Source organism: Alicyclobacillus mali NBRC 102425 (assembly GCF_001570745.1).
Taxonomy (GTDB): Bacteria; Bacillota; Bacilli; order Alicyclobacillales; family Alicyclobacillaceae; genus Alicyclobacillus; species Alicyclobacillus mali.
On sequence record NZ_BCSG01000018.1, the window covers coordinates 56,814 to 103,675 of the forward strand.

At 63.0% G+C, this 46,862-nt stretch carries 51 protein-coding genes (1 of these 51 only partly in view); 8 read left to right on the forward strand and 43 right to left on the reverse strand.

What is annotated here, in order from left to right; translation table 11 throughout:
• On the forward strand, nt 1-744 hold the 3' portion of the coding sequence (locus tag AMA01_RS07300) for a Na/Pi cotransporter family protein (protein ID WP_067849514.1). It extends 192 nt beyond the left edge of the window; the window shows 744 of its 936 coding nt (coding positions 193-936); its start codon lies off the left edge, out of view; the stop codon is at nt 742-744.
• A gap of 5 nt (nt 745-749) precedes the next feature.
• Here the strand turns inward: AMA01_RS07300 and deoC are convergent, their stop codons facing one another.
• From deoC to AMA01_RS07360, 12 genes are all read right to left on the reverse strand, one after another.
• The gene (gene deoC / locus AMA01_RS07305) at nt 750-2,048 is read right to left on the reverse strand and encodes a deoxyribose-phosphate aldolase (RefSeq protein WP_067849516.1); all 1,299 of its coding nucleotides are present in this window, start codon (nt 2,046-2,048) and stop codon (nt 750-752) included.
• Nucleotides 2,027-3,460, reverse strand: coding sequence for a tRNA (N(6)-L-threonylcarbamoyladenosine(37)-C(2))-methylthiotransferase MtaB (mtaB, locus tag AMA01_RS07310; RefSeq protein ID WP_067849518.1), 1,434 nt, complete (start codon nt 3,458-3,460; stop codon nt 2,027-2,029). The genes deoC and mtaB overlap by 22 nt, the downstream gene beginning before the upstream one ends.
• A 4-nt stretch (nt 3,461-3,464) precedes the next feature.
• On the reverse strand, nt 3,465-4,214 hold the full coding sequence (locus AMA01_RS07315; protein ID WP_067849520.1) for an RsmE family RNA methyltransferase: 750 nt from the start codon (nt 4,212-4,214) through the stop codon (nt 3,465-3,467).
• On the reverse strand, nt 4,214-5,164 hold the full coding sequence (prmA, locus tag AMA01_RS07320) for a 50S ribosomal protein L11 methyltransferase (protein WP_067849522.1): 951 nt from the start codon (nt 5,162-5,164) through the stop codon (nt 4,214-4,216). Before prmA ends, AMA01_RS07315 begins: the two co-directional genes overlap by 1 nt.
• Nucleotides 5,165-5,206: 42 nt before the next feature.
• Nucleotides 5,207-6,346: a molecular chaperone DnaJ gene (gene dnaJ, locus AMA01_RS07325; RefSeq protein WP_067849524.1), complete on the reverse strand. Its 1,140-nt coding sequence runs from the start codon at nt 6,344-6,346 to the stop codon at nt 5,207-5,209.
• A gap of 114 nt (nt 6,347-6,460) precedes the next feature.
• Nucleotides 6,461-8,314, reverse strand: a complete 1,854-nt coding sequence (gene dnaK, locus AMA01_RS07330; protein WP_067849526.1) for a molecular chaperone DnaK — start codon at nt 8,312-8,314, stop codon at nt 6,461-6,463.
• A 72-nt stretch (nt 8,315-8,386) separates the two neighbouring features.
• A complete protein-coding gene (gene grpE, locus AMA01_RS07335) occupies nt 8,387-9,007 on the reverse strand; it encodes a nucleotide exchange factor GrpE (protein ID WP_067849528.1) in 621 nt (206 codons plus the stop codon).
• Nucleotides 9,008-9,022: 15 nt separating this feature from the next.
• Entirely contained in the window at nt 9,023-10,057 is a 1,035-nt protein-coding gene (hrcA, locus tag AMA01_RS07340; protein WP_067849530.1) for a heat-inducible transcriptional repressor HrcA, read from the reverse strand.
• A gap of 80 nt (nt 10,058-10,137) precedes the next feature.
• Nucleotides 10,138-11,310: a radical SAM family heme chaperone HemW gene (gene hemW, locus AMA01_RS07345; protein WP_230088124.1), complete on the reverse strand. Its 1,173-nt coding sequence runs from the start codon at nt 11,308-11,310 to the stop codon at nt 10,138-10,140.
• Nucleotides 11,310-13,124: a translation elongation factor 4 gene (gene lepA, locus AMA01_RS07350; RefSeq protein WP_067849532.1), complete on the reverse strand. Its 1,815-nt coding sequence runs from the start codon at nt 13,122-13,124 to the stop codon at nt 11,310-11,312. The genes hemW and lepA overlap by 1 nt, the downstream gene beginning before the upstream one ends.
• A 146-nt stretch (nt 13,125-13,270) precedes the next feature.
• On the reverse strand, nt 13,271-13,918 hold the full coding sequence (locus AMA01_RS07355; RefSeq protein WP_067849534.1) for a cation transporter: 648 nt from the start codon (nt 13,916-13,918) through the stop codon (nt 13,271-13,273).
• Nucleotides 13,919-13,930: 12 nt separating this feature from the next.
• Nucleotides 13,931-14,383, reverse strand: a complete 453-nt coding sequence (locus AMA01_RS07360; RefSeq protein WP_067849536.1) for a hypothetical protein — start codon at nt 14,381-14,383, stop codon at nt 13,931-13,933.
• A gap of 171 nt (nt 14,384-14,554) precedes the next feature.
• On the opposite strand from AMA01_RS07360, the gene AMA01_RS07365 reads away from it, so the two are divergent.
• Nucleotides 14,555-15,208 (forward strand): lytic transglycosylase domain-containing protein, encoded by a 654-nt coding sequence (locus tag AMA01_RS07365; protein ID WP_067849538.1) that lies wholly within the window; start codon nt 14,555-14,557, stop codon nt 15,206-15,208.
• Nucleotides 15,209-15,210: 2 nt separating this feature from the next.
• On the opposite strand, the gene gpr is transcribed toward AMA01_RS07365, so the two are convergent.
• On the reverse strand, nt 15,211-16,242 hold the full coding sequence (gene gpr, locus AMA01_RS07370) for a GPR endopeptidase (RefSeq protein ID WP_067849540.1): 1,032 nt from the start codon (nt 16,240-16,242) through the stop codon (nt 15,211-15,213).
• Between the two features lie 127 nt (nt 16,243-16,369).
• Between gpr and rpsT the strand changes: the two genes are divergently transcribed.
• The gene (gene rpsT / locus AMA01_RS07375; protein ID WP_067849542.1) at nt 16,370-16,657 is read left to right on the forward strand and encodes a 30S ribosomal protein S20; all 288 of its coding nucleotides are present in this window, start codon (nt 16,370-16,372) and stop codon (nt 16,655-16,657) included.
• A gap of 15 nt (nt 16,658-16,672) precedes the next feature.
• On the opposite strand, the gene AMA01_RS07380 is transcribed toward rpsT, so the two are convergent.
• From AMA01_RS07380 to AMA01_RS07400, 5 genes are all read right to left on the reverse strand, one after another.
• Entirely contained in the window at nt 16,673-16,975 is a 303-nt protein-coding gene (locus AMA01_RS07380; RefSeq protein WP_082744057.1) for a small, acid-soluble spore protein, alpha/beta type, read from the reverse strand.
• A 36-nt stretch (nt 16,976-17,011) separates the two neighbouring features.
• Nucleotides 17,012-18,025: a DNA polymerase III subunit delta gene (gene holA / locus AMA01_RS07385; protein ID WP_067849546.1), complete on the reverse strand. Its 1,014-nt coding sequence runs from the start codon at nt 18,023-18,025 to the stop codon at nt 17,012-17,014.
• 62 nt (nt 18,026-18,087) lie between these two features.
• Nucleotides 18,088-19,269 carry an NAD(P)/FAD-dependent oxidoreductase gene (locus AMA01_RS07390; RefSeq protein ID WP_230088123.1) on the reverse strand — a complete coding sequence of 394 codons (1,182 nt, stop codon included), beginning with the start codon at nt 19,267-19,269 and terminating at the stop codon, nt 18,088-18,090.
• Between the two features lie 114 nt (nt 19,270-19,383).
• On the reverse strand, nt 19,384-20,907 hold the full coding sequence (locus tag AMA01_RS07395) for a ComEC/Rec2 family competence protein (RefSeq protein ID WP_067849550.1): 1,524 nt from the start codon (nt 20,905-20,907) through the stop codon (nt 19,384-19,386).
• Nucleotides 20,904-21,854, reverse strand: coding sequence for a ComEA family DNA-binding protein (locus AMA01_RS07400; RefSeq protein ID WP_231862865.1), 951 nt, complete (start codon nt 21,852-21,854; stop codon nt 20,904-20,906). The genes AMA01_RS07395 and AMA01_RS07400 overlap by 4 nt, the downstream gene beginning before the upstream one ends.
• A gap of 222 nt (nt 21,855-22,076) precedes the next feature.
• Between AMA01_RS07400 and mntR the strand changes: the two genes are divergently transcribed.
• Nucleotides 22,077-22,493, forward strand: a complete 417-nt coding sequence (mntR, locus tag AMA01_RS07405) for a transcriptional regulator MntR (protein ID WP_067849618.1) — start codon at nt 22,077-22,079, stop codon at nt 22,491-22,493.
• 21 nt (nt 22,494-22,514) lie between these two features.
• Here the strand turns inward: mntR and AMA01_RS07410 are convergent, their stop codons facing one another.
• From AMA01_RS07410 to AMA01_RS07440, 7 genes are read right to left on the reverse strand one after another with little or no spacing between them, the layout of a single operon-like run.
• Nucleotides 22,515-23,264, reverse strand: coding sequence for a class I SAM-dependent DNA methyltransferase (locus tag AMA01_RS07410; RefSeq protein ID WP_231862866.1), 750 nt, complete (start codon nt 23,262-23,264; stop codon nt 22,515-22,517).
• On the reverse strand, nt 23,240-23,593 hold the full coding sequence (rsfS, locus tag AMA01_RS07415) for a ribosome silencing factor (RefSeq protein ID WP_067849556.1): 354 nt from the start codon (nt 23,591-23,593) through the stop codon (nt 23,240-23,242). Before rsfS ends, AMA01_RS07410 begins: the two co-directional genes overlap by 25 nt.
• A 16-nt stretch (nt 23,594-23,609) precedes the next feature.
• Nucleotides 23,610-24,209 carry a bis(5'-nucleosyl)-tetraphosphatase (symmetrical) YqeK gene (gene yqeK, locus AMA01_RS07420; RefSeq protein ID WP_067849559.1) on the reverse strand — a complete coding sequence of 200 codons (600 nt, stop codon included), beginning with the start codon at nt 24,207-24,209 and terminating at the stop codon, nt 23,610-23,612.
• The gene (gene nadD / locus AMA01_RS07425) at nt 24,155-24,874 is read right to left on the reverse strand and encodes a nicotinate (nicotinamide) nucleotide adenylyltransferase (RefSeq protein ID WP_067849561.1); all 720 of its coding nucleotides are present in this window, start codon (nt 24,872-24,874) and stop codon (nt 24,155-24,157) included. The genes yqeK and nadD overlap by 55 nt, the downstream gene beginning before the upstream one ends.
• Nucleotides 24,867-25,718, reverse strand: coding sequence for a shikimate dehydrogenase (gene aroE / locus AMA01_RS07430; protein WP_067849562.1), 852 nt, complete (start codon nt 25,716-25,718; stop codon nt 24,867-24,869). Before aroE ends, nadD begins: the two co-directional genes overlap by 8 nt.
• Nucleotides 25,715-26,905: a ribosome biogenesis GTPase YqeH gene (yqeH, locus tag AMA01_RS07435; protein ID WP_067849564.1), complete on the reverse strand. Its 1,191-nt coding sequence runs from the start codon at nt 26,903-26,905 to the stop codon at nt 25,715-25,717. The genes aroE and yqeH overlap by 4 nt, the downstream gene beginning before the upstream one ends.
• Nucleotides 26,898-27,455 (reverse strand): YqeG family HAD IIIA-type phosphatase, encoded by a 558-nt coding sequence (locus AMA01_RS07440; RefSeq protein ID WP_082744059.1) that lies wholly within the window; start codon nt 27,453-27,455, stop codon nt 26,898-26,900. Before AMA01_RS07440 ends, yqeH begins: the two co-directional genes overlap by 8 nt.
• A 147-nt stretch (nt 27,456-27,602) precedes the next feature.
• Between AMA01_RS07440 and AMA01_RS07445 the strand changes: the two genes are divergently transcribed.
• Entirely contained in the window at nt 27,603-28,097 is a 495-nt protein-coding gene (locus AMA01_RS07445; RefSeq protein WP_067849567.1) for a hypothetical protein, read from the forward strand.
• Between the two features lie 27 nt (nt 28,098-28,124).
• On the opposite strand, the gene sigK is transcribed toward AMA01_RS07445, so the two are convergent.
• A complete protein-coding gene (gene sigK / locus AMA01_RS07450) occupies nt 28,125-28,844 on the reverse strand; it encodes an RNA polymerase sporulation sigma factor SigK (protein WP_012811304.1) in 720 nt (239 codons plus the stop codon).
• Nucleotides 28,845-29,084: 240 nt separating this feature from the next.
• On the opposite strand from sigK, the gene AMA01_RS07455 reads away from it, so the two are divergent.
• Together AMA01_RS07455 and AMA01_RS07460 are read left to right on the forward strand one after the other, a co-directional pair.
• On the forward strand, nt 29,085-29,849 hold the full coding sequence (locus tag AMA01_RS07455) for a hypothetical protein (protein WP_067849569.1): 765 nt from the start codon (nt 29,085-29,087) through the stop codon (nt 29,847-29,849).
• A gap of 36 nt (nt 29,850-29,885) precedes the next feature.
• Complete coding sequence (locus AMA01_RS07460; protein ID WP_067849571.1) at nt 29,886-30,608, forward strand: ATP-binding cassette domain-containing protein; 723 nt, start codon at nt 29,886-29,888, stop codon at nt 30,606-30,608.
• A gap of 3 nt (nt 30,609-30,611) precedes the next feature.
• Here AMA01_RS07460 and AMA01_RS07465 read toward each other — a convergent pair whose 3' ends face one another.
• From AMA01_RS07465 to AMA01_RS07520, 12 genes are all read right to left on the reverse strand, one after another.
• A complete protein-coding gene (locus AMA01_RS07465; RefSeq protein WP_067849573.1) occupies nt 30,612-31,448 on the reverse strand; it encodes a class I SAM-dependent methyltransferase in 837 nt (278 codons plus the stop codon).
• Nucleotides 31,449-31,472: 24 nt separating this feature from the next.
• On the reverse strand, nt 31,473-32,453 hold the full coding sequence (locus AMA01_RS07470) for a hypothetical protein (protein ID WP_231862867.1): 981 nt from the start codon (nt 32,451-32,453) through the stop codon (nt 31,473-31,475).
• 86 nt (nt 32,454-32,539) lie between these two features.
• Nucleotides 32,540-33,634, reverse strand: coding sequence for an endolytic transglycosylase MltG (mltG, locus tag AMA01_RS07475; RefSeq protein ID WP_067849577.1), 1,095 nt, complete (start codon nt 33,632-33,634; stop codon nt 32,540-32,542).
• 18 nt (nt 33,635-33,652) lie between these two features.
• Nucleotides 33,653-34,087, reverse strand: coding sequence for a Holliday junction resolvase RuvX (gene ruvX / locus AMA01_RS07480; RefSeq protein ID WP_067849579.1), 435 nt, complete (start codon nt 34,085-34,087; stop codon nt 33,653-33,655).
• The gene (locus tag AMA01_RS07485; protein WP_012811309.1) at nt 34,077-34,352 is read right to left on the reverse strand and encodes an IreB family regulatory phosphoprotein; all 276 of its coding nucleotides are present in this window, start codon (nt 34,350-34,352) and stop codon (nt 34,077-34,079) included. Before AMA01_RS07485 ends, ruvX begins: the two co-directional genes overlap by 11 nt.
• A 62-nt stretch (nt 34,353-34,414) precedes the next feature.
• Entirely contained in the window at nt 34,415-37,054 is a 2,640-nt protein-coding gene (gene alaS, locus AMA01_RS07490; protein WP_067849581.1) for an alanine--tRNA ligase, read from the reverse strand.
• 323 nt (nt 37,055-37,377) lie between these two features.
• Entirely contained in the window at nt 37,378-38,436 is a 1,059-nt protein-coding gene (locus AMA01_RS07495; RefSeq protein ID WP_231862869.1) for an AI-2E family transporter, read from the reverse strand.
• 215 nt (nt 38,437-38,651) lie between these two features.
• Nucleotides 38,652-38,843 carry a hypothetical protein gene (locus AMA01_RS07500; protein WP_067849585.1) on the reverse strand — a complete coding sequence of 64 codons (192 nt, stop codon included), beginning with the start codon at nt 38,841-38,843 and terminating at the stop codon, nt 38,652-38,654.
• Nucleotides 38,844-39,071: 228 nt separating this feature from the next.
• Nucleotides 39,072-40,217 carry a cysteine desulfurase family protein gene (locus tag AMA01_RS07505; protein ID WP_067849587.1) on the reverse strand — a complete coding sequence of 382 codons (1,146 nt, stop codon included), beginning with the start codon at nt 40,215-40,217 and terminating at the stop codon, nt 39,072-39,074.
• Nucleotides 40,218-40,234: 17 nt separating this feature from the next.
• Complete coding sequence (cymR, locus tag AMA01_RS07510) at nt 40,235-40,645, reverse strand: cysteine metabolism transcriptional regulator CymR (RefSeq protein ID WP_067849588.1); 411 nt, start codon at nt 40,643-40,645, stop codon at nt 40,235-40,237.
• Nucleotides 40,578-41,921 carry a replication-associated recombination protein A gene (locus AMA01_RS07515; RefSeq protein ID WP_067849590.1) on the reverse strand — a complete coding sequence of 448 codons (1,344 nt, stop codon included), beginning with the start codon at nt 41,919-41,921 and terminating at the stop codon, nt 40,578-40,580. The genes cymR and AMA01_RS07515 overlap by 68 nt, the downstream gene beginning before the upstream one ends.
• 143 nt (nt 41,922-42,064) lie before the next feature.
• A complete protein-coding gene (locus AMA01_RS07520) occupies nt 42,065-42,346 on the reverse strand; it encodes a hypothetical protein (protein WP_067849592.1) in 282 nt (93 codons plus the stop codon).
• Between the two features lie 88 nt (nt 42,347-42,434).
• Here AMA01_RS07520 and AMA01_RS07525 point away from each other — a divergent pair, with 88 nt between their 5' ends.
• Nucleotides 42,435-43,367, forward strand: coding sequence for a hypothetical protein (locus tag AMA01_RS07525; RefSeq protein WP_067849594.1), 933 nt, complete (start codon nt 42,435-42,437; stop codon nt 43,365-43,367).
• Between the two features lie 149 nt (nt 43,368-43,516).
• Here AMA01_RS07525 and arsC read toward each other — a convergent pair whose 3' ends face one another.
• The 5 genes from arsC to AMA01_RS07545 form a co-directional block, all read right to left on the reverse strand.
• On the reverse strand, nt 43,517-43,939 hold the full coding sequence (arsC, locus tag AMA01_RS07530; RefSeq protein WP_067849596.1) for an arsenate reductase (thioredoxin): 423 nt from the start codon (nt 43,937-43,939) through the stop codon (nt 43,517-43,519).
• A 39-nt stretch (nt 43,940-43,978) separates the two neighbouring features.
• The gene (locus tag AMA01_RS07535; protein WP_067849598.1) at nt 43,979-45,271 is read right to left on the reverse strand and encodes an arsenic transporter; all 1,293 of its coding nucleotides are present in this window, start codon (nt 45,269-45,271) and stop codon (nt 43,979-43,981) included.
• Nucleotides 45,272-45,328: 57 nt separating this feature from the next.
• Nucleotides 45,329-45,793 (reverse strand): ArsI/CadI family heavy metal resistance metalloenzyme, encoded by a 465-nt coding sequence (locus AMA01_RS07540; RefSeq protein ID WP_067849600.1) that lies wholly within the window; start codon nt 45,791-45,793, stop codon nt 45,329-45,331.
• The gene (locus AMA01_RS14270) at nt 45,736-46,158 is read right to left on the reverse strand and encodes an ArsR/SmtB family transcription factor (RefSeq protein WP_082744065.1); all 423 of its coding nucleotides are present in this window, start codon (nt 46,156-46,158) and stop codon (nt 45,736-45,738) included. Before AMA01_RS14270 ends, AMA01_RS07540 begins: the two co-directional genes overlap by 58 nt.
• Nucleotides 46,159-46,535: 377 nt before the next feature.
• Nucleotides 46,536-46,862: AMP-binding enzyme (locus AMA01_RS07545; protein ID WP_446698016.1), on the reverse strand; the 327-nt coding region annotated here is incomplete at its 5' end.

Here is a 46,862-nt window from a genome sequence, read left to right on the forward strand (position 1 = left end):
GTGACCGCCATCACGGTCGGACTCGTCGCCGCCGGAAGCCTGGATTTCGCGAGCGGCCTAGGACTGGTCCTCGGTGCCAACGTGGGCACGACCATCACACCCCAACTCCTGAACCTGAATCTCTGGGGCATCGTGCTCCCAGCCCTCGCGGCAGGCCTCGCGCTCTCTCTGCACCCTCGTCTCAAACATCGACCGCTGGGCGAAGGACTTGTTGGATTTTCCTGCATCTTCATCGCGCTTCAGGCGCTTACCAGCGCGCTGCGCCCCCTCGCGATGGCCCCCTTCTTCCACCAGGCGCTCGCCGGCGCTGGGCGCAACATCCTGCTCGCGTCACTCGCCGGCTGTGCTCTGAGCGCGCTCGTCCAGTCCTCAACCGCCACAACGGTCATCGCCATGGCGCTCGTCGGCGGGCACATGATCCCCCTGGAAGGCGGGATCGCCATCTCACTTGGCGCCAACATCGGCACCTGTCTCACGTCGGTCATCGCGGCCATCGGCACGCCGCGCCCCGCGCAGCGCATCGCACTCGCCCACGTGCTCCTGAACACCATGGGCGTCGCGGCGTTTCTTCCTATCCTGCATCCCTTCGCGAGCGCGGTGTCCCTCGCGTCGGCTTCACCCGCTCAGGCGGTGGCCAACGCCAATACCGCGTTCAACGCCATCTGCACGCTCGCGGCTTGGCCGTTCGTGCGCCAGTTCGCTCGTCTCCTCACGTGGATGCTGCCGGATCCGCGCACGGCCTGATAGCATCAGGCCTCGTCCAGCAACTTGAGCGCGGACGACGTGCCGAGCCGGTCCGCGCCAAACCGGAGCAGGTTGCGCGCCGCCGCCCTCGTGCGAATGCCGCCGCTCGCCTTCACACCCGCGCTGCCGGCGACCGCGATGGCCATAAGCGCGACGTCCGCTGGGCGCGCGCCCGCCCGGTGATACCCGGTCGACGTTTTGACAAAGTCGGCGCCCACCGCCGCCGACACCAAGGCGCCCTTGACCACGGCGTCCGGCCCGAGCGCGCTCGTCTCCAGAATCACCTTGACCCAAACGGCGGGAGACCTGAGCCGCGCGGCCTCGACCACCGCCCGCACCGCCTGCGCATACGTCCACACGCCCCCTTCGGCCAGCGCGCCGATGGGCCCTACCATGTCGATCTCGTCCGCCCCCGCGGCGACGGCCTCGAGCGCCTCCTGCCGCATGGCGTTCGCGCTCTGTGTCCCGTGCGGAAAGCCAATGACCGTGCACACCCGGACGCCGCTTGCCGCCATCGCCCGCTTCGCCAGAGGCACGTGGCGCGGAGAGATGCACACCATCGGAAGGTTGTGTTGGATGGCCTCCAGGCACAGGTTTTGCACGTCGATCTCGCTCGCCTCGGGTTTCAGCAGCGTCGACTCGATGGCCGCCCTCACGGCAGCTTGCGTCACCTCGCGAGGCAGCTGAAGGCTCTGTGGTTTCGGCAGAGGCAACTCTGGGAAGGTCACGGCCAACTCCTCGCGGCACGCCTCCACCAGTTTCCGAGTCGCAGGCTCTGCCTCGCGCCACGCCGCGACCAGATCATCCCAAGGCTCGTCCGGCCCGAGCGCCCGCCACGCCTCCTCGAGCCGCCCATCTCGCCACGCGAGAAGCGCCTCCGCCTTCTGAAACACAAACCGCCAGTTCGCGTAGCCGCGCTCGTCGTGGCGCCGCCTCGCCTCGTCCCACGGCAAAAAGTACGCCCCGTTCACTTCCTCGGCCTGGTGCACCGGCTCGGAGCCGTCTTCGGCCACCATGAGAAAGAGCCGCACCTGCTTGCGCACCGGCTCGCCACCGCGCTCGATGAGGTACTCCACGCGCCCGATGTCGCCCGCGATGCGCCCGATGACCCCCGTCTCCTCCTGGACCTCGCGCAGCGCCGCCTGCTCCCACGATTCGCCGGGCTCGAGGTGTCCCTTGGGAAAGGACACCTTGCCGTACTGATCGTCAATGAGGAGCACCTCGCGCGCCCCGTTTCGCTCGCGCACCACGACGCCCCCAGCTGCCCGCTCCACGCGCATCGTCACGATGTCATCCGCCCCCATTCCATCGCCTGCTCTTCGCCAGGCGCCTGCTCTTCGTCGGGGAACGTCACCTGCTCGAGAAAAACGGCCCGGTGCACGCCCGGCCCGACGCCTGTCATCCGGACGCGGATGACCTCGCCGACCATCGACTCCAGCGGCACGCCCGAGGGCGCCTCGAACGCCACGCGAAGGTAGTGGCCGTCGTAGCCCACGAGCATGCGGGACGCCTCCGGCAGGTGGCTGTACGCGCGGCGCGCCTCGTCGTCCGCCGAGGCGAGCGGCGACTCCGCGATGACCTCGAGATCCCGCCCCACGAACGATGCGGCGTACGCCTGGCGGAGATCGTCTCCGAGCGCGATCATCCGCGCGACGCGCTCGCGCTTGACGTCCTCCGGCACCTGATCCTTGAACTTGTACGCCGCAGTGCCCCGCCGCGGGGAGTACGGAAACACGTGCAGCTGCGCGTACCCCTGCGCGCGCACAAACGCGTACGTCTCCTCGAACTGCTCGTCCGTCTCGCCCGGAAAGCCGACGATCACGTCCGTCGTCACGGCGAGATCGGGCAGACGGCGGCGAAGCTCCCGGAGCGTGTCGGCGTACTCGGCGGTCGTGTAATGCCGGTGCATCCGCCGAAGCACCGGATCGGAGCCCGCCTGAAGCGGGATATGCAAGTGCGGCACGACCTTATTCGACGCCGCGAGCACGTCCATCAGGCGATGGTCGATTTCGCTCGCCTCAATCGAGCTAATCCGGATGCGAAACGGCAGGTCGATGCGCTCGAGCTCGACCAGCAGATCCGCCAGGCGATAATGCTCAAAGTCCTCGCCATAGCCACCCGTGTGGATGCCCGTCAGCACGATCTCGCGATAGCCGGCACGCGCCAGCTTCGTGGCCTGCTGCACGACGTTCTCCGGCTTGCGGCTGCGGATGAGCCCTCGCGCGCGCGGAATGATGCAAAACGTGCAGAAGTTGTTGCAGCCGTCCTGGATCTTGAGGTTGGCCCGAGACCGCTCCTCGAAGTACGGCACGTCGAGTTCGTCGAACTCGTTCGCCTTCATGATGTTGCCGACCGCCAGATACGGCTTCCGCTCCGCGAGGACGGCCTCGACGTGATCGACAATTTTCGACTTCTGATCGTTGCCCACAACCAGGTCCACGCCCTGAATGCGCGCGATCTCGTCAGGCGCAATCTGCGCATAGCAGCCCGTGACCACCACGACCGCGTCCGAATTCGTGCGGACGGCGCGCCGGATCATCTGCCGACTCTTGCGATCGCCCGTGTGCGTGACGGTGCACGTGTTGACCACGTACACGTCCGCCACGCTGTCAAACGGCACCTGCGTGTAGCCGCGCCGCTTGAACGTCTGCCATATCCCCTCGGTGTCATAGAAGTTCACCTTGCAGCCCAAGGTGTGAAATGCCACCGTAGGCACATTCTCAACCTCCCATGTCGCCGGATTCGGCAAGCGCAATCGCGAGCGCCACCGCGCCCGCGGTCTCCGTGCGCAGGATGCGCGGACCGAGCGTGACCGTCTGGCAGCGCGCGTCCTGCTTCGCAAGCCGCCTCTCGCCGCTGGCAAGTCCGCCCTCCGGCCCGACCACCACAGCCGTTCGATTTCCAGCCCCGTGGGCCCGCATGGCCGAGCGGATGCCGCGTTCCCGTTCCTCCTCGTCGAGCACCAGGACGCGATGGACCTCGTGTTCCGCGATCACGGCGAGCGATGTGGAGAAGTTCGGCGCAAAGACCACAAACGGCACCACGTCGCGCTGCGCCTGCATCGCCGCCTCGCGCACGACCTTGCGCCAGCGCGCGAGCTTCTGATCCACCTTGGGGCCCGAGAGCTTAACCACCGAACGCTCGGCCTCAAACACGACAAATCCCCAGGCGCCGATTTCCGTACACTTCTGCAGGATGACATCCATCTTCTCGCCTTTGGCCAGCCCCTGCACCAGGACAAACCGCTGCCGGGGTTCATTCGAAGGCGCGCGCTCGCGCAAGTGCACGCAGACCTCGCCGGATCGCACCTCTGCGATCTCGGCCCAAAACGGCCCGTTGGCAGCACACACGACGAGGTCCTCGCCGGGCCTGGCGCGCAGGACGCGCGAGAAGTGATGCCCGTCTTCCCCGCTCACCCACATGCGAGACCCTTCATCCACCTGGGCGTCCAAAAAAAGGCGCGGCAACATCAGCGCTTCACCGCCAAGACGCTCACCCAGTCGTCCTGATGCGCCCTGCGCACCACCGAAAACCCGTGATCCGCGAGCGCCTGCTCCACCTGCTCGCGCTGCGATTCGATGTAGCCCGACGTCAACAGGAATCCGCCCGAAACGAGGCGCGGGCGGACCTGCGGAACGAGCGCGATCACGACGTCGCGCAGAATGTTGGCCACGGCGAGATCAAACGTCTCTTCCGGACGGAGCGCGGCCAAAAGGTCTCCTTCGCGCACATCGACGCGATCCCCGAGCCCGTTCTTGCGCGCGTTGTCTCTTGCGGCCGATACAGCGACGGGATCGAGGTCGATGGCCACCACACGCTCGGCGCCGACGAGCGCCGCAGCGATGGCGAGCACGCCGGTGCCCGTCCCGACATCCACCACGCGCATCCCAGGGCGGACCACCTCGGCCAAGATCTCGGCGCACATCTGCGTCGTCTGGTGATGCCCCGTGCCAAACGCCATCCCTGGCTCGATGGCGATGACGCGCCGATGGCGGTACGGCTCGAGATCGGCCGGCTCGGCCCAGACTGGGGCGATGACCAGCGAATTCCCAACGGGAATGGGGTGATACTGTTCCCGCCATGCGTCCTTCCAGGCGGATTCATCCACCAATTCCACCTGAACGTCCGAGGCCTGCGGCCCGGGATTTAGCCCCGCCTCTCGGACGCGCTGCACCGCATCTCGCACCCGGCTCTCGATCTCGCCTCGGTCATGCGCCTCTGGAATATACACCGAGATCTCCACGTCCTGCGTGGGCGTCAACTGCTCGTCAAACCACTCACCGAACCGCGGCGGCCTCACCTCCGCCGGCGAAATGCCCTCCATCTGCACGCCCTGCACGTCCGGATAGCTCTCCAGCACAGCGGCCAGCGCATCCGCCGCTTCGTGCGTCACGCGCACGCGCACGTGCCACCAACGCAATGCGACGCCTCCTCACGACATATGTGATAAGTCTTCATGGCATCAGCCGAGAAACGCGTCCTTCACGCGCTCCATGAAAGTCCGCTGCTGCTCGTGCGTCTGCTCGCCGAGCTCCTTCGCGAGCTGGCGGAACAGTTCCTTTTGCCGCTCCGTCAGATTCGTCGGCGTGACCACGTGGACCCGAATGTGCTCGTCTCCGCGCACCAGGGGGGACCCAAGCTTCGGAATCCCCTTGCCGCGCAGGCGGAACGTCGTGCCCGTCTGCGTTCCCTCCGGAATCCGGAGCTTCACCTTGCCCTCCAGGGTCGGCACCTCAATTTCGTCGCCCAGCGCCGCCTGCACAAACGAAATTGGCACGTCGACGTAGATGTTCGTGCCTTCTCGCTCAAACACCTCGTGCGGTTGGACGTGAATCACGACAAACAAATCCCCTGGCGGCCCCCCGTTCGGGCTCGGCTCGCCGTAGCCCGCCATGCGCAGACGCGTCCCGGTGTCGACACCCGGAGGGACTTTGACGTCGACGCTCCGCCGCACCCGCCGCCTGCCCTGACCGCGACAATCCGGACAAGGTTGATCGATGATCTGGCCGCGCCCGTGACACACCGGACAAGGACGCCGGTTGATCATGCGGCCGAACGGCGTGTTCGTGACCGTCTGCTGTTCACCCGTGCCGTTACACGCCTGACAGACGCGCGGCTTGCTGCCAGGCCTTGCGCCGGATCCTCCGCACGTCGAGCACGTCTCAGTCCGAGGCACCTGGATCTCGCGATTCGCCCCGAAGGCCGCCTCCTCAAACGTGATCTCCATCTCGTACTCGAGGTCGTGCCCCCGCACGGGCCCCCTCCGCGTGCCTCCGCCAAAAAACATATCGAAGATGTCGCCAAAACCGCCCAGGTCGAAATCGCCAAACCCAGCCCCAGGACCCCCGGCCTGACCCTGAAACCCGCCGAAGCCTTGCGCGGGATCTTCATGGCCAAACTGGTCATAGCGCGCTCGCTTATCCGGATCCGAAAGCACACCGTACGCCTCTGCGATCTCGGCGAACTTCTGCTGCGCATTCGGGTCGTCCTTGTTGACATCGGGGTGATACTGGCGCGCGAGCTTCCGATACGCTTTCTTGATCTCTTCCTGCGTGGCGGACCGGCTGACACCGAGAACCTCGTAGTAATCTCGCTTGCTCACCGGTATCCCTCCAAACGACCACCGTCACTCCACACCATCTTACAACGAGGGCAGGGCGACGTCACGCGCATCACCCTGCCTGATCCACCATTCATCCCATTCTATGCGCTTCGATCACTTCTTGTCCGGGTCCACTTCCCGGAAGTCCGCGTCCACCACCGTGTCAGACGCCTGACCCGTGGTTCCAGTGGCAGCATCGGCAGCCCCGGCTTGTTGCCCCGCGCTCGCCGCCTGCGCGGCTTGCTCGTACAGCTTCGTCGACAGCTTGTGCAACGTCTCCTGCAGCGCTTCAGACTTCGCCTTGATGGCCTCGGCGTCCGATCCGGCCATCGCGTCGCGCAGTTCCTTCTGCTTCGATTCAGCCTCGCTCTTGAGGGACGCGTCCACTTTGTCGCCGAGATCGCGCAGCAGTTTGTCAGTCTGATAGAGGAGTTGATCCGCTTGGTTGCGTAACTCCACCTGTTCGCGGCGCTTCTTGTCCTCTTCGGCGTACATCTGCGCTTCCTGCATCATCCGCTCGACCTCGTCCTTGGACAGGCCGCTCGAAGCTGTGATGGTGATGCGCTGCGACTTGCCAGTCGCGAGATCCTTCGCCGACACATGTACGATGCCGTTTGCGTCGATGTCGAAGGTGACCTCGATCTGCGGCACGCCGCGCGGAGCGGGCGGGATATCGTTCAACGTGAAGCGGCCAAGCGTCTTGTTGCCCGCTGCCATCTCGCGCTCGCCCTGCAACACGTGAATCTCGACAGACGTCTGGTTGTCAGCCGCCGTTGTGAAAACCTGGCTTTTGGACGTCGGAATGGTCGTGTTTCGCGGGATGATCCGCGTGAACACGCCGCCCATCGTCTCGATGCCAAGCGACAGCGGCGTCACATCGAGCAGCACAATGTCCTTGACTTCTCCCGTCAACACGCCAGCCTGGATGGCGGCGCCGATGGCGACAACCTCGTCCGGGTTGACGCCCTTCGACGGCTCCTTGCCAATAAGGCGCTTGACCGCCTCCTGAACGGCTGGAATGCGCGTCGAGCCGCCGACCAGAATGACCTTGTCAATGTCAGCCGGCGTGAGTCCCGCGTCCTGAAGCGCCTGGCGGGTCGGCCCCATGGTCGCCTCGACGAGATCGGCCGTCAACTCCTCGAACTTCGCCCGCGTGAGATTGACTTCGAGGTGCTTCGGTCCGGTCGCGTCCGCTGAGATGAATGGAAGCGAGATGGTGGTCGTCAAGGTCGACGACAGTTCCTTCTTCGCCTTTTCCGCCGCATCCTTCAGGCGCTGCATGGCCATCCGGTCGTTGGACAGATCGATGCCCGTGTCCTTCTTGAAGAGGTCGATCAGGTGCTGAATGATGCGGTTGTCGAAGTCGTCGCCGCCGAGGTGGTTATTGCCGCTCGTAGCCTTCACTTCGAACACGCCATCGCCGAGTTCCAGGATGGACACGTCGAACGTGCCGCCACCGAGGTCGAACACGAGAATGGTCTGGTCTTCTCCCTTGTCCAACCCGTACGCGAGCGCGGCCGCCGTCGGCTCGTTGATGATGCGGAGCACCTCAAGCCCTGCGATCCGGCCTGCGTCACGCGTCGCCTGGCGCTGGCTGTCGCTAAAATAGGCCGGCACCGTGATGACCGCCTGCGTGACCGGCTCGCCAAGAAAAGCCTCCGCGTCCGCCTTCAACTTCTGCAAAATCATCGCGGAGATCTCGGGCGGCGTGTACGACTTGCCGTCGATGGCCACCTTGTGGTCCGTGCCCATGTGGCGCTTGATGGAGATGATGGTCCTGTCCGGATTCGTAATGGCCTGGCGCTTCGCGACGTCGCCGACGAGGCGCTCTCCATCCTTCGTGAACGCCACGACGGATGGCGTGGTGCGGTTGCCTTCAGCGTTCGGAATGACGACGGGTTCGCCGCCTTCCAACACCGCGACACAAGAGTTGGTGGTACCGAGGTCAATGCCGATGACTTTCCCCACTTCGCGTCCCTCCCCAGATGATGGACGGTTTTGGCCGTATTTCGTTTGTGTTCATACGCCGTTTTGCGCAGCTCAGACGCTGACCTTCACCATGGCCGGGCGCAGCACCTTGCCGTGCAAGAGATATCCCTTTTGCAGCACCTCGATCACGCGTCCCGGCTCCTGGCCTTCGACCTGTTCTTGCATGACCGCCTCGTGCTGCGACGGATCGAACGGCGCGCCAGCCGCCTCCATCTCGGTCACACCGTACTGATGCATGACTTGGGTCAGCTGGCGATGGACCATCTCGATCCCCTGCTTCATCTGCGGCTCATCCACGCCCTCAAGCGCCTGAAGCGCGCGATCAAAGTTGTCGAGGACGGGCAGCAAGTCGGCGAGAAGCTTCTTGGTCGCAAACTGGACCAGTTCCTCGCGCTCCTGGCGCGTGCGCCGACGAAAATTGTCGAAATCCGCTCGCGTGCGCAGAAGCTGCTGCGTCAACTCCTCAATCTGCGTGTCGCGGGGATCGGGGCCCGAAGCGGATGGACCTTCGTCGCCGGATGATTTACCAGCCTCGTACGACAGATCCTCCTCCGCCATCTCGGCCGGATCGACCTCCGAGGAGCGAGCCTCGTCTTCGGCGTTCTCCGCCGACTTCGCCTCTGCCTCTTCCTCGTTTGGATCCTTTACCACATCTTCCGCCACGGACAACATCCTTTCTCCACTTCATCACCCACTCGACGCGAACCGAGTCAAAAATTCCGTGAGCGCCTGCGAGGTGAACGAGAGAATTTGCATGACGCGATTGTAATCCATGCGCGTGGGGCCCAGGATTCCAATATGGCCCACCGGAACACCGCCCAAACGGTACGTGGCAGCAATGACCGTGCAGTCCTTGAGCTCCATCACCGCGTTTTCGGCGCCGATGCGCACCTCAATCCCGTCCTCCGCCTTTGGGAACCAGTTGGCGATAAACTCGTTTTGCTCCAACAGGCTGAGGATGGACTGGGCCTTGCCGACGTCGTGAAACTCCGGCTGTGCCAGCATGTTGGAAGCGCCGCCGATATAGACGGCTTCCTCGCGCTGCGGCACATGACACACCTCGTTCAGGACGGCGATGGCGTCCTCGAACCGCGCCACGGTCCGATGCAGTTCGCCAGCCAATTCGGCGTACAGCGTGCGCCGAAGCTCGGAGATGGGCACGCCGACCACCTTGTCGTTCAGCACGCGAACGAGCGTCTCGACATCGTCGGCCTCCATCTCGGACGAGAACCGCACGTGCACGGTCTCCACATGCCCAGAGTTCGTGACAAGAATGGCAATGGCGCGTCCGCCGCCCAAGGGAATGAGCTCAATCTTGCGCAACTTTTCGGTGTCTGTCTTCGGCCCAAGCACGATGACCGTCTGCTTGGTCAGCATGGAGAGCATGTTCGCCACCTCGCGGGCGACCTGCTCCACCTCGTCAATGCGCTTGGCGAACACAGACTTCAAGAACTCGCCCGTCTCGCGATCCATCTGTCCCAGGCGCAACAGGTTGTCGACGTAGAACCGATAGCCCTTCTGCGATGGAACGCGTCCGGCCGAGGCGTGCGGCTGAGTTAAATAGCCCATCTCCTCCAGATCCGCCATCTCATTGCGGATGGTGGCTGGGCTGAACTGAATCTCCTCGTGTTTGGCGAGTGCCCGCGAGCCAATGGGTTCCGCCATCCGGACGTAGTCCTCGATGATCGCGGACAAAATCAGTTGCTGTCGGGGCGTCAACACGGTCTCGCCTCCTTGTTAGCACTCCAGGCGCTCGAGTGCTAAACCGCTCTCCTTGACAATATCAATCCCGTTGCTCCTTGTCAATGGATGTCGGCCGTCCCAATCCACTGCTCAAAGATGGCGTTCGCCACGGGCCAATAGACATCCGGGATGTGGTATGCCGAGCCTCGACGCTCCAGCAAGCCATCGGCCAAAAGTCGCTCCACCACGCCAGGGAACACCTCCTCGATGCGCCGCCCAAAGCGACGCTCGAATCGGTGCCTGTCCACGCCCTCGGCCAGACGCAGGCCAAGGATCACCTGATCCTCCGCGCGCTCCTCGATGGGCACCCGCTGCCGCTCGGACACGGGCCGTCGCCCCTCACGCACGGCCGCAAGATAGGCGGAGTAGCGACGCTCCATGGCGAACCGTTCGCCCCGGACGTAGCCGTGAGCGCCGACTCCGGTCGCCTCGTACGGTTCGTTCCGCCAGTACACGAGATTATGACGAGCCTCTCCGCCAGGCCGCGCAAAGTTGGAGATCTCATAGTGGACAAATCCCGCTTGACACAGCGTGTCGCGCACCAAGTGGTACATCTCGGCTTCCGCGTCTTCCCCAGGCAAGCTGAGCAGTCCCATCTCGTTCCATTTGGCGAACGGCGTGCCCGGCTCAATCTTGAGCCAATACGCGGAGACGTGATCGACCGGAAGGCGAAGCACCGCTTGGACGCTTTCCTCCACGTCGTGGAGCGCCTGATCCGGCAGGCCGAACATCAGATCCACGTTCACGTGCTGAAAGCCGAGATCGCGCGTGGCCCAGACGGCTTCGTCGATCGCGTCGCGGAGATGTGCGCGGCCGATGGTCTGCAGCAGATGGTCCTGGAACGCCTGCGCGCCGAACGAGATGCGATTGACGCCGTGATCGCGCAGCACGCGGAGCTTTTCCCGGGTGATGGAGTCTGGATTCGATTCGAAAGTGATTTCGGCATCGGCGCGGAACTCGAAGCGCCGATGCAGGGCGGTCAACAAACGATCGAGGAGCGAAGCGGAGAGCAATGTCGGGGTACCGCCGCCGAAGTACGCTGTGGCGAGCGGGGCCTCCATGGGTTCCATCAGGTCCCACTCCGCCACGAGCGCGTCGACGTACGCCTCCATGGCGGCCGGCGACTTCACGAAGGTCGTGAAATCACAATAGAAGCAACGGCTCTTGCAAAACGGAATGTGCACATACAGGGATTGAGGCGCTCGGCGCTCCTCCCGATCTTCCACAGACATCACTCCATCTTCAGCACGGCCATGAACGCCTCCTGAGGCACCTCGACGCGCCCGACCTGCTTCATCCGCTTCTTGCCTTCCTTCTGTTTCTCCAGGAGCTTCCGCTTGCGCGTGATATCGCCGCCGTAACACTTGGCGAGCACGTTCTTTCGCATGGCGCGAATCGTCTCGCGCGCGATGATGCGGCTGCCGATGGCCGCCTGAATCGGCACCTCGAACAGCTGGCGCGGGATGATGTCCTTCAGTTTCTCGCACACGATCCGGCCGCGCTCATACGCCTTGTCCTTGTGCACGATGAAGGACAGCGCATCGACCACTTCCCCGTTGAGAAGGATATCGAGCTTGACGAGGTTCGACGGCCGATATCCGATGAACTCATAGTCGAGCGACGCATACCCCTTGGTGGACGATTTCAACCGGTCGAAGAAGTCGTAGACGATCTCGGCCAGCGGCAGATCGTACACGATGGTCGTGCGCGTGTCGTCGAGATACTGCATGTCCTGGAATTGGCCCCGCTTCTCCTGGCACAGCTCCATGATATTGCCCACGTACTCCTTCGGCGCGAAGATGGTGGCGCGCACGAACGGCTCCTCGATTCGCTCAATCCGATCCGGATTCGGCATCTTGCTGGGGTTATCAATCTCCTCCATCGTGCCGTCCGTGCGGTACACGTGATACACCACGCTCGGCGCGGTCGTGATGAGCGTGAGTCCGTACTCGCGCTCCAGCCGCTCCTGCACGATTTCCATGTGCAACATGCCGAGAAAGCCGCAGCGAAAGCCGAACCCAAGCGCACTTGACGTCTCGGGCTCGTACGTCAACGCCGCGTCGTTCAACTCCAGCTTCTCGAGCGCCTCGCGCAAATCCTCGTAATCCGAGGAGTCCACCGGATACAAGCCGCAGAACACCATGGGGTTGATCTTGCGGTAACCGGGCAGCGGCTCGGCGGCCGGGCGCAAAGCGTCGGTGACCGTGTCGCCGACGCGCGTGTCGCGCACGTTCTTGATGCTCGCTGCAAAATACCCGACTTCGCCCGCCTCAAGCCGATCCACCGGGGTCATCTTCGGGCGGAACACGCCCACCTCGTCGACCTCGAACTCCTTGTCCGTCGACATCATCTTGATCCGCATGCCCTTCTCGATGGCGCCGTCGAACACGCGGATGTACACGATCACGCCGCGGTACGAATCGTAATGCGAGTCGAAGATGAGCGCCTTCAAGGGCGCGTCGGGATCGCCCGAAGGTGCCGGCACACGGGTGACCACCCGCTCGAGCACTTCCTCGATGCCAATGCCCGACTTCGCCGAGGCGAGGACCGCGTCCGACGCGTCGAGGCCAATCACGTCCTCAATCTGCTGCTTCACCCGCTCCGGGTCGGCACTCGGCAGATCGATCTTGTTGATGACCGGGATGATCTCCAGGTTGTTGTCGATTGCGAGGTACACGTTCGCGAGCGTCTGCGCCTCCACGCCTTGCGACGCGTCCACGACGAGCAGCGCTCCCTCGCACGCCGCAAGCGAGCGAGAAACTTCGTACGTGAAGTCGACGTGGCCCGGCGTGTCAATCAGGTTCAGGACGAACTCCTGCCCGTCCTTTGTGCGGTAATTCAGCCTGACGGCCTGCAGTTTGATGGTGATCCCGCGTTCCCGCTCGAGGTCCAGCTGGTCGAGCAACTGATCCTGCATCTCGCGCTGGCTCACCGCACCCGTGAACTCCAGAATGCGATCCGCCAACGTGGATTTGCCGTGATCGATATGTGCGATGATGGAGAAGTTGCGGATATGCTCCTGACGTTCGCCCTTTGCCACGTTCATCCTCCTCGGCGCACCGCGCGCCCGTCCGCACGATGCAGGCCTCCGTGCACAAAAGAAACCGCGCCCGGTGCGCGGCCTGCCGATATCATATGGATCAGTATAGCACGGGCTGAGGGAGCTCGCCACGCTGGCGCCATACGGGCGGATCAGTGGGAGTGCGAATGCGTGTGCCCCTCCCCCGAGACGAAGGCACCCGCCGACTCCCAGCCTTCCTTCACGACAAAGTACAAGATGCCGCAGGCGGCGAGCGGATCCACCCACCACCAGTGGAACAGGTCGTTCATGGCCACCCCCGCGAGCAACGTCCACGACATGTACCCGCAGGTGAAGGAACACATGGCATCCCCGCACAGAGCCGGGCTGTCGAGAAGCTGACCATAGCGGAGCTTCTCCACCGCGAGCCATGGCGTGATGACGCTCGAGGCCATGGCCACGGCCAGGCCGAGCACGGTGATGGAGGGACCTTCCTGCAAGCGAATCGCCTGGCCGGATTTCACGGCCACATATGCAGCCAGGGCGAATAGACACACCGCGACAAAACCACTGGTCCACCGCTCCACGGGATGTCGGCGATCCACGCTCTGGCCCGTGTGGATTTCCACGTACAGTCGGACCACGAGCAGCATGCCGCTCACCAATTCGATGGCGCTGTCCACGCTGAACGCGGACAGTGCCAAGCTGCCCGCTCGATACGCCGCGATGGCGGAAAACACGGCTTCGCAGGTGATCCAGCCGACCGAGAACAGTTCCAGTTCCAACGCGCCGCGAAGGCGCCTTTCGCGCAGCGATTGCATCGCGACCTCCGGTCAATTCGTATTGAGAAACAGCGCATTGAGCACGCTCTTCAGCACCGAGCCGAACACATGGCTCACCTTTTCCCCGACGTACACACCGCCGGTGTCCATCGCGGCCGCGAGCGCGCTGTTCGCGGCATCCTCAGGGTCGGGCGACGGTCCGTTGCCCGCTACCACCGTCGAAGGCACAGGATTCGAATACTCGATGGCGGGAGCCTGCGGAGAACCGACGTCGGGCGACGGCACACTACCTGGTTCCGATTGGCTGCTCAGTCCGTCCGTCTGCGTCGCTGGCGTTTGTCCGCTCGTCGCCTGTACCGTTGGCGCTCCCGTGCCGAGGTGGCTCATGAACGAGGACACGACGCTGAATACGGTGCCACTCGCGCCGAGAAGTAGGGTCAGGAAGATGGCGACGGCCAATCCCTGCTTGAGCCGTCGGCGCGCGTGCTGCCATGTCGTCTTCATCTGCGCTTCCTTCCTTCGCGTAGAGTCTTTGTCCTCTAACAGCCTACGCCCATTTGTCCAAACTTATGACTGGGATAGAGACGTGAGAGAGGCAGGAGCCAAGGGGTCGAACGGCGAATGCTTGAACGTGCTGTATCGAACCGGAACTGCGTGGAAAGGAGGCGTTCTTCCTTGAGCGGAGACTTGGTGGTGTGGCCCATGTCCGCGAACGGCGTCGCGTACGCATCCGCGCCGAGCCCAGGTCCAGATGGCCCGCCCGACGCAGCGCAGTCGTTCGCAGCTGCGCTCGCCTTATATGCCGACGCGCTGGATGCCGAAGGACCAGGCGCGTCCGCCCCTCAGGCAGCGGAACCGGAGGCGACGGCCACGTCAAACACGGCACCCGACGACAACGCGTGGCCCAGCTGGGTGACGGCACTTCCTCCTTCTCCTGCCGAAGGCGAGCAGAACGACGCGCTCGAAGCCGTCATTCGCCAGGCGGCGGACAAATACGGCCTGCCGACGACGTTGCTCCAAGCCGTCATGGAGCAGGAGTCAGGGGGCAACCCGAATGCCACTTCGGCCGCGGGCGCGATGGGCTTGATGCAGCTCATGCCCGCCACGGCGGCGGCCTACGGCGCCACTCAGCCGTACAATCCCGCCGAGAACATCGACGCGGGCGCCCATTATCTCTCGGACCTTTTGACGCGGTATCAGGGCAACGTGACACTGGCCCTCGCCGCATACAACGCGGGCCCGGGCGCGGTGGACGCGTACGGCGGTGTGCCTCCGTACCCCGAGACCCAGGCCTACGTGCGCGACGTCCTCGCGAAGGCCGGCCTGTGACGTCAGTGCGTCACCAGGTCGGCATCCTCCAACGTCATCGCCGGATGCAATGCCACGTTCATACTCTTGGCGATGAGATAAGCGACGTTTTCCATGAATTCATCGACTTCCTTCGGCGCCACCACGAGATTCTGCTCGACCGGCTCCAGCACTTCCCGCACCAATTGCCACTTCTCCGGCCCCGTCAGCTGATCCAGCAGGCGGTTGGCGGCATTGCCCGGCACCTGCCGGCCGAGCTCACGGAACACGAGCTCGATGGCGTCGCTCGCGATGGTCGCCGCGTCCACCACGGTCGGCACGCCGATGGCGATGACGGGCACGCCCAGCGTCTCTTTGTCGATGGATTTCCGCTGATTGCCCACACCGGCGCCCGGCTGAATCCCCACGTCGGAGAGCTGAATCGTCCGGTGCAGGCGCTCGAGCGATCTCGCCGCCAAAGCGTCCACCGCCACGACCACATCGGGCCTGACGCGCTCCACCACGCCGAGCACCACTTCGCTCGTCTCGATGCCGGTCAGCCCGAGCACCCCGGGTGCAAGAGCCGCGATGGAGCGGTAGCCTTCGCCGCCGCCGAGCACCTCCGGCATGTACGTGAAAAGGTGGCGCGTGACAAACAGCCGGTTCACCACCATGGGGCCTAACGCGTCCGCCGTGACGTGCTCGTTCCCCAGGCCGATGACAAGCGCGGTCTCGGCCCGCTCGGGGAGAAGGCGCTTCAATTCGTCGGCCAGGATGCGCGTGAGCCTGTCCTCGAGATCGAAGTCGCGGCGGCGCATCCCGGGCGCCTCAATGGTGATGTACGTGCCCTTCCGCTTGCCGAGTCGCCTCGCCGCGACCTGGGAGGAGACGCGAACTCGCGTGATCACGACGCCCTCGTGCTCTTCCCGCTCCTCTTCCACGCCGCGGATCTGGCCTTCCCGAAGCGCCAGCTCTCGCGCCTCCACGGCGAGGTCCGTGCGAGGCGACGATCGCGAGATCGGCAAGTGGCACGGCTTCAGTCGCACCTTCCGCGCCTTACTCCATGAAATGATCATTGGTCGCCCTCCCCATGTGTTGCGGTCGTCCCCCAGGATGTGTTACACTCTATGTCGTCTGTAGATTGCCGCCCGGCCCGGTTTCCATGCCGATGCGTCGGCGAGTTGTACGAAGCGAGGTGACATCATGGCCAACATCAAATCCGCGAAAAAGCGGGTGTTGATTACGAAGCGCAACACGCTGCGCAACCGCACCATCAAGTCGGCGCTGCGCACGCATATCCGGAAGTTCGAAACGGCGTTCGCGGCGCAGGACGTGGAGGAAGCGCAGGCTCGGCTCCGCACGGCGCTCCGCGCTTTGGACAAAGCGGTGACGAAGGGCGTCATCCATCGCAACACCGCTGCGCGTAAAAAGTCCCGCCTCGCAAAGCGGCTGAACGCGTTGCTGAATGAAAAGCAGGCGCAGCAGGCGTAACTGCGAGCGCTCTCCTCAAAGGCGACTCTCGGGAGTCGCTTTTTGTTTTTGCATCAGCCGTTCCACGTGGCCATGGGCGAGATCGCGCTTGGCCAGCGCCACCAGCTTGGCCACCATGGGACCGCCCAGTTGTCCTCCTATCTCCCCAGCCTCCTTGGCCGTCAGATTCCCATTTCCACCCTCATCGGCATAGGACACTCCCAGCCGATCCGCCACGAGTTTCGCGGCGGATGGCTTTTCGGGAGCCGTCCGTGGCACTTGATGGAGTTTGCCATCCGGGCCAATCACGTTCACCGTGGGCACACCTCTGTCGCTCAACCACATCACCTCCCGACGTGCGCGCAGGTCTTTTGGCTACTGTGCCCGGTTGTGCGCCGTCGTACTCGCAGCGCACGCGAGTTCCATGAGCGCGAGGTTCAAGGCCACTTCCGGCGCCAGCCGTCCGCGCTTGACGTCCCACTCCGCGTCCGCCAGCACGCGCACGAGCTTGGCCAGGTTCCGCTCCGAAAACCGCGTCGCCTGGCGAGCTGCCGTGCGAAGGGCATACGGATGCACACCGAGCTCCTTGGCCCGCTGCTCCAGGTTGGTGGCGCCTCTGGCGAAGGCCATCAGCCGAACCTGACGCGCCAAAAGGGCGATGAGCGCGAACGGGTCATACCCTTGGCGCGCAAGCCCTTCCAGTCCCTCAAAGACTGAGCCAACGTGGCCCTGCACGGCCCAATCGATCCATGCGAACACGCTGTCCTCGGCCTGCACAGGCACGAGCTCCAGGACGTGATCGCGCGCAATCGGGTTCTCGCCAGCGTACGCCTGGAGCTTGGCGAACTCGTTCATCGAGCGTGTCAGCGACTTCGTTCGCCGCCACAGCTCCGCCAGCGCGTCCTTGGCGATCACGACCCCCTTCGATCGCGCCAGGCGCTCGAGCCTCAACATCGCGTCGCGATCGCGGCTGGGCACAGGGCACGCGATGACTGCGTGGCGCTTGGCCAACTTGGTGACGCGGCGGCGCTCGTCCAGCTTATCGGCTGGAACAGAAAGCACCAGCGTTCGACCCGCAACCGGCTGTTCCAGGTACGCAGCCAGACGCTCCGCGTCCGGGCCGGATCGCCCGTCTGGAGTAAACGCTGTGGCATTGCGAACATACACGAGGGGCTTGTCTCCCAGCAGTGAAAAGGAGCAAAGTTCAAGCTCAGCGGGCTCGAACCCGTCCTCCTGGTAGTCGAAGCGGAGAACAGATGGGCCATCAGGTTGATTTCGCGCCAGCTCGTCGCAAAACCAGTCAAAAAGCCCGATCTCGCTCCCGTACAGGAGATAGACCGAAGCCGGACCGGCCTGCGTCAGGTGATCAATAGCCTCGAAAACGTCCAAAACGAAATACGCCTCCCGAATCGAGTATACCCGATCCGAGAGGCGCGACAGGGCGCTGTAATTCAGATGCGGACGACTTCCTTCGCGTGACTTCCGGCAAGCCGCAGGCCACCCAATTCCCACAGGTACTTGGCCTTGCTTCCTTCCTTCGCCAAGGCGCCCATGACACCCTTGATGGGCACGCCGAGGAAGCTGCCGACACCGACCTCCGAGCCGAGCGAGCAGAGCGTACCCCAGTCGCGCGGTTTGAACGGCTCCATCTCGCGGCGCCGCTCGCGTAGCAGGATATTCTTCGCCGCAAGCGGCCCCATCTGTTCCGCGTTCTGCGCGGTCGGCGGATAAGGCCTGCCGTTTTCGTCTTCTGCCCAAGCGCTGTCCCCAGCGATGAAGATCTGCTCATCGTCCACGGACTGCAGGTAGGCGTTCACCTTGGCGCGGCCGCGGCGGTCCACCGTGAACCCGGATTCGCTCAAAAGCGGATTGGCGCGCACACCTCCGGTCCACACGATGGTGCCCGCCTCGACCTTCTCTCCGCCGTCGAGGTGAATGACGCCCTCCGTGACTTCGTTGATCTTGGCGTTCGTGCGGAGTTTGCCACCGCGCTTCGTGATGGTTTGCGCAACGTATGGCCGCAGATGCTCCGCGACCATCGGCAGAATGGTCGGCATCGCCTCGATGCACTGGACGTCGACCTTCTCCCACGGGATGTCCAACTCGCCGCAGAGCTTCGGAAGATACTCCAACAGTTCTCCCATCAACTCGATGCCCGTAAGCCCTGCACCGCCGAGCGCAATGCGCAGATGGCGCTCGTCGCCGTCCTGCTTGTAGAGCCTGAACTGGTCATCGATGTGGCGGCGGATCTCCACCGCGGAATCGAGATTGGTGATGCTCAAGCTGTACTCCTTAAGGCCCTTGATCCCGAAATACTCCGAGACCCATCCCAGCGCATAGATGAGGTAATCGTACCCAATCTCGCCCTCGGTCGTCTTCAGGACGTGCCGCTCGCGGTCAATCCCGGTGACGCTCGCCACAACGAGCTCCGACGACTCGTTCCTCAGCACTTCCTTGATGGGAATCTTGTACTTGTCGCCGACGTCCCGCCCGCCGGCCACCTCGTGAAGAAGAATGGTGAGGTAGTGGTAATCATGGTTGTTGACGAGCGTGAACGGGATCCCTTGCCTGTCCAGGTAGGCCGCCGCCATCATGCCCGCATAGCCCGCGCCAGCAATCACAATTTTGCTCATGTGCGTCCTCTCCAGTTCCCAGTTTGCTTCGTCTTTCTTTTCATGTCCGATCTCGCCTCGCCGGACCGAACACTTCCATCGCACAATCATAGCACAATGGCGGTTGAAGTCCACTCATCCGTGCCTCCTCGGCATCCGAACATGTGCAACAGCGACCAGCGCGAACACGAGGGCGCATGCACTGGCGAACGAGGCAGGGGCGAGCGAGCGTAAGCTGCCATGCCAAGAGGCCACGCGATGGACAAACCACACGACGGCGAACATCGAGGCGCAGCCGAGGCGACTCAAAACTTGCGCGCACCACGCGATGGGAGGCCATGGCAACGCGTGCGCCACACCAGCCGTGAGCCCCCACAGGACGATGAGCGGCATCAATAGCTCAATGGTTGGCTCGAGAATGGCGGTGGAAAGCGCCCCGTAGGGCGTCCACTGCCGAAACATCCACCACAACACAGGCACCATGTAGGCGTCGACGACGGCGGTGACGAGAAACGCCCGGACGAGCGACGCGCCCACTCGGCGAACCGCACTCGCTGAGAAAGTACGCCTGTCATTTGATCTCTCAGCGCGATCCGCCGTGGTTCGCCGCCACAGCGAATCTGCCTCACAGACCGCAAACGCCGCGTAAAACGACAGAAGCATGCTGGGCGTCAGGAGATCAGCCGGATCCAACACGCCCGCCATCCCAGCCGAAGACCATAACACCGTGTAGCCACTGACCCGGCGGCCGCACATTCCCGCCGCGACGGAGTATGTGGCGCCGCAAGCGGCGCGAAGCACGGCAAGCTGAAAACCACATATCAGCGCGAACCCCCAGATCACGCCGAGGGCATAGGCCCCGTACGCCAATCGCTTTTTGCGCATACGTGCGCGGCCAAACAGGTGATGCCACGGAATCGCCGCCATATCAAGCGCGAATCCGACATTGGATCCACTGGCGACGAGCAGATGCGTCACACCAGCCGCCAAGAAATCTGCTGACACGTTCTGTGGCAAATTGCCCTGTGCGTCGCCGAAGATCATGGACAGAGCAAGCTGAACGAACTCGCGGTTTTCTTCCTGCGCACCATCCTCCATGCCCGATGCCATGAAAGATGTCACGCGCTCGCCCACGCTCGCCGCGCGATGAAGCACCCGCACCCGCCCGTCGAAGAGCTCCAGAGGCGACAGGATGTCCATCGCCGTTGGAACTCGGTTCGAGGCGACGAACGTGCCGTCCGCCTCCACCCACTGCCCAGCGTCGACATGCGGTCCGCGTTCGACGAACACGAGTGCCTCATAGTGACACGGGTGCGCGTCCTCTCCCTCGCCGCGCACTGCCAGCATGATCTCTTTGCGGCCGTGCGTCTCCTTGACGCTCTGCACTTCCCCTGCGATCACGTCCCTCGCGCCCGGGGGCACGGCCGGATGTGCGGGCCGCCACGCGGCCCAGACGGAACCCGCGACCACGCCGGTCGCGAGACTCGCGGCGACAACCAGAAGCAAACGCCGGTCCCGGCACCACACGAAACCGACAAGCGCCAACGCCATCGCAACCGCGGCGGCGGTGCCCGCGGCGCGCCATCCCCATACGTATCTTGACCACTCGCTGGCGAGAAACGCGATGATGGCGCACGCGTGCAGGCGAGTCCGGCTCACGGACCAGGATGGCCCGCGGTGGATGCATTTCCCGGTGGCACAAACACGATGAGGTCTTGCCACTTTGCCAAGGTCTTCTCGCCAATCCCCTTTACATGGCGGAGACTGTCGAGATCAGAAAACGGGCCATGCGCTTGACGATACGCGATGATGGCGGCGGCGCGCTTGGGTCCCACGCCAGGCAATGTCTCGAGCGTCTCCAGGTCAGCTGTGTTGATGTTGATCTTTTGCCCTGCAGGGACGGCGTGCTTCCGCGCACGGCTCGCCCCACCGCTCTGCGACGCGCTCATTCCGCCGCTCGATGCCCTGCTGGCAACGCCCTCTGAGGGATTCCCAGCTGTCCATGCCACAGTTCCCATCTGCCCGCTGGCCTGAGTCTCAGGCGCGGTGTTCTCCGAGGTGGCTGCGGGAATGTCAATCTCCTCGCCATCCCAGACCAGCGCCGCCTGATTCACGTCCGCCGCATCGCCGTCGCGCCGGAAGCCGCCCGCGGCGCGAATGGCGTCGCGCACGCGCGCGCCCTCCTGCAAGGTGACAAGGCCAGGATGGCGAACGTCGCCGTGAACGTCCACCTGCACTGTTGCCCCGTTGTCGGCGTTCGCGCCCGCCGCTTGGGCCGCATCGCTTGTGGCTTCAGATGTCGGTGAAGATGTGGGCGGCACAGCGTTGTCCACCGCCACGTGCCGAGATCCGATCCACGCCGCCCCCGCCGCCACCCCGATGAGCAGAACAATGCGCAGATAGCGCACGAAGGAGCGAAGTCGCGTGAAGAACGTTTCGCGCCCCCCTTGCACCCGGGCGTCCATCGCCTCGCTTGCGCCTGTCGACGGGTTCCAATCTCCTGCAAACGCATCTTCCCATCCCGCATCGTCGAAATGCGGCGCCTCTCGCCACGGAGCCTGTGCCGCACCGGATGTATCTCTCCACTCGCGCACGGAGCTCTCCACCTTCATCCCTCCCTGCAGACATCGATGCCCCACAGATTCGAGGTTAGGTTGGCGAACACCTGTTTGCGATACAATCAATTCCTCATGACTTTGGAGACGCCAGTGGAATAACGAGCGGGCATTGAATATCTTGCCTGAGAAGAGGCGTTGCCGAGCCTTTCCGGGGTCGTGTACAATCGATGCAACGGTATGGGGAGGTTGAACGCGGTGCTGACGCCCAGCATGGAAGACTACCTGGAGAAGATTTACGAACTCATTCACGAGAAGGGATATGCGCGCGTCTCAGACATCGCCAACTCCCTGGCCGTGCAGCCAAGTTCCGTCACGAAGATGCTTCAGAAGCTCGACGAAAACGAGTACGTGAGTTACGAGAAGTACCGGGGGATTGTGCTCACGGCAAGAGGGCATAAGATGGGGCGGCTGATGAAGGAGCGTCACGCCATGCTGGCGGATTTCCTGCGCATGCTCGGCGTCCAGGAAGACACGCTGCAGAAGGATGTCGAGGGCATCGAACATCACGTCAGTCCCGCGACGCTCGAAGCCCTTCAGTCGCTGGTGCTGTTCCTGCAGGCCCATCCGGACGTACTAACTTCGTTCCTGTCGTTTCGAGAGCAGTCAAGCGAGCGGTCATCCACGTGAGCCATCGAAGGTGGTGGACCGTCACCGCCGTCTGAGCAGCCATACAACGCGATCCGCCTGGTCCACCGGGCACGCTCCGAAATCCCCCTGGACCTCCGCAACGTCCCACCCTGTCCGGCCGAAAAGGTCGTGGAGCGCTGCCGGATCCCAGTACCGCTGCACGTGCTCCTCGTCAAACCGGCGATAGAGCGTTCCTTCTCCGTCGATCCCGGCAAATCCGCACACGCGATGGACAATTCGTTCTCCCTCGACCTCGGTCTCGTGCACGATGACGAGATGATCGCGCACGTCGTGCCATGCGCCGTCGCGAAGCTGTTGTATCCGGCGCGGGCCGAGGGTATCGAGCGCCCACTTGCCTCCGGGGCGCATGCACGCCCGAACGCGCTGGAGCGCGCGTTCCACCTCGTCTGCCGTCAAGAGGTAATTCAACACGTCGGTCGAAGCGAGGGCGAAATCGGCGGCCTCGGGAAGGGCGAGATCGCACAGATCCGATTCCAGCCAGCGCACGTTCGCCAGGTGGCCCCAGGCGTCAAACGCGACGGCCAGCATCTCCGGCGATCGGTCGACGGCGTAGACGCGCTCGGCGCGCTCCGCGAGCCAGGCGGCCATCCTGCCCGTGCCGCAGCCGAGATCCATCGCCACGCGAGCGGAAAACAGGTGTGGGGCGAGCGCTTGTTGCCACGCGTCGTAGAGCGCATCGCCCATCAACTCGTCGTAAAACGCAGCGAGATCTTCGTACGCCATGGTCAGTTGGCCTCGATGGGAATCCACTCGGCGTCGCCCCACAGGCGCTCGAGGTGATAAAACTCCCGCTCCTCAGGCCGAAACACGTGCACCACCACATCGCCAAAGTCGAGCAAGACCCAGCGCGCCTCATCCAGTCCCTCGACGCCGCGGCAGGTGACGCCGAGTTCGGCGAGATCGTCCCGCACCGCCCGGGTCACCGCCTCCACCTGCGGGCGCGAACTCGCGGAACAAATCACGAAGTAGTCCGCCACGGGCGTCAGTTCCTGGACGTTCATCACCACGACGTCGGTGGCCTTCTTGTCCAAGCAGGCCGTCGCAGCCCGGCGAGCGATTTGCTCGACGTTTGGATTCATGCACATGCCTCCTCGATTAGAGCGAATGTCGCGCCTTCCGGCGCACTTCGTTCAACAACTCGTTTCGCGCGTTCACGGTCGTGAGATCGATGGCGAAGCCGCGATCGAGCGCGTACCTGAGCGTGGATTCGAGGCTCGCCAAGGCGGCCGCCTTGAGATCTTTTTCGGCGAGCAAGCGGATGTCATCCACACCGGGGTAGTCGCGCGACGGTTCGATGGCATCTGCCACAAACAGCACCATTTCAAGCTCGCCCATGCCGGGCCTGCCGGTGGTGTGGTAATACACCGCGTTCAGCACGTCGGCATCCTCCACACCGTATTCTACGCGCGCGACGTCCGCGGCAACCGGACCGTGCAACAGGATGGGCGCCTCGAGCCAAGCTGCTGGCACGTCCAGCTTTCGATCGCGTGCGTGGGCGAGAAGCCGGTCCTGAGGCCATTCTCGCGCGAGATCGTGGAGCCAGGCGGCGAGCTCCGCGTCGAGCACAGGCGCCCCAAATCGCCGAGCGAGCGCCACGGAAGTCTCCACGACGCCGAGCACATGCTTGTAGCGCGCAGGCGTCAGCGACTCGGCGAGGCGCTGCCGAAGATGATGGATGACGTTCCCCCGCTCCATCCCGATCCCATGCCTCCTTCCGGCCCCTGGCGCCAGATCTCGAGCACCGGATCCGGCACAAGGCCACACACGTCGAGACGCCGGTCCAGCCGATCTCGCACCCACGTGGACGACACGTCGAGCATGGGCATGTCGATCACGTCCATCCGAATGTGGGGGAGGCGCGCGCGGGCGCTGGCCGCGGCGGTGTCGAAGTCGTACCCCGGTCGGCGCGCGACGACAAAGCGCACCATCTCGCAGAGTTCCTCCGCGCCGTGCCACTCCGGAAGGTGTTGCAGGCTGTCTGCGCCGAGGAGAAAGAGAAACTCGACCTCCGGATACCAGGAGATGAGGGCGCGCAGGGTGTCGACGGTGTACGACGGCTTCGGCAGGCGATTCTCGACATCCGTGACGCGCATGTGCCGCCTCGCTCCAATCAGCGCCTCCACCATGCGAAACCGCCACGCGAAGGTGTCCACGTCGATCTCTGCCTTGTGTGGCGGCTTCGCGGCCGGCATCCACCACACCTCGTCGGCGCCCACCTGCTCGTAGGCAATCTGAGCCATGGTCAAATGGCCGACGTGCGGCGGATCGAACGTGCCGCCGAACAGCAGAATGCGCCCCGGCGCCGCCGCCGATGTCCGTTCGCCGTTTGCCTCAGTATACCATACGGTCTCTTCACCCATGGCCGTTCGCCTCTTCCCGCTCGAGGGCCTCGTAGACCGCGCGCTGCATAACATCGACGGGCGCCTCGCGATCGAGCCACCACTCGTACGCCTTCACGCCCTGCCAGATGAGCATCGAGGCGCCATCCGCAACCTTCGCCCCGCGCGCCTGCGCCTGGCGAAGAAAGAGCGTGTGCAGCGGCCGATAGACGATGTCCTGCACCACCTGATGCGGCTGAAAACATTCCGGCGATTCAACTGGCGATTCCTCGACCCGCGGCCACATGCCGATAGGCGTGCACTGGACCACCAAATCAGCCCGCGCGATGGCCTCGTGCCGATCCGGCCAGGCCACGTGCCGAACGGAAAGCCACTCGCCGTACAGCTGCGCGAGCGCCTCGGCTTGCTCGGGCCTGCGACAGCAGACCGAAACCTCGCTCCCCGGCCGTTCCTTGGCGAGCGCCGTGAGGATGGCTTGCACACTGCCACCCGCGCCAAGAATGGCCGCCTTAAGCGAGCCCTCGCCCAAAAACGGCGCCACGGACGCCCACCATCCGCTCACATCCGTGTTGTGCCCCACCGCTCCCGTCGGGGTGAAGCGAACCACGTTGACCGCCCGGGCCATCTCGGCCTCCTCGGTGCGCGCCTCCACCCAGTCGTACACGCCGAGCTTGTGGGGAATGGTCACGTTGATCCCCACCGCGCCGATGGCGCGCAGGCCGCGCAGCGCATCGACGAGATCCCCCGGCTCCACCTGAAAGGGCAGGTACACCGCGTCCACACCCTGCGCCTGAAACGCAGCGTTCATCATGGTCGGCGACAGCGAATGCATGACCGGCTTGCCGATCACGCCAAACAGCCTCACGGCGCATCCCCCCCGCCTTGCGGATTGTGCGCACGGTGGGCGAGCACGCCGACGAGCCTCGGCCGCATGGAAAGAGACAGCCACGCAGGCGCCTCAATCCGCACCAGCGTCCTGCGCCCCGCCCACGCAATCCAGCCGAGCCCCGGCAGAACGATGTCCCCGCCCCGTTTGCCCAAAGAGAAATCGGCGTCGCGCCGCGGCGGCGCCGCCACGAGCCAGGAGCGCCGATCCGCAAACGCGTCCGCGCACGCTTCGCACGGGACCTTCAGGATGTCGTAGCGGTGATCCGCAAAAAACGAATCCGCCCGTTCCCGCTTGGTCCGATGCACCGGCAGCTCGTTCGAGACATAGAGCACGATGCCCTGGCGCTCGCCCCCCAACGTCTCGAGGCGCACCAGGCCGCCGAGAAACAGCGCTTGCCCGGGGTTCAACTGGTACACGCGCGGGCGCACGCGCGATCGCGGCACCACCCACTTCAAACAGTCGCCGCACAGCCGCTCGATGACGCGCGACGTGTACATGAGACCCGGCGTGTCAAACAGTTCGACGCGGCCGTACGGTCCTTCAATTTCGAGTCGCGACATGGCGAGCGTGGTCCCCGGCCTGCGCGACACGGTGAATGGCTGCTTCCGCTCCGACAGCCGCTCGACCATCGCGTTGAGAAGCGTCGACTTGCCCACATTGGCCATGCCCATCACGTACACCGGCCGCTTGGTCTCCCTCGCGACGCGATCCACGAGCCGGTCGACGCCACGGCGCTTCTCGGCGCTGATGAACACCACATCGAGCGGCTCCACGCCCGTCGCGCGCACCTCGCCACGGATCCAGTCCGCCAGCGCCTCGTAGCCCACATCGGCCGGCAGAAGATCCACCTTGTTCACGACGACGATCACGTCGCTCGACGCGACGAACCGCCGCGCGCTCGGGATGAGGCTGCCGGCGAGATCGAACACGTCCACGACGTACAGCACGAGCCCGGGGCGATCGAAGATGGCCGAGATCTGGCGCTGATACGTCTCTTCGTCCACGGAAATGGGCGTGAAGTCGCCGTAGTGGCGCATGCGAAAACAGCGCCGGCAGAGCACGTCATCCCGCTCCTGGTGGCTCTCCGGCACGTAGCCTGGCATCCGCTCGTCCGTCGATTGAAGCGGTGCCCCACATCCCACACACACTCGGGTGTCAGTCATCCAAACGCCTCCTGTCCGCGGCGGGCTCGGGGCGCCGGAGCCCTCGCCGTTCCAACCGCCTCAAGACCAGCCGCTCGGCCATGCGCGAAATCTTGGTGCCCCACCACTCCACCGGATTCTGTGGAAGCACCAGAATGGCGTACAGTCCAAGCCGCTTCGCGCCCTGGATATCCGTGAAAAGCTGATCGCCCACCATCGCAGTGGCCTCCGGCGGCATATGGAAGCGGCGGAGCGCCTCCAAAAACCCGCGCGATTTGGGCTTGCCAGCCGCCGAGACCGCCGGCACGCCGCACAGTTTGGCAAACGATTCGACGCGATCCTCGCCATTGTTTGAGATGATGCACACGTGAAAGCCCCGCGCATGCACGCCGCGCAACCACGCGGTGAGTTCGGACGGCACGTCGGGGTGATTCCACGGCACCAGCGTGTTGTCGAGATCCGTCAAAATCAGGCGAATCCCCCGCCGCCAAAGGGCGTCGAGATCAATCTCGTAGATGGACGCCACGTACTCGTCCGGCATGAGCCGCGAGAGCCAGGCCAAGCTTCTCACCCAATTTCGTCGTTCGTTGTCCGCGCGCTTCGATAACAGTTGGATATGATACCATACGCGTAGATACCGACGCCAGGGATGCGCTCCCGCGCGGACCCAACGTTTTCAGGCGGCGGCTTGTCCGCTTCACTCGCGGAGGTGGAGAAGATGTCCACGTGGACCGTGACCTATGCGTTTCCCGCCAATCTCAATTTCATCCTGTATGTATGGCGGCTCCGCGCACATTCCGAGAGCCCTGAATCGAAAGGCGCACGCGATGCCCATTCGGATGGGGAAGAGCGATTTGCGCTCATTTGGCAACAGGAACTCGAGGAGATTCGCCGCCTGGGCGCGGCCGAAGTCGATGGCCGCTGTCTCGCGGGATTGGAAGGTCCGCTGCGCCCTCTGTTCACCGACTCGCCGATAGGACATGGCGCCTTTGAATCCGCGTGGCCCCTGTTCGCGGAGTGGTGGCAACCGGCGCGCGTGGCGTATGAAGAAGCCATCCAGCCGTATCTAAGCCAATTGACCGAGCAATACCGTGCGGATGATGAGCATCGCCAGGTGCTCCTCACCTACGCGCCGCACCCGAGTGAATGGGTGTCGCAACACGGTTCGGTCTTCGTCCTCCCGTTTGAACGCATCTTCGCGGCGCGCGCATGAGGCCCGCCGAAGCTCGGCGGGCCTCCTCTACGCGTCTGCGCCAGAGCCGGCAGGTTTCCGCTGGCGCATGTTTTCGTACAATTTCACAATGGCCTTTTGCTCAATGCGCGAAACGTAGCTGCGCGAAATGCCGAGTTCCTTCGCGATTTCCCGCTGCGTCCGCTCCTCCCCGTCCGGCAGCCCAAACCGCTTGCACAGCACCTCCCGCTCGCGCGGGGCGAGAAGCGGCAGGCACTCGAACATCTTCTGCTTCTCCCACGACATATCCACGGCGTCGATCACGTCGTCCGGATCGGAACCCAACAGGTCCGCGAGCGTCATCTCGTTGCCGTCCTTGTCGGTGCCGACGGGATCGGACAAGAAGGCGTCGCGCCGATGCTTCTTGCTGCTGCGCAGGTACATGAGAATTTCGTTTTCGATGCAGCGGGCAGCGTAGGTCGCGAGCTTCGTGCCCTTGTCGGGCCGATAGCTCTCGACGGCCTTGATGAGCCCGATGGTGCCGATGGAGATGAGATCGTCCATCTCCTCGCCGGAGGATTCGTACTTCTTGGCCAGGTGCGCGACGAGGCGCAGGTTATGCTCGATGAGGCGATTGCGCGCATCGGCGTCGCCCGCGAGGTAGTCGCGAATCGCGCGCTCTTCCTCCTCGGGGCTCAGCGGGTGAGGAAAAGCGCCCTGCTTGACATACGAGACAAACAGCGAGACGTCCTTGAACACGAGCGCCAGCAGCGTGAGCAAGCCGGGCACTTGGTCCACCTCCAGCCTGGATGCGTTGCATCTAAAGCTTTATGCGGAGAGGACAGGAAAACTGCTATGGCACAGGAAAGGGACATCCGGATTTCCAACGGGGCATCCTGGCGAAGCATGCAGAAATCGCAGGAGAGACGGGATTGCTCATCACATCTAAATCGTGCTATAATTTGTATAATCATATCACAACCTGGCCAGACGTCCAAGGGAGAGGGCAGCGCAGGCGGAGGTGCGCAGATGCTGTTTAGACAGACCTACGAATATTTCGTGCTCTTTAACAAGGTAGCCTTCAGCAACCGCTTGGGATTCCTGTGGATGCTCGTATTGCCCGCCGCTGTGTTCATCGCGCAGCACGCCTCGTGGTTTGCGCACAAGCCGACCATCCCAACGTATGATGCCTCTCTGGCCGGTTGGTGGGGATACGTGGTACTCGGCAGCTCGGTGAACGGCGTCGGATTATCGCTGTTACAGATGCGAGAGTCGGGATTTCTCAAGATGTTCCGCTTTGTCGGAGGGCACGCCTATACGGTCGCAGCAGGACAAATTGCGTCGATGTTGTTCTACACGCTCGTCAACGTCACACTGCTCACCGCGGCGACGTCCCCGATGTCCCCGGTTCCGTTTTTTGCGCTGTGGCCAATTGCCATGCTCGCCTGCACAATATCCTTCATCCCGGTCGCCATCTTTTTCTGCCTGATTCCGTCTCTGCCTGTGAGAGTTCAGTCCATTTCACCGCTGCTCAACGTGCTCATCGCGCCGTTGGTGTACCTGGCGTTTGTTGATGGCTACCGTTCCTTTCCAATCACCAGAGAGATTCTCGACACCTTGAACCCCATCGTGTTCGTCATGCGACTCACAAGCGCTTTGTTCACTGTGACAGGGCTCGGCTCATCGATGCACGCAGACACACTTCCAGTCATCGCGGTAGGCGTGTTCTATTTGATGATAGGTCTCATAGGTCTGCGCTCGATTCGCGTGATATCCACCGTGCTGAGAACATGACGAAGGCACGAACTGCCGTACAGGGAGGACGACGACGTGCGACTTCAGCTGGAGGAAGTCTCGTTTCGCTATCCTCGATCGAATCGTTGGATTCTAAAGGATCTTTCCGCGACGTTTGAGCCCGGGAAGCTGAACGCAGTCATCGGGTTGAATGGCACGGGAAAGACCACGCTCTTCGACATCATCGCCGGTGCCTTGCCGCGCCCGGATGGCGTCTTGGGAGCGCCTTCTCCAGAGCGCATTGTGTATCAGCTGCAGAGCGTTCCGCTGTTCAACACGTTGAAGGGGAAGGACCTCGTTCGCCTTCTCATGAACATCGACCACGGCGCCACGCCATCCGTCGGCGGATTTCCTCATCGCTTGGGACTCAACGAAAGAGAGAACGCGCTCTTCGAGCGCCTATGGTCCACTCGCCTTGGAGCCATGTCCGTGGGCGAACGCCGCTGGCTGGTGACGACATGCATTTCCTCGATGGATCGAGACTTGTATCTGTTTGACGAACCGACCGCGAACGTCGACCCTGAAGCGCGTATCCGGATATTGTTCCGGCTCGGTAAACTCGCGCAGCGAGAAAACACAATCGTCATCATGTCCACTCACCACCTGCACGAGCTGCAGTACGTCGACTCCATGGTCTATCTGCTCCACGAGGGGCGGATTCGCTTCCAGGGGCCGTACGAGGCGTTCGTAAATCAGGTGGATGGCGAACCCCATCAGAATCCGGACCAAATCTTTCACCGGCTCATTGAGGACACGTGAACATCAAAAAGATAGATCCCTTCTCCCAGGCGTTTGGCCGTCCGCCCCCAGCGGCTTTCGGAAAGTCAAGCAGTACAGGTTGCCCCCATCGAGCTCCTGCACGCGAACATCCTCAGCCATCTTCGGCACCGCGTGGATCGGTATCTCCACGAGCGCGCCGCGGTCTCGGAACCAACGCCTCACGAATGGAACTCGCTCGTAAGTGCTCCGGACCTTCCGCTCGGTTTCGTCCACCACCACAACCTTCGTTCCCGGCTTGGCAATGCGCATCATCTCCTGCATGGCACGCGCGGGATCGGTGAAAAAGTTGATTCCCCCCACGTGGAACACGACATCGAAGGTGTTATCTCGGAATGGCAGAGCCTCCGCTAAGCCTTGAAACAACCGGATCTCCGCTCCCTCCCTCCGACACGCGCGCTGACAGACGCGCAACATGCCTAGCGAGAGGTCCAGTCCATACATTTCCAATCCAGAGTACGAACGATTCAGAAAGAGAAGGTTGCGACCTGTGCCACATGAAATTTCGATCACGCGGTCGCCGTCGCGCACCTCGAGCTCGCGCAGGATATCTGCCCGATACTGTTTTTCGCCGCCCGATCGGAGGGTGAAACTGAAGGAGTTGGCGAGATCGTAAACCGGAGCAATGCGATCGTACAGCTTCTGATAGCGGGCGTTGGCTCCAACGACCGCCGCCTGCGCGGCAAAGATCGGAATCCCGTGCACCAGGGGATACTCGGATCCGCCCACGACGGCGCGCAGGGCGGGGCGGGGGCGCGCCACGAATTCGAGCGGCTTGCCATGCACGGGATCGCACAGGAGCGCGAGGGTTTCACGCTTCATGGAACACCGCCCTTCGCGCGACGCTCATGTTCCACCTTCGACGGGATCGCGGCGCGGGATCTCAATGACCGCGCGCATCGCGTCGTCCTCGATCCCGCAGCGCAGGCGTTCATCCCACACCGTCAACCACTCGAACGCCTCGAGCAGCCGTTCGGGATCCGGGCCGCCCCGTTCATAGACGAGGTGGAATTCGAGGCCGCCAGCCACACCCCGGATTTCCGTTCGATCCGGCCTTGGCTTGATCGCCAGAGCCGAGCGGCACAGGAAGCGCACCACGGCGCGCGTCCGGGCCCCGTCCCGCGCGGAAAGCGCGGGAATATCCCGCACGTGACAGGGGACGCCTGGAAGGATGGATTCTGCTTCTCGGCGCAGCGCGTCCGCGAGCGCGGCGCTGGCCCCCACCGCTCCCGTACGCTCCGTGCTCTGCTCGAGCGCCTCGACCGCCTGTCGCCAGCCAAGCACCGCGAGCTGTTTCCACGCCTGTTCACGGCGCCGAGATTCGGCGAGCAGGCGCGCGGCGCGCACGCCGAAATACAGCATCACGATGGCGAACCCGGCGATGGCGCCTTCCATCGGCGTCAGCCGCGTGGTCAACACCAACGACAGCCCGAGGATCACGTACAGAACCGTGTTTGCCACGTCGTGCGGCCGCAACACGGCGGCCACATAACCCAGGATGGGCCACAACAGATCCGTCGCGTGGTTCGGCGGCGTGTCGCCGGCAAACAAGAGTCCGAGGCACGCCAGCATGGCGGCGATGCTCACGTACGGCGCCAGACGGTGCCCGGCGCGCCCGCTGAGCACGAGCACTACGGCAGCCTCCGCGAGCACCATGGCCTCGTAGTACAGGCGAATGATGAAGGGACCGTGCGCAAGCGGTAGGTAGACCACCAAAATCGCCAAGGCGGCGATGGTTCGCGGCACCCAATGCGTCCAGTCCGCCCACGTCCGGCGGATGTCCGCCCGAACCTGTCGATACGTGCCCAGAAGTTTCTTCCTCTTCATGCGCCTATCATAGCAAACGCGAAAAAGGTCGGCCACTGACATCCTGCGAGCGAGGCGCGCGAAGCGCCACCTCTCGCCCCTGCGACTCACCTGCTGCTCGACTGCTCCGACCGCTTCTTCAGATTCTCTTCCCGCAGCATCTCATTATGCAACTGCTGGCTGTACGTCTCGGCGAAGTAGTGTTCGCCGGTTCCGTTGCCCTTGGCCACGTAGTACAGATACTTCGTGTGCGCGGGGTGGAGCGCCGCCTCAATGCTCGCAAGGCTCGGACTGCAAATCGGCCCAGGCGGCAATCCGCCGTACAAATACGTGTTGTAGGGATTTCGCGCGTCCATGATGTCCGCATCCGTCACGACCGTCAGGTGTCGACCGATGGCATAATCCACCGTGGCGTCGATCTGCAAGCGCATGTTGAGCCTCAGCCGGTTGTCGATCACGCTCGCGATGATCGGCCGCTCGGAGGCCACCTCCGCCTCGTTTTCGATCAGCGACGCCTCCGTGATCGCCTCGTTCAGCGTGAGCTTGTCCGCCCGCAGCGCCGCTTCGTTCGCGGGCGTGAGCACGCGCGCCGCAAAGTCGTTCAGCATTTCATTCACGACGTCCACCGGGTTTTCATTCCGGTAGAACTGATACGTGTCCGGGAACAGGTATCCCTCGAGCCGGTAGCGAACATCGCGCCGCCCCGCAAGCTGCTTCAAAAACGCCTGATGGTAGTCGCCCGCTTGCACCGCTTTGAGAAACGCCGCCTCGCTGCAAACTCCATCCTGTGCGAGCCGCGCCGCGATGTCCACAATGTCATAACCCGGCGGAATGGTCACATTGACCACGTCGGGGACGATCTCGCCCGCGGTCATCTGCCGATAGATCTGTGGCGCTGACTCATCCGCGGACAGCGCGTACGTGCCGGCCAAAATCGGGCCGCCCCCGCGCAGACGCCCGTACAGCTCAAACGCGGTGGCGCTGCGGATGAGCCTCATCGCCTTCAATCGCTCGGCGACCGTGGCGACCGTATCGCCGGCCTTCACCTCGAACCGCTCGAGCGGAGCCTTGGCCGACGACACGGGCCGCAGCCCCGCGCGGAACCACGCGCCAAAGACGAGCGCGACCACGACCACAAGCGCCAGGGCGACAACGATGATCCATCGCGCGCGCCGCCTCGCGCTTGCTGGCTGGTTCGACATACATTCACCTTCCAACGTTCAACCTTCGAATTCCGCGCCCTCGCCGCCCGCCCGCTGACGCGATCGCAGGTAGTCTTCGAGCAGGACCTGCGCGGCGGCCGCGTCGAGCGTCGCGCGGCGCTCCCTGCGCCGCACGTTCTGCTCGATGAGGAAGCGCTCCGCGCTCACCGTGGTCAACCGCTCATCGTACAGATGGACCGGCAGGCCCGTGCGCGCCGCCAGCATCCGGGCGAACTTCTCCGCACGCGACGTCATCTCCGACGGCTGGCCCGACATGTGGAGCGGTCGCCCGACGACAATCCGCCCCACCTCTTCCCGCCGCGCCAACTCCGCGACTTCGTCCGCCGCCTGCCCATCCGATTGGCGCTCGATCACGCCGTACGGCTGCGCGATGAGCCCCGTGGGATCCGACAAGGCGACACCAATCCGCCGCTCGCCGAAATCAATCGCCATCGTCCGCATCGCCATACAGTGCGGCGTAGGCCCGCACGAGCTCCTCGATGAGATCATCCCGCTCGATGCGCCGGATGGTGTTGCGCGCGTCCATGTGGCTCGTGATGTACGCAGGATCGCCCGAAATCAGGTACCCCGCAATCTGGTACACGGGATTGTACCCCTTTTCCTTCAGGGCGCGGTACGCGATTTGAAACGCGCGCCGAACCTCGGGATTGCCTGACTTCGACGCGAATCGCATCGTGCTGTCAAACTCTTGTCCCAATGCCCGCACCTCGCTCGGGCGTCTGCCGACGCCAAAAAGTCGCTCGTCCCCTTACTTTCGAGTCAGCGCGCGCGATTTCCTGCGGCCTGCTCGAGAATTTCCCCGACCTTTTGGATGGCCTCGGAGAGCTTCGCCGCGTCTCGGCCTCCTGCCTGGGCCAGATCCGGCCTGCCGCCGCCGCCACCGCCGGTCACCGCGGCCACCTGTTTGACAATCTCACCCGCATGGAGGCCCCGCGACTGCCAGTCCTTCGACACGTACGCGACAAACTGCACCTTGCCGCGGTGGGCGGATCCCAGCACCACCACGACGGAGTCCACCCGGGCCTTGATCTCGTCCACCAGCTGGCGCAGCCCGTCCATGTCGAGATCGGACAGCGCAGCGCGAATGACGGGGACCCCCGCCACCGTCTCGACGTTCGCGACGAGCTCGTCCACGCGCGCGTGCGCCAGACGCGCCTTCGCCGACTCGAGCTCCCGCTCCATCTCGCGCATCTCCTGCACCACGCGCTGCGCGCGCTCCACCACCGTGCTCACGTTGGTCTTCAACGCGTCCGCCACCTGGCGCAGCCGCTCCTCGCGCTCCCGGGCGACGCGATACGCGTGCCGACCGGTGACCGCTTCGATGCGGCGCGTGCCGCTCGCGATGCCCGTCTCGGACGTGATGAGAAATTGCCCAATGACGCCCGTCCGCGGCACGTGGCAGCCGCCGCAAAGCTCGATGCTCTCGCCCGCCTGGACGACGCGCACCCGCTGGCCGTACTTCTCGCCGAAGAGCGCCATGGCACCCATGGCCTTGGCCTCATCCAAATCCATTTCGCCGATGTGAACGGCGTGATCGCGCCAGATCTCGTCGTTCACGCGGCGCTCCACCTCGGCCAGTTCCTCCTCCGTGAGCGGCCCGAAGTGAGAGAAATCAAACCGCAGGCGCTCCGGTTCGACGAGCGATCCCGCCTGCGCCACGTGCGTCCCGAGCACGTCGCGCAGCGCCTTGTGCAGGAGGTGCGTCGCCGTGTGATTTTTCACCGTGTCGCGGCGGGAGTCCTCGTCCACGTGCGCTCGCACGCTGTCGCCCTGAAGCAGCGAGCCGTCGACGACGCGCACCCGCATGACGTGCTGCCCGTGCGGCGCCTTCTGCACGTCGAGGACCTCCGCCTTGCCGTTTGTGCCGACGATCTCGCCGCGATCCCCCACCTGTCCGCCGCTCTCCGCGTAAAACGGCGTGACATCGAGGATGACCTGGCCTTCCTCGCCGATGGCGAGCCCATCGACGCGATCGCCATCCTTGAAGATGCCAAGGATGGTCGCGTCCACGGTGAGCTCGTCGTAACCGACGAACTGAGATGGCTCCGTGAAGGTCTCCAGGGCGCCGCGCTGGCTCTGCATGCCCTCGGCCACCTGCCGGGCCTCGCGCGCCCGCGCGCGCTGTTCCTCGAGCTCGCGCTCAAACCCTTCCCGGTCCACCTCGATGCCGTTCTCGCGCGCGATCTCGACGGTGAGATCGATGGGAAAGCCGTACGTGTCGTACAGGCGGAAGGCCGCTTCCCCGGACAGGACGGTCTCGCCGCGCGCCTTGACCTCGTCGATGGTCCGGTTCAAGAGCTCCTCGCCGGCGGCGAGCGTCTGCAGGAAGCGCTCCTCCTCGGTGCGAACCACGCGCTCAATGAGAGATCGCTTCTCGCGCACCTCGGGATAGTCTTCGCCCATGATGCGGTCCACCACGTCCACGAGCTCGTACAAGAAGGGACGTTCGACGCCGAGCTTGCGGCCGCTTCGCACCGCGCGGCGCAGCAGGCGGCGGATGATGTACCCGCGGCCTTCATTGGACGGGAGCACGCCGTCTCCGATGGCGAACGTCACCGTGCGGACGTGATCGGCGATGATCTTGAGATGGACGTCGTCCTCAGACGATCGACCGTACGGGCGCCCCGAAAGTTCGGCGGCGCGCTGGATAATGGGCCGGAACAGGTCCGTCTCGAAGTTGTTCGGCACGTCCTGCAGGATGCTCGCCAGGCGCTCCAGGCCCGAGCCCGTGTCGATGTTCTTCTTCGGCAACGGCGAATACGATCCGTCCGCGTTCTTGTTGAACTGCGTGAACACGAGGTTCCAGATCTCGAGAAACCGATCGCAGTCGCAGCCGGGCTTGCATTCAGGCGAACCGCAGCCGTAGGCCTCGCCGCGATCGTAGAAGATCTCCGAACACGGGCCGCAGGGTCCTTCGCCGATCTCCCAGAAGTTATCTTCCTTGCCGCGGTAGATGCGCGACTCGGGCAGCCCGACTCGGTGATGCCACACCTCGAACGCCTCGTCGTCCTCCTCGTGAATGGTGACGGAGATGCGATCCGGGTCCAGTTCGAGGACCTGCGTCAAGAACTCCCACGCCCAGGTGATGGCCTCGAGCTTGAAGTAGTCGCCGAACGAAAAATTGCCGAGCATTTCAAAGAACGTCTGGTGTCGCGCGGTGTGGCCGACTTCCTCGATGTCGTTGGTGCGAATGCACTTCTGCGCATCCACGATGCGCGGCACCTCTGGAATTTCCCGGCCGTCGAAATACGGCTTCAGGGGCGCCATGCCCGCGTTGATCCACAGCAGAGTCGGATCGTCCTTCGGCACGAGCGGAAAGCTCGGCAACACCATGTGACCGCGCTCCGCAAAAAATTGCTTGAATGCGCGGCGAATTTCTTGTCCAGTGAGCGATTTCATGCGCAACCTCCTCCTCCGACGCATCGCACTTCGGCTGTGTCCTTCTGCACGAAAAACCCCCGCCCCACAATCAGGGACGGGAGTTTCCCGCGGTACCACCCTGCTTACAGGCTCGTCCGCTCGTCTGAGCCTGTCGCCTCTGGCGCTGTAACGGGCACACCCGGCGTGCTTTGCCACACGCGCTTGGAAGGGGCTTTGAACCGGTTGCCTCGAGGCAGCTCGCAGCCGAAGGCCGCCCTCTCTGAGCAAGGCGCCCCGATTCTACTTGTCTTCCGCATCGCTTTGTCGTCGATTTTTGATTGTATCGGGCGGGACTGGCCCTGTCAATGCGAGGCATGCGAGCGCGCTTCACGCCACTGCGTCCACACCACTTTGCACACCGCGAGCGCCGGGACCGCGAGAATGAGGCCCAGGACGCCACCCGCCTCCCCGCCGACAATCAGGGCCGCCACAATCGCCATCGGGTGCAGGTGAAGCGTTCGGCCCATGATCTGCGGAGACAGGATGTTCCCCTCGATCTGCTGCACCGCGATGTTGACGATCACGACCTTGACGAGCATCGGCCAGCCGGAGGTGGTGAGCGCGATGATCACCGCTGGCGCGATGCCGATGATGGGCCCAAGATACGGGATGATGTCCGCGAAACCGAGGAACGCACCCAGGAGAAGCGCGTACGGCAGGCGGATGATGAGATAGCCGATGAACGACAACAGCCCGACCGCCAGCATGATGAGAAACTGGCCGCGCACGTAACCGCCGAGCGTATCATCGATGGCGCGGAGGACCAGGCGCACGCGGTGCTTAGATTTCGCGGGCGCCATGCGCACCATTCCGCGCCCGATAGCCTTCGCGTCTTTCAACATATAAAAGACGAGGAACGGCACGACAAACGCCATGAAGATGGCATTCAGCGTGCTCGTCACCACCGAGAAAAGCCCCGTTGGGGCGACCTCGACGCGGTGTTCCAGTTGGTTGAGCGCGTTCTCAATGCCCGTCCTCACCGCGTTCGGCAGGTACGTCTTCCGGCTGTTGACCATGTCGATCCAGCGGCTCACTTCTGCCGTGATGGCCGGCAGGCTGCTCGACAACTGCGCGATTTGCCGCGAGATCACAGGAATCAGGTTCAAGACCACCACGGCCAGGATGGCTGCGATCACGGCGTATACAATGAGGATGGCCGCCGAGCGAGGGACGCGCCGCCGATGCAAAACGTCGACCGCCGGCTGCAGGATGTAGGTGATGATGAGCGACGCCAAAAACGTGTAAAAGAGGCTCGACAGCACGCCCCAGATGTCGAGAAACAGGCTGCGCAGGAGCCCGACGAGATAGATACACGTCAGCGTCAGGGCGATGGACATCATGGTGCGGGCGTAACGCCCCATCGGCACGGCGATCTCCTCCCTCTGCGGCGGCGCCGGACAAGGGTCTACCGCAGAGTATATGCAGAATCGCATGCCATTATTTTCATCGCACTGTACCAGACACCCGCATCGCGCTGTTTCGACAAAAAAAGAGCGGCCAAAGCCGCCCTGCCTCGACGACCGCCCGCTCTTTCTTCCGTCTATTTGTAAGCCTTTGTCTGTCTCGGCTCTGGCCCTCAGGCCCCCGTGCCAAACTCGACGTCCGCGTGATTCGTCTGATCCACGACGATGAGCGATCCGTCCTCAGCCACTTCGTAAACCCGCACCTCATCGCCGGACACGTTGAACTCGGCGAAGCAGTTCCAACAATAGTATTGGTTAGCACCAATTTTACCGACGTCTCGGCTTGTGCAACTCGGACACCGCATGACGTTGGTCCTCCCTTCTCGCCCTTGGAAGGCGCACTGCGGCACGCCCCATCTCTCTGGATGAACTTTCGAAACCTGCCAACAGTCTATCCACGGACAATAAAGCCAAAACCAAATTTCAGGTTCCGAAATATCCACCCACCGAGATTCCGTGACTCATGCTACGCCTATCCAGCGCGCATTGCAATGCAGAAACAGGAAAAGAACCTGCGCCCGACGCGGCAAATGTCACGAATTTGTGAAACGTGATCGCAGGGACCCGACGACTTTCGACAATACACCGGCCGCTGTCTCAATCTCTTCCATGGTGTTTTGCCACGCGAAACTAAAGCGGACCGACTCCCGCGCTTCTCGCTCCCTTCCCATGGCCCTGAGCACGTGGCTCGGCTCCAGGCTTCCCGCGCTGCACGCCGCACCAGCGCTCGCCGCCACTCCCTCGAGGTCCAGGCGCATGAGAAGAATGTCGTTGCGAATCCCACGAAAGCCGACGTTGAGAATCGAAGGCACCGCGTCGGCCGGGCTGTTGCGATACGCGCCGTCGAGCGATTCGATGGCGCGCCAAAGCGCGTCCCGGAGCGCGGTCAGGTGCGCCGCGTGCGCGTCGAAGCGCTCGGCAATCTCGGCCATCGCGGCGTGAAAGCCCACGATGCCCGCGACCGGTTCGGTCCCCGCGCGGAGCCTGTGTTGCTGCTCACCCCCGGCGGCAAGCGCCACAAACGGCGCGCCGGATCGGACGTAGAGGAGCCCCACGCCCTTCGGCCCGTGCACCTTGTGCGCGGAAAATGAGGCGAGATCGACGCCCAAGTCCTTGAGTGACAGGCGCATCACGGGCAGCGCCTGCACCATGTCGCTGTGTACGACGATACCCGGATCTCGTTCTCGGACGCGGCGCGCGATCTCGGCCACCGGCTCGATGGTTCCCACCTCGTTGTTCACGAGCATCACGCTCACGAGCGCCGTGTCCGGGCGGAGCGCCCGCACCACGTCGTCTGGATCGACGCGCCCGTCCGAATCCACCGGGACGACCGTCACGTCCGCGCCGAGGAGGCGCAGCCTGTCCACGGCCTCGAGCACCGCGTGATGTTCCACCGCTGTGGTCACGACGTGCGTTCGGTTCGGGCGCTGTGCGAGATACGCGCCGTAGAGGGCGAGATTGTTCGACTCCGTGCCGCCGCTTGTGAAGGCGAGATCGCGAGGGGAGGCGCCGAGCCACTCGGCGAAGAAGCGGCGCGCTTCCTCGACGGCTTGCCGGGCCTCGCGCCCCGGCTGGTGCAGACTCGACGGATTGCCGTACGCGTCACCGAGATAACGCTCCATGGCCGCGCGGGCCGCCGGCAGAAGGGGAGTCGTCGCGGCGTTGTCCAGGTAGATCATCGCTGACACCCCGCGGTTCAGATGTAATACATGTAGCCCTGCGACGATCCCTTGCGCAATTCGACGAGATCCTGCAGCGTCATGGACGACAACACGTCGTGGATAGCCTCCCTCAGCCTGTCCCACAGCACCTGCAGGCCATCATCCATCTCCTCGTCGACAATGGTGATGGGCCCCTCCAGGGCGAGAAGCACGTCCTCAATGACGATCTCGCGCGGATGCCTCGCCAGCACGTACCCACCGTAAGCGCCCCGGATGCTCCGCACGAAGCCGCCGTTGCGGAGCGGCGCAATGAGCTGTTCGAGGTAGTGCTCCGAGAGGTTGTTTCGCTCCGCAATGGACTTCAGGGAAATGGGCTGGTCACTCTGCTGTTCGGCGAGATCGACCAGGAGCATCAGGCCGTAGCGGCCCTTCGTCGAGATCTTCACGGTCATCGTCTCCTTCCCGGTAGTACACGCGTGGCTCGACGCCAATGGGCCAGTAGTTTTGCTCGACGTAATGGCCCGGGTAATCGTGTGGATACAGGTAGCCTTCCCCATGCCCGAGAGCCTTGGCCCCTTTGTACGCCGTGCTCCGCAGATGCAGCGGCACCTCGACCGGCAGGCCAGACCTGACGTCGTCCAGCGCGCGGTTGATGGCCATGTACGCGTGATTCGACTTCGGCGCTTTCGCGAGGTACGCGGTCACCTCCGCCAGCACAATCCGCGCCTCCGGCATGCCGATGGCCATGGCCGCCTGCCAGCCGCTCACCGCGATGAGGAGCGCGTTCGGATCCGCCATGCCCACGTCCTCGGCGGCCAGGATCATCAGCCGGCGCGCGATGAACGCGGGATCTTCGCCGCCCTCGAGCATCTTCGCGAGCCACAGCATCGCCGCGTTCACGTCCGATCCGCGCACCGACTTGATGAACGCCGAGATGGTGTCGTAGTGATCGTCGCCTGCGCGATCGTAGCGAGGCCCACCGCTCGCCTCAAGCGCCGCCTCGACCTCGCGCACGCCAATCTCCGTGGCGCCGTCGGGGCCAACTCTCGCTGCAAAAGCGGCGAGCTCGAGCAAGTTCAGCGCGCGCCGGGCGTCGCCCCGCGCCTGCAGGGTGAGCACACGCCTCGCATCCGGATGAAGCCGCACCCGCATGCGGCCAAGTCCGCGCTCCTCGTCCGCAATGGCCATGTCCACCAGGCACCCGATGTCATCCGGGGAAAGCGGCTCGAGGCGAAACACGTGCGATCGCGACAACAGCGCCGCGTTCACGTCGAAGTAGGGATTCTCCGTCGTCGCGCCCACGAGCGAGACAAGCCCCGCCTCCACGTGCGGCAGCAGCGCGTCCTGCTGACTTTTATTGAAGCGGTGGATTTCGTCGAGAAAGACCACGGTTCGCCGCCCATACACATCCCGCTCCTCTCGCGCGATCTCGACGGCCTTTCGCACATCGGCGATGCCCGACGTCACGGCGTTCAGCGGGATGAAGCGTGCCTTGGTCTGGCGCGCAATGACTTCGGCGATGGTCGTTTTGCCCGTGCCGGGCGGCCCATACAAAATGATGGACATCAAGCGATCCCGCTCGATCATCCTCCGCAGGATTCCATCTCGGCCCACGAGATTCTGGTGTCCCACCATCTCGTCGAGCGATCTCGGCCGCATCCGGTAGGCGAGCGGAGCCTCGCGCTCCGCTTCGTGCTCCGAAGCAAGTGAAAAGAGATCCATTCGCATTCGCCTCACACGGCTGCGCAATTCCTAGTCGTCCACTCAACTTTTAACGATTATACACGCTTTGCGAATGGAGGGAAAGGCGGGGCAGTGGATTGGCACGAATCACACCCATAATCTTCCTTGCGATGTGATCATGGTCACAGACGGCGCGCCGGGTGAGCGAACACAATGACCATGGGCTCCCTGGGGAGCGCCGTTTCGTTTTCCACATCCAAGTGAAACGAGGTGATGTGAATGTTCACAAGGCGGATCCGCATCGCACGAAACTGGCTGGCAGCCGCCGCGGCCTTGGGCGCGCTTGTTTCACCCACCGCCGCATGGGCGAGCAATGCACAGAACAGCGCGTCCTCCAGCTCGACCGCGAACGCAACTGCGCCCAACGCAACGTCGAACGCGACCAACCCCTCGTCCGGCGACACGGGCTACTTCGAAAGTACAGCGATAATCGTATGGAACGGCGCCGTTTCGCCTTGGAGGCCTACGACGTTACCCTGTCTGTCGTTTGACATGAATGAACTGCAGGAGTCGGACTGGATTCAGATCCAAGCCATGATGGGCGTTCTCGGGAAGAAGTTTGGCGTCTCGTACACGATGCACGGCAACGAGCTCCGCCTTTCCATACCCACGCGCCTCTGGTCAGGTGCCACCACCACCGCTCAGGCTTCAGACGCAGAGAATGGAAATTCGAGCTTGGTGGTCACGGTCAATGGCCACCGATTTGCCCTCACGCCGAGCTTCGCCACCGGCGCCAGCGCATCCCCTTCCGACACGTACGTCCCGGCGGCGTTTTGGGTGCACCTGCTGAACGCCATCAGGGGCTGCCACGCCGATCTCGTGATGCCAAACGAAGTCGATCTCGACGTGGGCACCACGCTCAGCTCGTCGCCGAAGATCATCTCATACGACGCTGGCCTCTCCGCTTCGGACGCAGGCGGGAGATTCACACTGCGCATCGCACCGTCTCTCGTCAAATCCTGGGCAAGCGGCATGCATATGTGGAGTCAGATCGTCATTGAGGACGACGACCTGCCCAAGCCGTCCAAGGCTCAGATTCAGTTCGTGTCGTCTCACCTCAATGACCTCATCGCAAGCATTCACGTCTGGCGCAGCGGAGACGAGGACTATCTCAGCTTGCCATTCGAATCCACGAAGTCTCCGTGGACGGTGAGCGCATGGAACGGCGCGTGGTATACCAACCAATTTCAGGTGGACCAGGTCGAAGTGTCGTGGGACGGCGGCAAGTCGTGGACCCAACTCGGTGAGGAAGGGCTCACTGAGGGCTACCAGCGTCCCGCTGTCCCCGCAAAGGCGAATTCCGTCATCCTCCGCCTGCCGAAGACCGGCCAGATGACCGTGGAACTCGACGCCTACGGTTTTCTCGTAGCCCGATTCATTCTGTGGATAGGCGCCGATGGGATCCTTCGCATCGGGGGCATGTAATTCAATTGTCACATTGATCCCTAGCGCTCCGGGGGAAGAAGCGAGCCATTCGGCGCGCGATTCCTCCGGCTATGGTCAACCTGCCCACCTCAGGCGGCGGCTCATCCCATGTTTTGCACTTCATCGATCCTGTTTTTATCACCATCGTTTTATGATAGTTCCCGATCCAGAAAAGACCTAATTCGCGCGCCGATGGCGTCACGAACTTGGCGAAACTGGTTCAAAATCTCTTCCTCCGATCCCGTCGCCTTGGCTGGGTCGGGAAATCCCCAGTGGAGGCGTTTCACGTGCGGCGGCGTCACGGGACAACGGTCGTTCGCGTCACCGCACAAGGTGATGACATAATCCGCTTGTTCGAGAAAGTCCGGATCGATGAGTTTCGACCGATGATGCGAGATGTCAATCCCCACCTCGCGCATCACCTGCACGGCACGGGGATTCAAGCCGTGCGCCTCGATGCCCGCACTCTGAACTTCGATCCGCTCTCCTCCCAAATGGCGCGCCCATCCTTCAGCCATTTGACTTCTGCATGAGTTTCCAGTGCAAAGAAAATAAATTCGCTTGCGTGACATACAGGTTTCACTCCTCTCCCATATTTGCGATAGCGAAGACTAGTTCACGATCGCCAGCCATCCATATAGCCCCATCAAGGTGAGTAACAGCGTCGGAATGGTCAGGATGACACCGGTCCGAATATAGGTGCTCCATGTGATCGTGACGCCCTTTTGGCGAAGGACGTGCAACCAAAGAAGCGTCGCCAACGAACCTATGGGTGTCAGTTTCGGACCCAAGTCACACCCTATGACATTGGCATACACCAACGACGTCTTCACGAGATGTGAAACATGGGCACCGTGAATGGCGAGCGCGTCAATCATCACGGTCGGCATATTGTTCATCACACTCGACAACACGGCCGCGAGAAAGCCCATCCCAAGCGTGCCGACTAGCAATCCGTGATCCGCAAGGACTTGAATGAGCCCCCCAAGGAGGCGGGTCAGGCCCACGTTGCGCAGCCCATACACCACGACATACATGCCGACGGAGAAAAACACAATCGCCCACGGCGCGCCCCGAATGACGGACCAGGGCTGAATCACGCGGACGCGACCGCCGTACGCCAGTAAGGCGATGGCGATGGTCCCAGCCACAAACGACACAGGTACATGCGCGATCTCCGTCACCATGTAGCCTGCCATGAGCGCAATGAGCAAGACCCAAGAAGCGCGAAACAATCCTCGGTGCACAATGGCTTCGGCCGGTCGAGGGAGGAAATCCGGATCGTAACGCTCCGGGATGTCCCTTCGGAAATATAGATAGAGTACCCCGGCGCTCGCGAGAAAGGAGACGAGATCGGGCACAATCATGTTTGCAAGATAGGTCAGAAAGCCAATGTGGAAATAGTCCGCCGACACGATATTCACAAGGTTGCTCACCACGAGCGGAAGCGACGTGGTGTCCGCGATGAAGCCGCTGGCGATGACGAATGGAAACATGCGACGGGCATCGAATTGGAGCAGCTTCATCTTCTCCAGAACGATGGGCGTGAGGATCAAGGCTGCGCCATCGTTGGCGCACACAGCAGCCACAAGGGCGCCGAGAAGGATCACGTACAAGAAGACCTTCTTCCCATCTCCACGCGCGGCTTTCGCCATCTTCAAAGCTGCCCACTCGAAAAATCCGAGTTGGTCAAGCACTGTGGAAATCACAATGATGGCCACGAAGGCGAGGGTCGCGTCCCACACGATTCGAGTCACAGACCCTACATCGCGCCAAGTGACCACGTGGAACAGAAGGGCGAGCGCCGCCCCCGCCATCGCGCTCCAGCCAATCGACAAGCCTCTCGGTTGCCAGATGACGAAGATGAGCGTGACCAAAAACAACGAAATTGCGACGTACGTCATGAGGTCTCTCCTTGTTGTGAACGTGACCAACCAAACCTGACCATGGATTTGGATACTTCATTCCATCGACGAGGAACCCGTCGGACAGGTCGTACAACATGTCTCTGTGGACTTTTCGACCAGAATCCCTGATCCAGGTACACGGTCGTCCTCTTGGTCAAGGACCGCAAAAAATTCCCACTGAATCCCATTTGGATCTTTTACCCAAATCTTGTCCTGCAACGCGTAACAACACGTAGTATTCATCTCGTCGAAGGTTGCGAGCCCCGCTTCTTCCAATCGTATCTTAGCAGCTAGGACTTCTTCCGTAGACGACACTTGCAATCCAAGGTGGTTCAGAGCTCCCACCTCGCCGAATGCACGCTCGTTTAAGGAAAAATTGAGAGGAGGTGTTTCCAGATCAAACTTAGCGTAACCTCGCCGAACGCGAACAGGTTCGACGCCAAATAAGATTTGATAGAACTTCAGCGATTCATGGAAGTTTCGCACGTTGATGGCGACATGGGGCTTCCATGCGAACATGGACAACACCCTCCTTTCTCATTTTGGTGAGAGTCAACCGCCGTGATCAGCTCGGTCGTGAGTGCGTGAACCACCTCCTGTAGCGCTTCAGGATTCGGAAAGTAACAAGTCCAAGGGCCGCGAGATTCTCTGCGAACCAACCCCACCTTCTCAAGAACTTTGAGATGGTGGGAGACAGTTGGTTGTGATAGTCCAGTCACAGCCACCACGTCTGCGACGCAGCACCCGTTTTCATACGCCTCGATACGATCGCAGCACGTTGCGATCGCCCCTTTGGCCATCAGTTGAAGCATGTGAAATCGGCTCTTGTCTGCCAAGGCGTGAAGACGATCGAGGAGGTCAACATTTTTCATATCGATCACCATCTATATCGATGTCGGTAAATGTAATGTACAGCAGACTGCGACTCCAGTCAACCGTTTGCCATTTCGCAGCCTCATCGACAGATGCACGTCTCCTTCAATCAACCCACTACCGGTGCAACACCGCGCTGTGATGTCTGATATGAGCATCCTCAACATCATTGTCGCCGCGCTCGTACCCCAGTCGGGCATCGTGCGCGGCGACTCGTGTAACAACCGTTCTTTGGTTTCCACATGGTTATCTGTTACAGCATCGTCAATACCCGCTCCGAACGATGGCCATCGGGTTCTTCGCGCCTTTCGGCAGAACGAATAGCACCCTCCGACAGAATCGTGTAGGAAGCACCACTGTCGCATCGGCGCTCTCTGAGCATCCCCCATCACGTCGCTTGTCGCCGCTTCGCCGCTTCCTCTTCCGCGAGCACGCGCCGAAGGACCTTGCCGGTGCCCGTGGCCGGCAGCGACTCGCGAAACTCCACCTGACGAGGGCACTTGTAATGCGCCAGCTTTTCGCGGCTCCACGCGATGATGTCCGCCTCGGTCACCCTGCCGACATACGACGGCTGAAGCACCACAAACGCCTTGACCACCTCGCCCTTTTGTGCGTCCGGCACGCCAATGACGGCCACCTGGCGGATTGCCTCGTGGCGAGACAACCAATGCTCGACTTCTTCCGGAAAGACGCTGTACCCCGAGCACTTGATCGA

Coding starts and splice junctions, on each gene's coding strand:
- deoC (WP_067849516.1), bottom strand. CDS start 2,048: ATGGGGGCGGATGACATCGTGACGATGCGCGTGGAGCGGGCAGCTGGG.
- AMA01_RS07315 (WP_067849520.1), bottom strand. CDS start 4,214: ATGTTGCCGCGCCTTTTTTTGGACGCCCAGGTGGATGAAGGGTCTCGC.
- grpE (WP_067849528.1), bottom strand. CDS start 9,007: ATGTTGTCCGTGGCGGAAGATGTGGTAAAGGATCCAAACGAGGAAGAG.
- hemW (WP_230088124.1), bottom strand. CDS start 11,310: ATGTCTGTGGAAGATCGGGAGGAGCGCCGAGCGCCTCAATCCCTGTAT.
- lepA (WP_067849532.1), bottom strand. CDS start 13,124: ATGAACGTGGCAAAGGGCGAACGTCAGGAGCATATCCGCAACTTCTCC.
- AMA01_RS07355 (WP_067849534.1), bottom strand. CDS start 13,918: ATGCAATCGCTGCGCGAAAGGCGCCTTCGCGGCGCGTTGGAACTGGAA.
- AMA01_RS07360 (WP_067849536.1), bottom strand. CDS start 14,383: ATGAAGACGACATGGCAGCACGCGCGCCGACGGCTCAAGCAGGGATTG.
- gpr (WP_067849540.1), bottom strand. CDS start 16,242: ATGATCATTTCATGGAGTAAGGCGCGGAAGGTGCGACTGAAGCCGTGC.
- rpsT (WP_067849542.1), top strand. CDS start 16,370: ATGGCCAACATCAAATCCGCGAAAAAGCGGGTGTTGATTACGAAGCGC.
- AMA01_RS07390 (WP_230088123.1), bottom strand. CDS start 19,269: ATGAGCAAAATTGTGATTGCTGGCGCGGGCTATGCGGGCATGATGGCG.
- mntR (WP_067849618.1), top strand. CDS start 22,077: ATGGAAGACTACCTGGAGAAGATTTACGAACTCATTCACGAGAAGGGA.
- rsfS (WP_067849556.1), bottom strand. CDS start 23,593: ATGAATCCAAACGTCGAGCAAATCGCTCGCCGGGCTGCGACGGCCTGC.
- yqeK (WP_067849559.1), bottom strand. CDS start 24,209: ATGGAGCGGGGGAACGTCATCCATCATCTTCGGCAGCGCCTCGCCGAG.
- nadD (WP_067849561.1), bottom strand. CDS start 24,874: ATGGGTGAAGAGACCGTATGGTATACTGAGGCAAACGGCGAACGGACA.
- yqeH (WP_067849564.1), bottom strand. CDS start 26,905: ATGACTGACACCCGAGTGTGTGTGGGATGTGGGGCACCGCTTCAATCG.
- AMA01_RS07445 (WP_067849567.1), top strand. CDS start 27,603: ATGTCCACGTGGACCGTGACCTATGCGTTTCCCGCCAATCTCAATTTC.
- AMA01_RS07455 (WP_067849569.1), top strand. CDS start 29,085: ATGCTGTTTAGACAGACCTACGAATATTTCGTGCTCTTTAACAAGGTA.
- AMA01_RS07465 (WP_067849573.1), bottom strand. CDS start 31,448: ATGAAGCGTGAAACCCTCGCGCTCCTGTGCGATCCCGTGCATGGCAAG.
- AMA01_RS07470 (WP_231862867.1), bottom strand. CDS start 32,453: ATGAAGAGGAAGAAACTTCTGGGCACGTATCGACAGGTTCGGGCGGAC.
- mltG (WP_067849577.1), bottom strand. CDS start 33,634: ATGTCGAACCAGCCAGCAAGCGCGAGGCGGCGCGCGCGATGGATCATC.
- ruvX (WP_067849579.1), bottom strand. CDS start 34,087: ATGGCGATTGATTTCGGCGAGCGGCGGATTGGTGTCGCCTTGTCGGAT.
- alaS (WP_067849581.1), bottom strand. CDS start 37,054: ATGAAATCGCTCACTGGACAAGAAATTCGCCGCGCATTCAAGCAATTT.
- AMA01_RS07495 (WP_231862869.1), bottom strand. CDS start 38,436: ATGGGGCGTTACGCCCGCACCATGATGTCCATCGCCCTGACGCTGACG.
- AMA01_RS07500 (WP_067849585.1), bottom strand. CDS start 38,843: ATGCGGTGTCCGAGTTGCACAAGCCGAGACGTCGGTAAAATTGGTGCT.
- AMA01_RS07505 (WP_067849587.1), bottom strand. CDS start 40,217: ATGATCTACCTGGACAACGCCGCGACGACTCCCCTTCTGCCGGCGGCC.
- AMA01_RS07515 (WP_067849590.1), bottom strand. CDS start 41,921: ATGGATCTCTTTTCACTTGCTTCGGAGCACGAAGCGGAGCGCGAGGCT.
- AMA01_RS07525 (WP_067849594.1), top strand. CDS start 42,435: ATGAATGAACTGCAGGAGTCGGACTGGATTCAGATCCAAGCCATGATG.
- arsC (WP_067849596.1), bottom strand. CDS start 43,939: ATGTCACGCAAGCGAATTTATTTTCTTTGCACTGGAAACTCATGCAGA.
- AMA01_RS07535 (WP_067849598.1), bottom strand. CDS start 45,271: ATGACGTACGTCGCAATTTCGTTGTTTTTGGTCACGCTCATCTTCGTC.
- AMA01_RS07540 (WP_067849600.1), bottom strand. CDS start 45,793: ATGTTCGCATGGAAGCCCCATGTCGCCATCAACGTGCGAAACTTCCAT.
- AMA01_RS14270 (WP_082744065.1), bottom strand. CDS start 46,158: ATGGTGATCGATATGAAAAATGTTGACCTCCTCGATCGTCTTCACGCC.